The following is a 52904-nucleotide window of genomic DNA, read 5'->3' as shown; positions in this document are numbered from 1 at the left end:
AGCGTGACCTCCGGCGGATTCGCGCCGAGCGTCGGGGCACCGATCGCCATGGCGTACGTTCCGCTGGCCATGGCTAGGCCCGGTACCCGCATTCAGCTTTCGCAGCGTGGCAAGCTCCACGGCGCCATCGTCACTCCCATGCCTTTCGTCCCCCATCGCTACGTCCGAGGAGCGAAGTAAAATGAGCCGTTATTTCACCGAGGATCATGAGTGGATCGACGTCGACGGCCAGACCGGCATCGTCGGCATTTCGGACTATGCCCAGGGTCAGCTTGGCGACATCGTGTTCGTCGACGTGCCCGAAGAAGGCCGCTCGCTCGCCAAGGGTGACGAAGCCGCGGTGGTCGAAAGCGTCAAGGCCGCGAGCGACGTCTATTCGCCCGTGTCCGGCACCGTGATCGAGGGCAATGCCGCGCTCACCGACGAGCCGGGGCTGGTGAACACCGATCCGGAAGGGGAAGGCTGGTTTTTCAAGCTGACGCTGTCGGACGCGTCCGAACTCGACGGCTTGATGGACGAAACCGCCTATCAGGCCTTCGTCGCCAAGCTTTGAGTTCTCCTCCCGCTTGCGGGAGGGGCCTGGGGGAAGGGTCGGGGAAGGGCCTGTCCGCTAGTGCTCCGATGATGGACAGGCCCTCCCCCGACCCCTCCCGGATGGGCCCGATGAAAGTATCACTTTCATGGGAACCTTAAGCGGGAGGGGAGGAGTGTATCGAATGCGCTACCTACCACTTACTGACCATGATCGCCGTGAGATGCTCGCCGTGATTGGCGCGGGTTCAATTGACGACCTGTTCGTCGATGTGCCCGAAGCCGCGCGACTTTCCGGCCCGATCGCGAACCTGCCCGCCCATGCCAGCGAACTGGCGGTCGAGCGCCACATGACGAAGCTCGCGCGGCAGAACCTGTCGGCAGGCGAGGCGCCGTTCTTCCTCGGCTGCGGCGCGTACCGCCACCACGTGCCGGCCAGCGTCGATCACCTGATCCAGCGTGGCGAGTTCCTGACCGCCTACACACCTTATCAGCCCGAGATCGCGCAGGGCACGCTGCAGATGCTGTTCGAGTTCCAGACGCAGGTAGCGCGCCTGCTGGGGACGGACGTTGCCAATGCCAGCATGTACGATGGCTCCACCGCTTGCTGGGAAGCGATCGGCATGGCGCGGCGCATCACCAAGCGAGGCAAGGCGATCCTGTCGGGCGGGCTCCACCCGCACTACGTCTCGGTCGCGAAGACTATGGCGAAGTACACCGGTGACGCGCTGGACGTATCGCTTCCGGCGCTTTCTGCCGAGACCGACCTCGATGCACTGATCGGCAAGATCGATTCCGACACCTCTTGCGTCGTTGTCCAGTACCCTGACATCCTCGGCCGCATCGCCGATCTTCGGCCGCTCGCCGATGCCTGCCATGCCAATAAGGCGCTGCTCATCGCCGTGGTCACTGAGCCGGTGGCGCTCGGCGCGATCAAGTCACCGGGCGAAATGGACGCCGACATCGTGGTGGGCGAAGGCCAGTCGATTGGCGTCGGGCTTCAGTTCGGCGGGCCGTATGTCGGCCTGTTCGGCTGCAAGGACAAATATGTTCGCCAGATGCCGGGCCGCCTTTGCGGCGAGACTGTGGACGCGGATGGCCGACGCGGTTTCGTGCTGACGCTCTCGACGCGTGAGCAGCACATCCGCCGCGAGAAGGCGACCAGCAACATCTGCACCAACTCGGGGCTTTGTGCGCTGGCCTTCTCCATCCACATGACCCTGCTCGGCGAGGCAGGCCTGCGTGCGCTTGCCGCCACGAACCACGCCGGGGCGGTCGCCGCGGCGGAGCGACTGGCGAAGGTGCCGGGCGTGCGGTTGGTGAACGACACCTTCTTCAATGAGTTCACGCTCGATCTCGGCCGTGAGGCACGCCCGATCGTCCGCGCGCTTGCCGACAAGCACATCCTCGCCGGTGTGTCGCTCGGGCGGCTCTATCCGGGTGAGGCGGCGCTGGAGAACGGGCTTGTCGTTGCGGTGACGGAAACGACCACGACCGAGGACGTCGAGGCATTGGCGACAGCGCTACAAGAGGCGCTGGTCTAACAACAACCGTTCGCCCGGAGCTTGTCGAAGGGCGTGCCACGATCACGCGGGCTTCGACAGGCTCAGCCCGAACGGAATTGAGGGTTCGAACAATGGCACTGAACCAGAGCGGCTGGCGTCCCACCACTCCCGAGGCTGGCGGGAACGCGCCTGCCACCTTCACCGGCAACAAGGCGCTGATGTTGGAGGAGGCGCTGATCTTCGAGATCGGCTCAACTGACACCACTGGCGTGGAGGTGGCCGAGCCCGTCACCACCGCGAGCCGGCTCGGCAATCTCGCGCGCACCGCCGCGATCGGCTTGCCCGGCCTGTCGGAACCCGAAACGATCCGGCACTACACACGTCTTAGCCGGCAGAATTACGCGATCGACCTCGGCCTGTTCCCGCTCGGCTCGTGCACCATGAAGCACAACCCGCGCCTCAACGAGAAGATGGCGCGGCTGCCCGGGTTCGCGGACGTCCACCCGCTCCAGCCGGTCGATACGGTGCAGGGCGCGCTCGGCGTCATCAACGAACTGGCCTTTTGGCTGATCGACCTCACCGGTATGCACGGCGTCGCAATGAGCCCCAAGGCGGGCGCGCATGGCGAGCTGTGCGGTATCCTGTGCATCAAGGCGGCGCTGGAGAAGCGCGGCGAGGGCCATCGCAAGGTCGTGCTCGTCCCAGAGAGCGCGCATGGCACCAATCCGGCGACGGCGGCCTTCGCAGGCTTCACCGTCGAGGACATTCCCGCCACGCCGGAGGGCCGCGTCGACACCGAAGCGCTCAAGGCGCGGCTGGGGCCGGACGTAGCCGCGGTGATGATCACCAATCCCAACACCTGTGGCCTGTTCGAGCGCGATCTGAAGGCGATCTCGGACGCGGTCCACGCGGCGGGCGCCTACGTCTATTGCGACGGCGCGAACTTCAACGCCATCGTCGGACGTGTGCGGCCGGGTGACCTCGGCGTTGATGCAATGCACATCAACCTGCACAAGACCTTCTCCACCCCGCACGGCGGCGGCGGCCCCGGCTCCGGCCCGACCGTTTTGTCGGAGGCGCTTAGCCCCTTCGCACCGCTGCCCTATACGGCGCGGACCAAGGACGGCCATATTCACCTGATCGAAGAGGAGCGCGCCGAGGAGTTCTCCGCCGAACATTTCGGCGGCAGGATGGACAGCTTCGGTCGCATGACTGCCTTCCACGGCCAGATGGGCATGTTCACCCGTGCGCTGACCTACATTCTCAGCCACGGCGCCGATGGCCTGCGCCAGGTTGCCGAGGATGCGGTGCTCAACGCCAATTACGTTCTTCGCTCGCTGGAGGACACGCTGGACGCCCCGTTCGCCTCGAGCGGCCCGTGCATGCATGAGGCGATCTTCTCCGACGAGGGGTTCCCGGAAGGCTTCTCCACGATCGACGTTGCCAAGGCGCTCATCGACGAGGGCTTCCACCCGATGACCATGTATTTCCCGCTGGTCGTTCATGGCGCGATGCTGGTGGAGCCGACCGAGACCGAGTCGAAGGCAGCGCTCGATCAGTTCATCGGCGCGCTGCGCTCGGTGGCGGAGCGGGCGAAGGCGGGCGACGCGTCGCTCAAGACCGCCCCGCACTTTGCCCCGCGCAGCCGCCTGGACGAGACGCTGGCGGCGCGAAAGCCGAAGCTGGTGTGGAAGGAGCCGGTCGTCTCCAGCGAGGCGGCGGAATAACATGCGCGGCCGTGCGGCGCTGGCAGGCGCCGCCGGTCTTCTTGGCGGGGCCGCGCTTGGCCTATTGGCGGCGCTCGCCTTTGTTTACCTGTGGCACAATGTCCTGAGCCTGCCGCCGCTCAGCGATGATCCCAAGCCGGGCATCGCAATGCTGGGCGGCGTGGTGCCGATCGCCACGATCGCTGGGGCGATGGCGGGTGCAGCCGACATGATCCGCCGCGCACGGCAAGGAAAGGCGCTGCGCGGCCGGGTAATGGTGTTCGCGGCCGCCCTCGCACTGATCCTCGCGGGATTGATCGCCACTATCTCTTGACGATCGGAAATACTCAGTTGTTCGGGCGCCTGGGTCGTTGCGCCGCCGCCAGCGCGAGACCGGCCGTGATCTGTACCAACCCATAAAGCCGGCGGCGTTTCGGATGCCCGCCGAACGGGCGCACCAGCGCGTCGACTGGCGCGACATCGGATCGCCACAGGGAAACATGGCGCTCGGGTTGCAATAGCCCGAGCAGCCCGTCACCGATCATGAACACCGCGGCCATTTCGGCCGCTCGTCTGGCGCCCAGCGCAAGATTGTCATCCATGCCGCGCTGAACGCCTGCGATCAGGCCGCGGGTTCCTTGGGGTAGGGGGAGGGGCCGCCTTCCGCGATGAACCGGTCGACCCGCGCCTCCAGCACCGGGATCGGCACGCTGCCAAGGCTCAGCACCATGTCGTGGAAATTGCGGATGTCGAACTTGTCGCCAAGGCTCTTTTCCGCCTTTGCTCGCGTGCGCTGAATGGCAAGCTGGCCCAGGTAATAGCTCAGCGCCTGCCCCGGCCAGCCGATGTAGCGATCCACCTCGGTGGTGATCTCATGCTCGCTGAGCGCGGTATTTTCGCGGAAATATTGCAGCGCCTGCTCGCGCGTCCATCCCTTGGCGTGGATGCCGGTGTCGATCACCAGCCGCGCCGCACGCCACGCCTGGTAGGACAGCATGCCGAACCGCTCATAGGGCGTGCGGTAGAACCCCATCTCGTCGCCGAGCCGCTCGGTATAAAGCGCCCAGCCTTCGCCGAAGGCCGAGATGTAGCTGTTGCGGCGGAACGGTTTCAGGCTCGTGTTCTCGATCGAGAGCGGCATTTGGAATGCGTGTCCAGGCGCGCTTTCATGGAGCGTCAGCGCCGGCAGCTGGAACAGCGGGCGCGAGGGCAGATTATACGTGTTGACCAGATACGTGCCCGGCCCGCCGCGCCCGGCGGTGTAGAAGGGCGCGATGTCGGGGGGCACCTCAATAATCGCGAAACGCTGCCGCGGCAGGCGGCCAAACCATTTGCCCGCCATCGCGTCGAAGCGCTTGGCGTGCCATGCTGCCTCCTTCATCAGCTCGTCGGCGGTTTTCGGATAGAATTGTGGATCGGTGCGCAGGAACTTCAGAAATGCCGGAAGATCGCCGTCGAACTTCGCATCCTTCTTTACCTGCTCCATCTCGGCACGGATCTTGGCGATTTCGGCGAGACCAAGGGCGTGGATCGCGTCGGGTGTCATGTCGAGCGTGGTGAACGCGCGAATTCGGCTGCGGTAATAGGCCGCGCCATTGTCGTAGCGCGTTGCCCCCAGCTCGTTCGTCATGCCCGGGAAATAGTCGTTGCGCAGGAATGCCAGCAGGGTGCGGTGCGCCGGGATGATCCGCTCGGCGATGATCGCGCGCGCCTCGGCCTGCATCGCCGCGCGCCGTGCGGCCGGGATGGAGCCGGGCAGACTGGCGAACGGCTTGTAATAGACCACTGCTGTCGGGTCGCTCGCCGTCGCGATCGTCTCCACCGCCTTCTCGCGGCCCTGCATGATCACGGCGGGCGGAGTGAAGCCGCGCTTCAGGCCCAACCGCATGTTATCCGTCTGCTGTCCAAGATACCGCGGCACGTCGGCGAGCCAGCGCAAATATCGGCGGTAATCCTCCTCACCCCCGGTGAAGTCACCGCGCGTGGCGTAATGCAGGTCGCTCCAGAAGGCGCTGTCGCCGTTCAGCGGCTTTTCCCATTCACGGAACTGCTCTTCATCGACCTGCGCGGCGATCTGCGCGCGATAGACCTGCCAGTCGATCAGCGTGTCAGGCGAGAGCCGTTTGGTATCCACCGCGTCCAGCTTGGCCAGCGTGCCCTGCCAATAGGCGAGCCGCTTGGCGTGGGCGGCCGGCGATACGTCTGGCAGGCGATCGTCCACGACGCCCGGGCCTGAATCCGCGATCCCCTCGCTCTGCCGCCACGCCCACTCGGCCTGCCAGATCGCATCAAACGCCGCATCGGCGCTGGTGGCGGCAGAGGCGGGGGCGGCGGCAGTGGCGGTGGCGACAAGGGCCAGCGGGGCAAGGAAACGCATGGGGACGCTTGGTGTCCGATCGGCGGCTTTCCCGCAAGCGATCACTCCTGCGAAATCGCGCCTTTCGTCGCCTGACGCCGCCGCACATGCTCGCGCCACACGATATAGAGGCCCGATGCGATGATCACCGGCGCGCCAAGCCATGTGCTCGCCACCGGCAGGGTGCCGAACACCAGCCAGCCGAACAAGGTTGCCCAGAGGAGCGCGGTATAGTCCATCGGCACCACCAGGCTGACGTCGCCAAGCTGCAGCGATCGCGTCATGGCGATCTGCGCCACCCCGCCCAGCAGGCCGACCGCCAACAGCAATCCCCAAACCAGCGGCGTGTGCGCCTTCATCGACGTTGCGTAAACGACGGACAGCGGCACCAGTGACAGGCTGGAGAACCAGAACACGGTGGTCAGCCCCGATTCCGTCTTGCCGATGGTACGCAGCAGGATGGAGATGCACGCGGTGCAGAAGGCCGCCCCCAGCCCGGTGGCGATCCCCAGCGGCGGGATATGCCCGTCCCCCGGCTGGGTCACGATCAACACACCGATGAACCCCGCCAGCACCGCCGCCCAGCGCCGCCACCCCGTCGCCTCGTGCAGCACCAGCGCACCCAGCACCGTCGCGAAGATCGGCATGGAAAAGCCGATCGTCGTCGCCTCCGCCAGCGGCAGCAGCAGCAGCGTCCAGAAGGTGAGCGACATCGCGGTCAGCCCGATCACGCAGCGCAGCACATGCGCGCCGAACCGCTGCGTCCGGAGCGAGGCGAAGCCCGGCCCCGCGCCAACGATCGCCCCCACCAGCAGCGCCGCCCCGAACTGCCGCCAGAACAGGATCTCCCCCAGTCCTGCCCCATGCGCCTCCGCCACCTTGATCACCACGTTCATCGTCGCGAATAGCGCAACGGAAGTGAGGCGCAGGCCGATGGCGCGAGCGACGTTATCCTGAGGCATTGGAACAGGCCCTAGCGAGCGACCGCGCGAGAAGCTATCCGCGCCTGATGATCAAGCATGCTCTTCCCGTCACCCGCGAGGCGGATTTCGCCGCCTGGTATCAGGCCGTCATTTCGGAAGCCGACCTTGCCGAGGAATCGGGCGTGCGCGGCTGCATGGTCATCCGGCCATGGGGTTATGGCATCTGGGAGCGGATCCAGCGGCTGCTCGACGATCGCATCAAGGCGGTCGGCTATGACAACACCTATTTTCCCCTGTTCATCCCGCTCTCCTATTTCGAGAAGGAGGCCGAGCATGTCGACGGTTTCGCCAAGGAGATGGCGGTCGTCACGCATCACCGGCTGATCGCCGACGGCAAGGGCGGGCTGACTCCCGATCCAGCCGCGAAGCTGGAGGAGCCGCTGGTCGTGCGGCCTACGTCAGAGACGGTGATCGGCACCGCGTTCTCGCGCTGGGTGCAGTCGTGGCGCGACCTGCCCGTGCAGATCAACCAATGGGCCAACGTGGTGCGCTGGGAGATGCGCACGCGCATGTTCCTGCGCACCTCGGAGTTCCTGTGGCAGGAGGCGCACTCCGCCTATGCCTCGGCCGAGGAGGCCCGCGAACAGACGATGGTCGGGCTGGAGGTCTATCGCACCTTCGCGCAGGAATGCGCCGCGCTTCCTGTGGTCGCCGGCGAGAAGCCCGAGAACGAGCGCTTCCCCGGCGCGGTCGCGACCTACAGCATCGAGGCGATGATGCAGGACGGCAAGGCGCTGCAGGCCGGCACCTCGCATTTCCTGGGGACCAATTTCGCCGCCGCGCAGAACATCCGCTTCCAGAATGCCAATGGCGAGCTCGAACTCGCCAACACGATCAGCTGGGGCATGTCGACGCGCATGATTGGCGGCGTGATCATGGTGCATGGCGACGATGACGGGATGCGCGTGCCGCCGAAGATCGCGCCGTGGCAGGTGGTGATCGTGCCGATGTTGCGCGACAAGCCCGAGGATGCGGAGCTGATCGACTATTGCAAGGCGCTGCAGGCCGATCTCGCCAAGCAGTCCGCGCTCGGCGAGCCGGTGCGCGCCCTGCTCGACCTGAAGCCCGCCAAAGCCGCGACCAAGCGCTGGGGCTGGGTGAAGAAGGGCGCGCCGGTGATCGTCGAGGTCGGCCCGCGCGACATGGCAGGCGGCAACGTCTCGGTGGTGCGTCGCGACCGGCTGTACCGCGAGGACGGCAAGCTCGACAGCGCGATCCTCGCGCGTGACGCGTTCGTCGGCGAGGTCGCGGACACGCTTGCCGACATCCAGGCGCAGCTCTTTGCGCAGGCCGACGAGCGGCTGAAGGCCAGCATCAGCCCGGTCGAGGACTGGGCCGGCGTCGAAGCGATGTTCGCTGACAGCGCGGCGCGTCCCGGCTGGGCCGATATCGCCTGGTCGCGCCCCACCGGCGCGGATCTCGACAAGGTGGTCGAGCGGCTGAAGGCGCTGAAGCTTACGATCCGCAACGCACCAATGGGGCAGACCGGCCATCCCGGCGCGCCCTGCATCTTTACCGGCGCGCCGGCGGTCGAGCGCGTCCTGATCGGAAGGGCGTATTGATGGCGGTCTGGACGCGGCCGATCGATCTCGCACAGCTCACCGCGCTGGGTAATGGTGTGCTGCCGGGCCTACTCGACATCGAATTCATCGAATACGGCGACGATTGGATCCGGGCACGGATGCCGGTCGGCAAAAAAGTGCACCAGCCGTTCGGCCGCCTTCACGGCGGCGCGTCGGTGGTGCTCGCCGAAACGGTCGCCTCGGTCGCCGGGGCGATGGCGGTGCCGGAGGGCAAGGTGACGGTCGGGCTCGACATCAACGCCAATCACGTCCGAGCCGCGCGCGACGGCTATGTTTACGCCACCGCGAAGGCCGAACAGCTCGGCCGCACGACGCAGGTCTGGACCATCCGGATCAAGGATGATGCGGGCAAGCTCATCTGCCTATCCCGCATGACTGCCGCGGTGATCGACGCGGCTGCGGGCTGATCAATACAGGTTGATGAAAGCGCCATCCTGATCGAAGCGACAGTTGAAAAAGCGGCTCCGTTTGTCGCGGGTCTGCTCGTACCAGCCCTGCACGATATAGCCGTTGGGCTGGCGGATCGGCGCGTTCACGAACAGCTCACCCGGCCGTCGATCAAAGGACTCCGACGCTTCCATCCGGCATTCGCGCTGCAAGCGGGTGCTATCGAGCGATCCGTAATTTGGCCGGTCGGGTCGACGGTCACGGGCAGCGCCGTCCTGATCTGAATAGCCTCGCCGTTCGCGGGAGGAGTTGGAGCCGGACTGCCGGCAATCCGGCGGTGTTGTCGCTGTGATCGATGAGTAGCGCCCGTCCATGGTCGCGATGGTAACGCACTCGCGGCGGTCGTCATTCCACCAATAGGTGTAGCTGCGATCGTCGCCCTTCTCGCCGCGAACGTTGCGATAGCCGCGCCGCACCAACTCGCTCTCCGCTTGCCCGGCGCGCGCGCCGACCATGTCGCGCAAGTCTCGCGGGATGTCCTGCGCAAGGGCGGGAGCGGCTGTCATGGCGCCAAGCGAGAACAGGTAGAAAAGCGACTTCATCGTAGCCCTTTCTCTTGCCATTCGACAACTCGCCGGAGGCGGCGCCGGATCCATAAACCTCCCGCCGCGAATTCGCCCCTGATCGCCATCGGCTTCAGCCCATCACCGTTCCAGCCTCAGTCATTCCCCCCGATCAGATCGCCCAGTCCGCCGAGCACCGAGCCTTCGCCGCGGTTGCCGCCGGCACCGCGCGCCGCCGCCATCATCCGCCCGGCCAGGCGCGCGAACGGCAGCGACTGCACCCACACCTTGCCCGGTCCGGTCAGCCGCGCGAAGAACACGCCTTCGCCGCCGAAGATCATGCTCTTCACCCCGCGCACCATCTCCAGCTCGAAATCGACCGAGGGCGTGAATGCGGCCAGGCAGCCCGTATCGACATGGAGCTGCTCGCCTGGCCGAAGCTCGCGCTCCACCAACGTGCCGCCCATCTGCACGAAGACCCAACCATCGCCCTCCAGCTTCTGCATGATGAAGCCTTCGCCGCCGAACAGCCCCGTCATCATTCGCCGCTGAAAGGCGACCCCGATCGACACGCCCTTGGCCGCGGCAAGGAAGCTGTCCTTCTGGCAGATGAGCGTGCCGCCCACATCGGCAAGGCGGATCGGCAGGATCGTGCCAGGCGTCGGGCTGGCAAAGGCGACGCGCGCCTTGCCGCTGCCGCGATGCGTGAAGACTGTGGTGAACAGGCTTTCTCCCGTCACCAGCCGTTTGCCCGCACCCAGCAGCTTGCCCATGAAGCCGCCATCGCTGTCGCCGGAGCCGTCGCCGAAGACCGTCGTCATGTCGATCGACGCATCCTTCCACACAAAGGCGCCCGCCTCCGCCACCGCGCTTTCGCCGGGATCAAGCTCGATCTCGACGAACTGCAGTTCCTGTCCCTTGATCTCGAAATCGATATCATCGGACAGGCCCGTGCGGGCGTGATGGGACCAGGGACCGGCCATGCGGATGCTCCTTCCATGTGTGTTGATGAGCTAACACACTTCTGATAGCCGAGTGGGCAAGGGCAAGGAAGGGGTGTCATGCGGCATTTGGCATGGTTGGCGTTCGGGCTGGCGGGGCTGGTCGGCGCAGCAGCGTTCGGCGGAACGGCGGGGGCATCTGCGTCGGCGCAGGGCTGGGATCCGCGCGCGCATCGCACCTTCGCCGGTCCACCGTCTCAAGTGCTGGTGCTCGGCACGCCGCATTTGTCGAACCTGCCGGATACTTTTCGCCCGGAACAGCTCGCACCTCTTTTGGATCGGCTCGCCGCGTGGCAGCCGCAGATCATCACCATCGAGGCGCTGTCCGGCCCGCAATGCGACCATCTGCGTCGCTATGCGGCGCTACACGCCAATGCCGCCGAGGATTATTGCCCCGCCGTCGCGGCGGAGCAGAAGGCGCTTGGTCTCGATATGGCAGGTGCGACGATCGCCGTGGAGACCATGCTGAAGGGCTGGCCCGCGCATCCCGATGCGGCGCAGCGGCGACGGCTGGCGGCGCTGTTCCTGGCGAGCGGCGATCCTGCCTCGGCTTATGTGCAATGGCTGCGACTCACGCCGGCGGAGCGCCGCACAGGCGACGGGCTCGACCCAGCGATGGTGACGCGTCTGGAGAAAGCGGGCGCGCGCCGGAACGAGAATGTGCTGATTGCCGCCACGCTCGCCGCGCGGCTCGGGCTGGAGCGCGTCTATCCTACCGATGACCATAGCGCCGACGATGATGCGAGTGACGATCCAGCATTCGGACCGGCGGTGAACGGCGCTTGGCAGAACGCGGCAACCGAGCAGCGCAAGGCCAGCGCCGCGGCCCTGGAGGCGAAGCTCGGCACCACTGATGGTCTGCTGGCGCTCTATCGCTATCACAATGATCCCAGCACGGCGCAGATCGCCTTCGACAGCGATTGGGGTGCAGCGCTGAAGGAGCCCTCAGCCGGGCGCTTTGGCCGCCGCTATGTCGGCTGGTGGGAAACGCGGAACCTGCGCATGGTGGCCAATATCCGCGCAGTGCTGCAGCGTCAGCCCGGCGCGCGGCTGCTCACTATCGTTGGCTCCTCGCACAAGCCCTATTTCGACGCCTATCTGCGCATGCTGCACGATGTTCAGGTCGTCGATACGGCCGCGTTGCTTCACAAGCGTTGACGCCCCCGGCACCGCATCTTTATCAAGGGGACAGGGCGGCTCCTTCCGGGCCGCCTTTGCTCTTTCAAGGAGACGCCCCGTGTCGATCACCGCCCTGATGCCCGTTTATCCCCGCTGCGGGGTGCGGCCAGTGCGAGGCGAGGGGTGCCATCTCATCAGCGAGGATGGCCGCCGTTTCCTGGACTTCGCCAGCGGTATCGCGGTGAACGCGCTTGGCCATGGTCATCCGAAGCTGGTGAAGGCGATCGCCGATCAGGCCGCCACGCTGATGCATGTGAGCAATTTGTACGGCAGCCCGCAGGGTGAACAATTTGCGCAGCGGCTGGTGGACAACACCTTCGCCGACACGGTGTTCTTCACGAACTCCGGCGCTGAGGCGGTGGAATGCGCGATCAAGACGGCGCGCCGCTACCATTTCGCGAACGGCAGCCCTCAGCGGCACGACCTCATCACGTTCTCGATGGCGTTCCACGGTCGCACGATCGGCACCATCTCGGCTACCAATCAGGCCAAGATGCGTGATGGGTTCGAGCCGCTGTTGCCCGGATTCAAATACGCCGAGTTCAACGATCTGGAAGGCGCGCTTGCGCTGATCGACGAAAATACCGCTGGCTTCCTGGTTGAGCCGATCCAGGGCGAAGGCGGCATCCGCGCGGCGACGCCGGAGTTCCTTCAGGGCCTGCGCAAGGCCTGCGACGATCATGGCCTGCTGCTGGTGCTGGATGAAGTGCAGGCGGGCTATGGCCGTACCGGCAAGCTCTTCGCGCATGAGCTGTACGGCATCACGCCGGACATCATGGCGGTGGCCAAGGGCATCGGCGGCGGTTTCCCGCTCGGTGCGTGCCTCGCGACCGAGGAAGCGGCCAAGGGCATGGTGATCGGCACGCACGGCTCCACCTATGGTGGCAATCCGCTGGCGATGGCCGCCGGTGAGGCGGTGCTCGACGTGCTTCTGCAGGATGGTTTCCTCGACCGCGTGACCCAGATGGGTGAGCGCCTGCGCTCCAGCCTGGAACAGATGATCCCCAACCACGATCACCTGTTCGACAGTGTGCGCGGCCACGGGCTGATGCTCGGACTGAAGCTCAAGAGCGACAGCCGCCGCTTCGTGGAGTTCGCACGCGACCATCACGGGCTGTTGCTGGTGTCGGCGGGCGAGAATGTCGTTCGCGTGCTGCCGCCCCTCGTCATCGAAGAAAGCCACATCGCCGAATGCGTCGAGAAGCTGAGCGAAGCGGCGCGCGTCTATGTGCCGGCCAGCGACGATTGACCTTCTGGCTCGCGCCGGCAGCGGCGGCCGCATCGTCCCTGACGGTGCGACTCCGCTGCCGGCCGGGCTGATTGTCGCGATCTGGCCGATTTGATCCGACCCGGCCCTGGAGCAAGGCCGATTTTCGCCGAACCATGCGTCCCCATGATGCTCATCAGGCCATTGGAGAGCTAAGTGACCCGCCACTTTCTGAACCTGTCGAATGCCGGACCCGATGGTATCGCCGCCATCCTCGCCGACGCGCTTGATCGCAAAAAGGCGCGCGCTGGCTGGACCAAGGGCCGCGTGGACGCCGATGCACCGCTTGCCGGCCATGTGTTGGCGATGATTTTCGAGAAAAATTCGACCCGCACCCGCGTCTCCTTCGACATGGCCGTCCGGCAGCTCGGCGGGCAGTCGATCGTGATGGAGGCGGGCCAGATGCAGCTCGGCCGCGGCGAGACGATCGCCGACACCGCGCGGGTCCTGTCGGGCTATGTCGACGCCATCATGATCCGCACCGACGATCATGCAAAGGTCGAGGAAATGGCGCATTATGCGAGCGTTCCGGTGATCAACGGCCTCACCGACGCGTCGCACCCGTGCCAGATCGTCGCCGATCTGCTGACCGTGATCGAACAGGGCAAGTCGCTGCCCGGGCTCAAGGTTGCATGGCTGGGCGATGGCAACAACGTGCTCGCCTCGATTGTCGAGGCAGCCGGGCTGATGCAGTTCGACGTGGTTGCCGCCTGCCCGCAGGGATTTCAGCCGACCGAGGCTGATCTCGCGCTCGGCAACGGGCGCGCCACGGTGGTCGGCAACGCGCGTGAGGCGGTCGAGGGCGCGGACATTGTCGTCACCGATACGTGGATTTCCATGGGCCAGGCCCATGCCGACACTAAGCTCGCCGCAATGATGCCGTTCCAGGTCGATGCGGCACTCATGGCCACGGCAAAGCCGGATGCGAAGTTCCTGCACTGCCTTCCCGCCCACCGCGGCGAGGAGGTCACCGTCGATGTGATCGATGGTTCGCAGTCGCTGATCTGGGCCGAGGCGGAAAACCGCCTCCACGCGCAGAAATCCATCCTTCGCTGGTGCTTTGGGCAGATCGGTTGATCACGGTGGCACGGCTTCCCATCTGAAGCTCTCGGGGTCCCGTTTGTGCTGAGCTGATCGAAGCGCTGCACGTCTTCACCTGAAGGAAGCGGACGGGGCTTTACCAGCTCAGCGCGAATGGTGGATATGGCAGATACGATTTCGAATGACTTGGACCGTGCGATCGGCTTCGCCATCCCGGCCCGGAACGCGCGGGGCCGGATGGTCCGGCTCGGCCCGGTGCTCGATACGATCCTCTCCGTCCACGCCTATCCGCCCGCGATCGAGGCGCTGCTCGCCGAAGCGTTGACGCTGACGGCGCTGGTCGGCGCGACCCTGAAGGACGTGAACGGTCAACTGACCCTGCAGACGCAAAGCGAGCACGGGGTCGTCCGGCTGCTGGTGTGTGACTATCGTGGCGGCGAGATCCGCGGCTATGTTCAGTTCGACGAGGATCGCCTCGCCGAAGCGCCGGTGGATCCCACCCTGTTCGCGCTGTTCGGCCAGGGCTATCTTGCCATCACCTTCGATCTGGCAGCGACGGGCGAGCGTTATCAGGGGATTGTGCCGTTGGACGGCGACCGCCTGGCGGACGCCGTGCAGAGCTATTTCGCCCAGTCGGAGCAGATCCCGACGCAAGTGCGCGTCGGCTTCACTCACCAGGATGGTCGCTGCGTTGCTGGCGGCTTGCTGCTCCAGCATCTGCCGGAGGGTGAGGAAGGCCGCGAGCGGCTTCACGCCAAAATGGACCATCCCGAATGGGAGCATGTCGCTGCGCTTGGTGCGACGGTCGGTGCGGAGGAGCTAGCGGACGCCACTCTCCCGCTGGAAACGCTGATATGGCGGCTTTTCAACGAGGAGGATGAGGTGCGCGTGATGGCCAGCACGGGCCTGTCACGCGGATGTCGCTGCGACGCTGACTACATCCGCTCGGTGCTCGCGAAATTCCCGGCTGACGAACGGATGGCGATGGCCGACGCCGATGGCGTGATCGGCGTGGATTGCGCTTTCTGCTCCATCACCTTCCCGATCAAGGTCGACGAACTCGCCGACTGATCGGGGATGCGCCGGCCGGAAATCGAGCTCCCGGACGGCGCACGGCGGGCAACGAGCATCCAAGATGCACGTGGGAGACGTTCATGTCAGGTAGGAAGACTTTCGCCTAACCGCCGGACGCCTAACAACCTTCTTCTGATTTCACAGGCGCGGCAATGTCACGCCAAGCTGCCCCATATATTTGCCGGCCCGGTCGGCATAGCTAGTCTCGCACGGCTCATTGCCTTGCAGGAACAGGAACTGGCACGCGCCCTCATTGGCGTAGATCTTCGCGGGGAGCGGGGTGGTGTTGGAGAATTCCAACGTGACATGCCCCTGCCAGCCCGGTTCCAGCGGCGTGACGTTCACGATGATGCCGCAGCGCGCGTACGTGGACTTGCCAAGGCATATCACCAGCACGTCACGCGGAACGCGAAAATATTCCACCGTGCGGGCGAGTGCGAAGCTGTTGGGCGGGATGATGCACACGTCGGTCTTGCGATCGACAAAGCTGTTGGCAGCGAAGTCCTTGGGATCGACCGTCGCAGAATCGACGTTGGTAAAGATCTTGAATTCATCAGCAACTCTAGCGTCATAGCCGTAAGAGCTGAGACCATAGCTGATGCAGCCGTCGCGCCGCTGGGCCTCCACGAACGGTTCGATCATGCCGTGCGCAAGCGCCTGCTCGCGAATCCAGCGGTCGGATTGGATGGACATGTGCGTGGCTCCCTCGCGGGTGCTCTTTGCCGCACATTGATCAGGAGGCAAGCCCGCGCGCGGATCATGTGTACGTTCCCGCTGGTACCGATCAGCCCTGCGCGGTCGCACCTACGGGAAGAGCGATGGTTGCCACCAATCCGCCTCCGGGGCGATTGGCCAGGGTGATCGTGCCGCCCGCATCCTGAACGATCGCCTGCGCCAGTGCCAGCCCAAGGCCGATACCGCCAGTTTCCCGATTTCGGGAAGTCTCAAGGCGCGTGAAGGGATCGAAAACCTTCACCAACCCATCTTCCGGTATTCCTGGACCACGATCGGCGACGCAAACGCGGATGGTCGTTGGCTCGCGCAGGATCGTTACCTCGGCCGAGCCGGCATATTTGATCGCATTCTCGATCAGGTTTCGCACGGCGCGCCTGAACAGCGTCGGCCGCAGGTGCATTCGCAGCCGCGCATCCGCTTCGAAGAGAACCTCCGCGCCAAGGTCGTGGAAATCGTCCACCACGGCATCCACCAGCGCGTTAAGATCGACTTCTGTGACGGGTTCGCTCGGGCGGCCCAGGCGCGCAAGGGAGAGGATGTCGTCGAGCGTGCGGCTCATTTCCGCGATCGTGTCTGCCATGCGCGCGCGGTCCTGCTCGTCCTCGACGGACTCGATGCGCACCCTCAGCGCGGCCAGCGGCGTGCGAAGATCATGGCCGATCGCGCCGAGCATGCGATCCTTTTCGTCCAGCATAGCCGTGACGCGCTGCGCGAGGCCGTTGAACGCGACAATCACGTCGCGCACGTCGCTCGGCCCCTCAACAGGGAGGGGTGGCAATTCCTTGCGGGGCGCAAAGGAGCGCGCTGCACCGGCCAGTCCTCGCAGCGGACGGGAAATCCGGCGGGTAATCCACAGAACGGGCAGCAAGATCAGGATGTAAATGATTAGCGTCTGGGACAGCAATGCCCATAGGATTCGATTGTCTCGCCGCGGCCACGGCGCGTTGGTGGTGATCCAGGATCCGTCGGCGAGCTGAACGGCGATCAGCAGCGTATCATTATGCCGCCCGATCAGCCGGTCTCCACGGTGTTTGGGTTCATGAATGCGCAATCGGATGCCGGTATCGATCCGGCCGGCGGAGATCCCCAGTTCGGCCAACTGCGTACGAAGCTCGGCCGCGATCATCGGCATGCGTTCCAGATCGCTCGGGATGGGATTGGTGTCGCGCCGCCGGACCCGGCTGCGCTCCTGCGCCGTTCGTCGGTCCATGGCATGATCGAGCGCATCGGCAATCCGAACGGCGGCGGGGCGGGTCGCCTGCGCCAGCCGAAAGTTGGCCCGCTCGCGCAGGACCAGCGCAAGATTGATCGCCTGCGCGGCGAAAAGCGCCAGAGCGAGTAGAAGGGCAAGCTGGCCGGAAAGGTTTCGAGGATACGGCAGCTTCACAAGCGCGTCACCTCTGTCGCAAGCGTGTAGCCGCCGCCCCATACCGTCTTGATCAGCTGCGGGTTCTTGACGTCGGTTTCGATCTTCTTGCGCAGACGGCTCACCTGATTGTCGATGGCGCGATCGAATGCCGCCGCTTCTCGCCCCTGGGTCAGATCCAGCAACTGGTCGCGCGTGAGCACCTGGCGCGGGCGGGTGACGAGCGCATGAAGGAGGTTGAACTCGCCGGTGGAGAGCGGAACGGCGACGCCCTCCTGATCCACTAGCGTGCGCTCGCCCGTTTTCAGGATCCATCCGGCGAAGGCATAGGCTGCGGCATCTGGCGCGTGCTGGCGCGTGCCACCAGCCTGCAGACGGCGCAGCACCACCTTGATCCGAGCGGCTAACTCCCGCGGTGAGAAGGGCTTCACCATGTAATCGTCGGCGCCCATCTCGAGCCCGACGATCCGGTCGGTTTCCTCCGTCCGGGCGGTCAGAAGGATGACGGGCGTGTCGCTGGTCGCCCGGATGTAGCGGCAGAGGCTCAGGCCGTCCTCCCCCGGCATCATGATGTCGAGCACCACGAGGTCGATCGCATAAGCGCCCAGCCGCGTGCGCGCGGCCTCCGCGTCGCCGACCTGCGTAACGCGAAAGCCTTGCTTGGTGAGATATTGCGCGAGCGGCTCGCGGATTGAACGCTCGTCATCGACGAGCAGCAGGTGAGGCGTATCGACCATGGGATCGCCGTCTAGCATGTCACTCTTCCGCGAAAAGCACCGGGCGGGGCACGCCCGGCGCGAGGGATGGCTGTTCTGCCTTACTTCACGGCAGCGGGGTTCGGCCGTGCGCCCATCCGGTTCTTCATCTGGGCGCGTGCAGCTTCCTGCTCAGCCTGGTCGATCCGACCATCCTTGTTGGTGTCCGCCCGATCGAACATTGCAGCGGCGGCAGCGGTTGCTTCGGCCTTGGTCAGGATGCCGTCGCGGTTCGCGTCCGCGCGCATCATCATGCCCATACCGCCCTTGCCGCCACCATGGTGCATCATGCCACCACGGCGGTGATCCCCGCGCTTGCCCCGCATGTTCTGGCGCTCCGCCTGATCGATGCGGCCGTCCTTGTTCGCATCCGCCAGGTCGAAGCGCTTCATGGCGCGCTCACGAAACTGCTGCTGCGTCATGTCAGGTGCATCGGCCCCGCGTCGACCGCGACGTTCGTCTGCCGAGATCTTGCCGTCCCGATTGGCGTCGAAGCGGGCGAACAGCGCGTCGGCAGCGGCAGAGGCTTCGGTGCGGGTGACGATGCCGTCACCATTGGTGTCGGCCGCCGCCGGTCCGCGCTTGGCCATTGCGGCCGACGGCGCAGGGTTCTGCGCGACGGCCACGCCGGCGAGGGTGGTTGCGCTGAGCGCAGCGGCGATGAGGAGGCGTTTCATGGCTTCAGAGTCCTTCGTGTGGACGGAGCAGATGTCCGTCGATGAGGCCCTTATGAAACCGATCTGTCGCCCGACTGTGCCACCGCCCGCGGAAAGTGTCGCAACTTGTCGTCGCGGACGGCTGCGAACGCCGGTGAATCAGGCGAACACGGCGACTGATTGCATCTGTTCCGCCACCATTTCGCCGGCGCTGTTCCAGATCCCCATCTGCTGCGACGAGCTTCCCGCGCGTGCGTAATCCGCGTTGGAACGCAGCAGCCACCACCCATCTTCGGTTCGAGGAGCCGGGCCCAGCACGTTGAGAATCCACGTCATCGAGCTCATCGGCACATTGCGCCCCAGCAGGCGCAGCGCCGCCGGCGGCAGGCAGTCCCCCACCGCAATCAGCTCTACCATCGGGTCGATCCCGTCGCGCTCGTTCAGGCGGGTCCAGCGGAGCCACTCCGCCGGCTGAAGGTCGGCGCCATCCCGCCGGTCGAGGAACTCGAAATTCTGGGTGAAGGCGACATGCGGATTGCCCTTGAAGGTCTTCTCTTCCGGTCCGGGCTGTTCGAAGTCGGGCACCGTGGTGGTCGCGTAATCGATCTCGCTGTCGATCGCGCGCATGAAGACAAAGGTGCAGCGCAGCCCGAGCCCCGCTTCGCTCTCGATATCTGCCTGGATAAAGGCGGCGTTCTTGCCACGACGGAGGCGATGCGTCGTCACCATGACGTGTCCGGAAAGCGGGCCGATGAAGCTGACCTGTGCCGAGCGCAGCGGGGGAAGATCGTCATCGGACTGCATCGCGCAATGCAGCGCCATGGCGGCGGAAAGGCCGCCATAAGCGGTGCGTCCTTGCAGCCAGCTATCCGGAATTTCTCCGCGCCAGCCGGTGCCTTCCGCCATGGGCACCAGATTGTTCAAAATCGTTTTCAGGCTCGTCATGCTGTTTCCCCCCGGAATTCGCCTGCGGAAAGCCGGTCCCGCAACTCCCGCTTCAATACCTTGCCGATCGCGCTGCGCGGCAGTTCATCGGTCACGTACAGCGCGGAAAGTCGCTGGGTCTTGCCGAGCTTCGCATTGGTCGCCGCGCGCACGTCTTCTGCGCTCTCGCTGGCGCCGGCACGGGGCACGTAGAAGCCCACCGGCGTTTCACCCCATTCCTCGCTCGGCACTCCAACCACCGTGCAGTCGGCAACGGCAGGATGCTGTGCGAGTACCGCCTCAAGGTCAGACGGATAGATGTTGAAGCCGCCGGAAATGATCATGTCCTTCTTGCGATCCATCAGGATCAGAAAGCCATCCTCATCGAACCGACCGACATCGCCATGCCTGATCCAGCGATTGCCTTGGGCGTCATGGTATTCCGCATCGCGCGTGGCGCCCTCGCGCTTGTGATAGCCGTTCATCATCGCGGGCGAGCGCCCGACGATCTCGCCCATCTCGCCGGGCGCCACTTCGTTGCCCTCGTCGTCGAGCAGGATTGCTTCATGCCCGGGCGACAAACGCCCGACCGTGTGCAGCTTGTCAGGAAACTCATCCGCGGCAAGGATGAACGACGCGCCCCCCTCGGTCATGCCGTAATATTCGACCAGTTTGCCGGGCCAGCGGTTCAGCACATCGCGCTTCAGTTCCGCCTTGAACGGCGCGGACGTGCACGTCTTGAAGCGAAATGACGAGAGATCGAAGCGGTCGAAGTCCGAGAGGGCCATGATGCGCTGATACTGGACCGGCACCAGCATGGTATGCGTGGCGCGATACTGCTCGGCGAGCTCCAGATAGCGGTGCGCGTCGAACTTCTTCATCAGCACCGCCGTTCCACCCCAGGCGAGTGTGGGCAGGAAGCTGACCAGCGTCGTGTTGGAATAAAGCGGGGTGGCAAGGAGCGTCACCGCTGTGTCGAACCCGGCGGCGCTGTTGCGGGACAGATGCTGCCACCGCATCGCATGGCTCTGAACGATGCCCTTCGGGATCCCCGTCGTTCCGGACGAATAGATGATGTTGAACCCGTCGTTCGGGTGAACGGTCACCGCATCCGGCGTCGCACCTTCAGGAGCCAGCCAGCGGTCGAGTTCTTCCAGCATAACGATCCGCGCGCTCAGCGTTTCAGAGGCGAGCGCTTCGGCGTTGGCTTTATCCAGGAACACCAGATTGGCGCCACTGTCGCCGATCATGCCGGCAATCTGCTCCGGCGTTGCCGACGGCTGGATCGGCGCCGCGATCGAGCCCGCGCGTACAGCCGCCAGGAACACGGCAGCCTGCGCGACGCTGGGGTAGCTCACCATCGCCACGGCCTGGCCCTGAGCCGTGCCGTCGCGCTGAAGCGCCGCGGCCGCACGATCCATCAGCGCGTTCAGCGCGCGGTAGGTCAGCTCGGCATCGCCATCCGTGATGGCGATCTTGTCAGGCTGATTGCTGGCATGTTGCCGGATGAGGTCGGGCAGGGTGCCAAAGGGCTGCGCCAGAAGGTCTGCGATACTCTCCATGCGACGTCGCTAGCGGCAGGCTCTTCCGAATGGCATACGCGACATTCAAAATTAAGGAGGTTGATGATGCGGGGAGGTGTTGCGATCGTAACCGGCGGCGGGACCGGGATCGGGGCCGCGGTTGTTCGGCGGCTTGCCGCCCGCGGCGTGCAGAGCGTGATCAATTACGCTCATAGTCGTACCGAGGCAGAGGGGCTTGCCGAAGAAGTCGCGAACGGATCGATCGCGGTTAAGGCCGACATCGCCGATGATGCGGAATGCCGGAAGCTCGTTGCGACGGCGATGGAGACGTTCGGGCGACTCGACTTCCTTGTGAATAATGCCGGCCGTACCAAGCATGTCGCGCATGAGGATCTGCACGGCTTGGACGCGGAAGACTTCGTGGACATTTACAGGCTGAACACCATTGCCGCGTTCCAAATGGTTCGCGCTTGCGTGCCGGCGATGCAAAGTGGGTCGATGAGCGCGGTGGTGAACGTCGCCTCGATAGCTGGCCTGCATGGGGTCGGCTCGTCGATCGCCTATGCGGCGTCGAAGGGCGCGCTGATCACCATGACGCAGAGCCTCGCCCGCGTTCTCGCGCCGGCGATCCGCGTAAACGCGGTTGCGCCGGGCTATGTCGGGACGGGGTGGTTCGAGAAGGCGCTCGGCGAGGAGGGCAAGGCGAAGCTCGACCACAATATCGCGAAGCGCACGCCGATGGCGATGGCGCCGCAGGCAGAGGATATCGCCGGTCCGATTGAGATGCTGCTGGACCCGGCGGGCAAGGCGATCACCGGAGAGGTCCTGCGCATCGACGCCGGCTTCCATCTCGACACCGGCGGCAGCCGCCGGCCAGGCCGCGAAGGCTGATCCGCCGACGCCGAACGGCATAGCCGCTCGTGCGCCGTCGCGCCTGCAGGTCGACGCCTAGGCGATAGCCGCGCCTCCAAGGAAAGGGGGGCGGCTATCGTGGCAGATCGACGTCGCCGATGCTCAGCGACCGGTCGCGGCGGTCTGTCCGAAGAGCACCTTCTTGGCTTCCTCACTCATCGGAGCGGATTGCGCCTGGACCTCCTTGGCGCGGGCATAGGCCCGCTCGGTTGCGGGTCGCGCCTTGATGGCCTCATGCCAGCGCGCCAGGTTTGGGAAATCCGCAAGGTCCTGCCCCTGCGCGTCAGGCAGGATCCAGGGATAGCTGGCCATGTCAGCGATCGAATAATCGTCGCCTGCCGCGAAACGCCGGTCTGCCAGGCGCCGGTCAAGCACGCCGTACAGCCGGTTCGTCTCCTTCAGATAGCGATCGATCGCATAGGGTACCTTTTCCGGGGCATAGTTGCGGAAATGGTGGTTTTGCCCCAGCATCGGGCCCAGACCGCCCATCTGCCACATCAGCCATTGGTTCACCTCGGCGCGCGCACGGACGCTTTCGCCGCCGAACCGCCCGGTCTTTTCCGCAAGGTACAGCAGGATCGCACCCGATTCGAACACGGAAACGGGCTCGCCGCCGTCCTTCGGGGCGTGGTCCACGATCGCCGGCATACGGTTGTTCGGCGCGATCTTCAGGAAATCGGGCTGGAATTGCTCTCCCGCTCCGATGTTCACAGGCTTGATGGTGTACTCGAGGCCCGCTTCCTCGAGAAACAGCGTGATCTTGTGGCCGTTCGGCGTCGGCCAATAATAGAGATCGATCATCCGTTCCTCCGTTGTGTCGCGCAGCAGATGGTGGGGCCGGGCTGGTCAGGCAAGCCGGCCGGGCCGCCGAACTACGCCGAACAAGAAGATGCAGAAGGTGATTAGGCACAGGATGGCGGCCAGGAGGAACGCGCCGCCGGCATGTCCGCGCTCCGCGCCGAGCGCCAGCGCTTGAGTCATCGCAACGGGGCCGACGATCGCGGCAATGCTGGCGAGGCTCGCCATGCCGCCCTGCAGTGCGCCTTGGTTGGACGGATCGACGCGGGACGACAGCAGCGCGTTGATCGACGGGAAGACCAGGCCGGTGAGCGCGCCCACCGCAATGAGGGCATATATCTGCCACCCCTCCCGCACGAAGACATATCCGGCAAAGACGATCGCGCCGCTCGCCAGCCCGATCAGTACCGTTCGCTCCTCCCCCAGATAACGAATTGCCGGCCGGATCAGGACGACCTGAGCGAACATCATGGCCAGCCCACTCGCTGCGAGCGACCAGCCGACGGCCTCTGCATTCCAACCCAGCGCAAGCGCCGCGAAAAAGGCCCAGGTGGACGGATAGACCATATGAGCCACCTGCCAGACCAATGCGCCCGCCAGCAGCGCGCTTGCTCCCGCGCTCTGGAACAGCGGGGCGAAAGCGCCCACGGCGTTTGCCCGCTTCCAGTCAAATGCACGCCGCCGCTCCGGCGGCAGCGTTTCGGGCATGAACGCGAGGATCAGCACCATGTTGACGAAAGCGAGCCCCGCCGCGGCGAAGAACGGCGCGCGTGCGCCCTGGTCTGCCAGCAAGCCACCGATCGCCGGCCCCAGGATGAAGCCGCCGCCGAAGGCCGCGCCCAGCAAGCCAAAGGCCGGGCCTCGCTTCTCGGGTGGCGTCACGTCCGCGATCACCGCATTGGCCGGGCCGTAGGTCGCGCCAGCGATCCCGGCGATCGCGCGGCCGGCGAACAGCCAGCCGAGCGATGGCGCGACTGCCATCAATGCATAATCGACTGCAAAGCACCCGAGACTCGCCAGCAGCACGCGGCGGCGGCCAAACCGATCCGATAGGCTCCCGATCACCGGCCCGGCGAAGAAGTGAGTTACGGCATAGACCGCCAGCATGTACCCGCCGATCCGCGTCGCTTCGGCAAGCGGTACCTTGCCCAGTTCCACGATCAGCGACGGCAATACCGGCAATACGATCCCGAAACCGATCGAATCGATCAGCATGGCGATCACCGCAATCGGCACGGCACGATGTTCGAATCGCATCGCTCTGGCTCTCCCACGTTTTACCTAGCCGAGCTAAAGCGCCTTGTCCCTTTGCTTGAGACGCGAAACGTGCCATGTCCCGGCCATACCCGATCTTCAGAATCGGCTTCGGAGATTTGATTGATGGCAAGTGTCGCCGAACTAGACCGTTCCACTGACTCGCTGGAGGGCTTCCGCCAGGAAGCGCGGACGTGGCTTGAGGCCAATTTCCCGCAGAGCCTGCGTGGCAAGGACAATGCAATGTCTGCCGTGGATGGTCCGACTGACGAGACGCCGGATCAGAAGGCTTGGCGCGAGGCGATGGGTGAAAAGGGTTGGGGTGTCCCGACCTGGCCGGCGGAACTCGGCGGCGGCGGGCTGACGCGTGAACAGGCGCGGGTGCTCGGTGAGGAGATGATGCGCATCGGGGCGTGGAACCCGATCGGCGGCATGGGCGTGATGATGTTCGGCCCGACCTTGCTCGAATATGGCAATGAGGAACAGAAGCGGAAGCATATTCCGGGCATCGTTCGCGGCGAGGTCCGCTGGTGCCAGGGCTATTCCGAACCAGGCGCCGGTTCGGATCTCGCCAGCCTTCAGACCTTCGCCGAGGACAAGGGCGATCACTACATTGTCAATGGGCAGAAGACCTGGACTTCCGGCGGTCAATGGGCGGACAAGTGCTTCGCGCTTGTGCGCACCGACAAGTCACAGAAGCACGCCGGCATCAGCTTCCTGCTGATCGACATGGATGCGGAAGGCGTTGAGACGCGCCCGATCAAGCTAATCTCCGGCGCCTCGCCGTTCTGCGAAACCTTCTTCACCAACGTGAAGGTGCCAAAAGAAAATCTGGTCGGCCGCGAAGGACAGGGCTGGGAAATCGGCACGCGCCTTTTGCAGCATGAGCGCAATTCGCTCTCCGGGGGCGGCGGATCGCAGGGCCGCATGAACCAGGGTGAGCCGATCCCGTCTATTGCCAAGAAATATCGTGAGCTCGATGCGGAAGGCCGCCTGTCGGACGGCGATCTCAGGACCCGCATCATCAAGCATGAGATGGATCAGCGTGCCTTTGCGCTCACGCTGCGCCGCGCGGCGCTGGAGGCGAAGGGCAATGCCGGGCCGTCCGCCGCGACCAGCGTCATGAAGAACGTCGGCGCGCGGATTACCCAGGACCGCGCCGAACTTGCGATCGAGATCATGGGCATGCAGGGGCTTGGCTGGGAAGGCGAAGGCTTCGCTCAGGAGGAGCTCGCCCAGACGCGCACCTGGCTGTGGGGCAAGGCCGTTTCAATCTACGGCGGCTCGTCGGAAATTCAGAATAACGTGATCGCCAAGCGCATTCTCGGGATGCTCGATCACCAGTGAGTTCGGTTAGGCGCGGCAAGACACGCGTCGGAGAGGGCCGGGTCGAGGAGGAGTGCGCCAGACGCTCCTCCTCCCCGGCAAGTCCTTTGATTGGGGTTTGATGACATGGCGGTGTTGAACGACGAACAGGTGATGCTGCGGGACATGGCGCGCGAATGGGCGGACAATGAATCCCCCATCGCGGCCTTCCGAAAGCTGCGTGATGCGGCTCCCGCAAAGGGCTTTGATGCTGAGGCGTGGACTACCGTCACCCAGATGGGCTGGGCCGGCGTGGTGATCCCGGAGGAATTCGGCGGGTCGGCCTTTGGCTATCTGTCGCTGGGTCTGGTGGTCGAGCAGCTTGGGCGCAACCTGGCCGTATCGCCTTTGTCGTCCACCGCAGTGGCGGCCACCGCGATCGTGATGGGCGCATCCGATGCGGCGAAGCAGGAGTGGCTGCCGAAGCTGGCTTCGGGCGAGGCGGTCGCGACGCTCGCGATCGACGAAGCGCCCGTCCACGGCGGCGCGATCAAGGCGTCGGTTTCCGCTGGCAAGCTCACCGGTACCAAGCGGTTCGTGGCCGAGGGCGACGGGGCCGACGTGTTCATCGTGGCGGCCGCCGACGGCTTGTACCTCGTTGCCAAGGGTGAGGGGGTGACCGTTTCTGCCCGCAAGATGGTGGACAGCCGCAGCCACGCGGACATCGAATTCCGCGATGCTCCGGCCGAGAAGCTCGGCGGTGCGGACCTGACCCAGGCTATTGTCGACCGTGCCACTGCCGTGACGGCCGCAGAGATGCTCGGCATGGCGGACAGCGCGTTCAATCAGACGCTCGATTATCTGAAGCACCGCGTGCAGTTCGGGCAGGTCCTCTCGACCTTCCAGGCACTGCAGCACCGCATGGCGAAGATGAAGACCGAGCTTGAACTCATGCGCTCTGCCGTGGAGGGCGCGCTCGAGGCGATTGACGCCGGCCGCTCGGACATCGATCAGGCGGTCAGCCTGTCGAAGGCGATCGCCAATGATACGCTGCGCGTTGTCAGCCGGGAAATGGTTCAGCTGCACGGCGGTGTCGGCATGACCGATGAATATGACGCCGGTCTGTATCTGAAGCGCTCTGCTGTTCTGGAAACCATGTGGGGCACGGCTTCTTATCACCGCGATCGTTTCGCGCGTCTAAACGGTTATTGAAACGCGTTCTAAAACAATGAGTATGGCGGCGGCAGCCCAGCGGGGCTGTCGCCGCTTTTTCGTTTAATCCCTTTTGCTCTCGTGTTTTCATGCTTGACGCAGCGGAACCCTCAGCGTCTATTCGATGAACCGGTATGGCGCACACAGACGCCAACCAACATTGGGAGAGAGAGAATGGCGAAAGCGGTTTTCGTCCGGGTAAGTGCGTCTGCGCTCGCTTGGGCGCTCGCGATGGGTACGGCGCAGGCCCAGATTGGCGGCGATCCACTTCCGGCCCAGACCTCTCCTGATGTAGCCGAAGCCTCATCGGCACCCGATATTGTCGTGACGGGCACGTTGATCCGCGGCACGCCGGAAAATCTGGCGGTGCCGGTCGATGTGATCTCCAGCGAGGAACTCGCCAAGCAGGGCGCGCCGACGGCTGTCGATCTGCTGAAGAATCTGACTGTGGCGAATGGCACAGTCGGTGACGCGAACCAGTTCGACAATCGCGCGCAAGGGTCCGAGGGCGTTGCCTCGGTCAACCTTCGCGGGCTCGGGCCACAGCGCACCCTGGTGCTGCTGAACGGCAAGCGAATGGTCCCCTCCGGGCTCGGCATCCCGATCGTTGACGTCAACATGTTCCCCGCCGCCGCGATCGGCCGCATCGAAATCCTCAAGGATGGCGCCGCGGCCACCTACGGATCGGATGCGATCGCGGGCGTGGTGAACTTCATCACCCGCACCGATCAGGAAGGGTTTCTGGTTTCCGGAGACTATCGCTGGATCGATGGTTCGAAGGGCGATTACGGCGGCGCCGCGTCGTTCGGCCACGATCAGGAAGGCTTTCGCGTCTTCGCCGCCGTGGGATATCAGCGCCGCTCCGAACTGCGCTTCACCGATCGCGACTTCGCCGTGCGATCCTATCCCGAAAATCCGCAGGGCGCCTGGACGGGCGGCGGCAATCCGGGCAATTTCGACTTCAACGGCACCGTTGGCGGGATCAACCTGACCACGGATCTTGGATGCGAGGGCCTCGGCGGGTTCCGCAGCGCGCCGGGCTCGAATACCGATCGCTGCTTCACCCAGTTCGGCCAGTTCGACAATCTGGTCGAGCCTGAAGAGCGCATGCAGGCCTATCTGGAAACCGAGTTCGACGTGGCGGACAATGCGTCGCTGCGTTTCTCTGGCCTTTACTCGTTCACCAACACGCGGGTGACGAGCTCGCCGAGTTATCTTCCCACGCTGCCGCCCTCCACGAATGCGGCACTCGGCAACAATGCCCTGTTCGTCATCCCGGGCTATTCGCCGGCGCTGCAGGACTATTGCGCCCTCTATGGCGCCCAGGCCGGGTGCACCCGCAATGCTGCCGGCGGGCTGGACAGCGCGGTTGGCCTGCCAGTGCTGTTCCGACCCTTTCTGCTCGGCGGCAATCCGCTGTTTCAGAGTGACAGCAACGATCGCGGTTCGGCTATTTCCAAGCGTGACACGGAGGCGTTCCGCTTCACGGCGGACTTGAACGTCCAGCTATCCAGCGACATCGACTTCGCGACCGGCTTCACCTTCAGCCAATATGAGCGTGACTATGACGGCACCGACTCCTTCGGTGATCTGTTGCAGAACGCGCTGGCGGGGTTCGGCGGTCCTGATTGCGCTTATGCCAGCACGGCGTCACGCGCGGGGCTGACGCCGGCACAGCTTGCCGGCCTGGCCGGCACGAACGGCTGCACCTATTTCAATCCTTTCTCGACCAGCGTCGCCGCCAATGCCGTGAACGGCGTGGCAAACCCGAACTATGCCGGCACGCGCAACCCGGCGGGCTTCAGCCTGACGCCGGGCGCCGGGCTGATCAACGATCCCTCGACAATTGATCTGTTCTTCCGCACCCCCAATACGAAGCTGCGCACGCAGCAATTCGTCGGCGACATGTCGATCTCCGGCCGCACAGGTGTTCGCCTGTGGGCAGATGAAGCAATTGGCTTCGCGCTTGGTGGCCAGTATCGCAAGAACACCTTTCAGCGACGCCTGAACGCCGATTCCAACATCGCCGTTTATCCCTGCCCCGGCACGCCGCTGAACCCTAACGCCACGTGCAATCCGCAGACGGGTGCGTTGGGCTTCCTTGGCACCAATCCGGAGCAGGACGCCGATGCAGACGTCTATGCGCTCTTCGCGGAACTTCAGGTTCCGATCATCAACGCCATCAACCTTCAACTTTCTGCCCGCTACGAGGATTATGGCGGCGCAGTCGGCTCCACCTTCGATCCGCAGGCGCGCCTGAAGGTCGAAGTGACCGATTGGCTCGGCCTTCGCGGTGGCGTGGGAACCAGCTTCCGCGGCCCGCCGCCGCAGAACCTCTCCGGCTCGGTGGTGTCGCTGCAGGTGATCGGAACCGGCTTCCGTGCGGTTGAGGTGTTCGGTGATCCGAACCTCAAGCCCGAAAGCGCGACCACTTACAACGCCGGCGTCCTGATCGACAGCGGACCGTTCAACGCCAGCCTCGATTACTGGCGCTACGAATTCGCCGGGCCGATCGAGTCCGAGCCCGTCTCCGGCCTCACAAACGCGCTGTTTGGCGCCACTGGCTCGGCCAATTGCGGCAATCCTGCCTATGCGGCGCTGCAGGCCCGCTTCACCTTCAACGCAACCGGTTGCGGCATCAACAACGTCAGCCGGCTGCGGGCGCAGGTGTTCAACAGCGCTGACGTGAAGACGTCGGGTTTGGATTTCACCGCCAATTATCGCGGCGAGCTTGGCCCCGTCGACATCGTGGTGGGTGGCGCTGCGACCTATGTCATCGACTATAAGGTCGATGATCTGGTGGTCGAAGGCGTGCTGGTGCAGCCGGCTTTCGACGCCGTGGGTCAGTTGAACTTCCAGACGACGTCCTATCCGATCCCGCAATGGCGCGGGAACTGGTACGTTCAGGGCGACACGGGCGCGCATTCGCTCCGCTTGCAGTTCAATTACGTCGACGGTTACACCGATCAGCGCGGCGCCGCGATCTTCGGGCCGAACCTTGGTGCGCTTGGCGGTGCCGCCAACACGCGCGGCAAGGAGATCGGCTCGTGGCGGACGTTCGATGCCACCTACCGCCTGGCGCTCGAAAGCGGCACGACCTTCACCCTGTCGGCAGTCAACATCTTCGATCGCGAGCCGCCGTTCGCTCGGCTGGATCCGAATTACGACAGCTTCACTGCATCACCTCTTGGCTTTACGCTGAAGGCAGCAGTATCCCAGCGGTTCTGATTCACGGCTGCAACGTTTGTTTCGAAGCGTTGCAGCCGAGTTGACAGGCTGGCTTGTCGCGGCGGCTCGTTTAAGCTGCCGCGATAAGATCACGATTAGGAGAGAGATATGGATGCCAGCACCACGTGGTCGCACGACGAGCGCGACGCGCGGGCGATCCGCAGGAGAGGTTGGACGCTGGCACTGCTGACCATCGCCTATTTTTTCAGTTTCATGGATCGGCAGATCCTTGCCATTCTGCTGGAGGCGATCAAGGCTGACCTGAAGCTCTCGGATGCTCAGCTTGGCCTGCTGTCGGGCCTTATCTTCGCGCTGTTCTACGCCACGCTCGGCCTGCCGATCGCACGCCTGGCGGATCGATCGAGCCGCAGCAACATCATCGCGATCAGTCTGGCCTTCTGGAGCGCCATGACGGCGCTGTGCGGCGTGGCACAGAATTTCACCCATTTGATGCTGTCGAGGATCGGCGTTGGCATTGGCGAGGCCGGTTTCGGTCCGCCCAGCCAGTCGATCATTGCGGACCTTTATCCCCCGGAAAAGCGCGCGAGCGCCATGGCGATCTATTCGCTGGGTGTCTTGTTGGGCGGCGGTCTTGGCATGGTGATCGGCGGCTTTGTGGCGCACTCCTACGGCTGGCGCGCGGCGATGATGGTCGTCGGTTTGCCGGGCATTGCGCTTGCCGTGATCATGAAGCTGTTCGTGGTCGAGCCGCGCCGTGGCCTCGCGGACGGCAAGGCACCCGCATCTCCGGCCGACGCCCCGGCGATCGGTCTGTGGAAGGGCATCGCTTCCCTCTGGCATAATCGCGCCGCCTTCCACCTCGTCGCCGCGATCACCATTACCTCACTGGTCGGCTATGCCGTGACTGGCTGGGGACCGAGCTACATGCAGCGCTCGCTTGGCATGTCGATGCTGGATGTCTCGAAGTACGTCGCGCTTCCCGCGGCGTTCGTGGCGGGCTTCTCCGCCATGCTCGGTGGCTGGTTCTGTGATCGCGCCGCCCGTAACAAGGGCATCTACGCGCAGAGCTTCGTGGTCGTGATCATGAAGGTCATCGCCTTCCCGTTCGCGCTCGGCTTCTACTTCGTGGATCATCTCTGGCTGGCGCTCAGCTCCTACTTCGTCGCCGCCATATTCGCTGGCGCCTATATCGGGCCGACCTATGCCATGATCCAGCACCTGGCCCCGCTTCGGCTCCGCGCGACCTGGGCGGCGCTGACGCTTCTCGCGACCAGCCTGCTTGGTCTCGGCCTGGGGCCGTTCGCGGTGGGGCAGATCAGCGACATGCTGAAGCCGGTGTACGGGCCTGAGTCCCTGCGCTGGGCGATGTTCTCCGTGGCGATGCTGACGCCTTGGGGGATCTTCCACTATTGGCGCGCAGGCGTGCTGATGAAGCGAGCCGGCACGTAAGCCGCGCCATCTGCGTCGCACTTTCGATTGAGTAACGAAACCTGCAAGCTCCGGATCGCCGCCGATCCGGAGCTTGTTCCTTCAAGATAGGCCGTCCGCGCCGCGTGCCGACAAATTAGCTTGGCAGGGTGGCTGCGTGGCGCAACTTCGCAGAACGGCTGGCTCAGCCATCAGCCGTTCTTGAACACCCGTTGTCAGCGATCAGCCGGGCGGATCAGCGCCGGATCATCCGATCATCGAACATGCCGAACGCCAGGGTCGAGGCGTAGAGCGCCACCGCACGATCGCGCGGGATCGCCCAGGCCCATTTCCGCATATCGAAGGCCGCGTTCAGGAATGCCATCACCAGCTGGCTCGCGACCAGCGGATCGACCGCGCGGATCGTACCTTCGGCGATCCCGTCGGAGATCGTGCCCGCGAAGCGCCGTGCGATGCGGTTCGACCGGTCGACCATTGTGGCGCGGACCGACATCGGCAAGCCGCTGAGCGCCGTGGTGCGCAGGAGCGGCGCCGTCTCTGAAAATTGCACTTCCAGCAGCGTCGCGAACATGGCGCACAGCCGCTCCCAATGCGTTCCGCCCTTCTCGTCCGCCAGTCGCTGCGCCGCGGAGATCGTGTCGAAGCTGCGCTGATAGCAAGCGATCACCAGATCATCCTTGGCATCAAGGTGATGGTAGAAGCTGCCCTTGGTGACGTTCAACTCGCTGGCGATCCGTTGCACCGATGCCCCGCGATAGCCCAGCTCGTTGATCAGCCGGGTGGCGGCGTGCAGGAACGCGTCGCGTCCCTCCAACGAGTCTTGCGGCAAGGAGAGGGGGCGGGGCGCCCATTCGGCCTGGCTAGCCGCCAGGCCACGCCGGAACACGTCCATGACACAGGTTTCGACGCGGGCGAGCTGATCCATGTCGTACCGGTTCAACCACACCGGCAGCCAGAAAGTGTTTTCCATCAGAACGTGCGCGCGGGCGCCATTCAGGTCGGTTTGGGCCCGGGTTTCGGTCGGGCCCCAGAGCAAGCGCGCGCGGCGGAACACTTCGCGCCAGCCCGCCATCAGGCGCGCGCGAACCGGATCTTCCATCGCCCGCAGGTCCGACAGGCCGGCAATCTGGCGTTCCTCGCCACGTTGCACCCGGGCAAGCCGCGCCATGTTGAGCGCTAGATAGCGTTCGACCCGCGCCTCCGGCGTTTCCGCCTCCATCGCAGTGTCCAGCATGACCAGCAGGTAATCGAGCGTATGCTCGAACGCGGCGGCCGCCAGGTCCTCTTTTCGCTTGAAATAGTAGGTGACGCTTGTGGTGTTCAGCCCCACGCGCCGCGCTACATCCGCGAAGGTCATGCCCTTCGCGCTTTGTTCATTGATCGCGTCGGCAGCTGCGGCGAGGATGGCTTCGCGCTTTGCTCGAAAGCGACGTGTGCCTACCTCCTCTCCATCGCCGCCCGGTTCCCCCCGAGCCTGCATCCCATCAATCCTAGCGACTAATTTTCGAACGAACAGTCCCTTTTTGCATTCGCCGGAACCTCACCGAGGCAGGGGGTCATCTCGCCGATTCGAGTGCTTGTCCGAAGATGCGGTACGCTTTACAGCTTTGGTCAAATAGCGAAGCGGAGGGATGCCATGGACTTCACCTTGACCGAGCGCGAGACCTACTTCCGGGACCGCGTGAAGGCCTTCATCGACGCGGAAATCGCGCCGCGCCAGGCCGAATATCACGAACAGGCGCATAGCGGCGACAAGTGGAAGGTCATCCCGGTCATCGAGGAAGTCAAGGCCAAGGCGCGCGAGGCGGGCCTGTGGAACTTCTTCATGCCACCGCATTCGGGCCAGCAGCATGTTGATGACACCTTCACGTTCGAAGGAACGCAGCTCACCAACCTCGAATATGCGCTGTGCGCCGAGGAAATGGGAAAGATCGGCTGGGCGAGCGAGGTCTTCAACTGCTCCGCGCCTGATACGGGCAACATGGAAGTGCTGCACCGTTACGGCACGCTGGAGCAGAAGGAGCGATGGCTCCGCCCGCTGATGAATGGCGAGATTCGCTCGGTGTTCCTCATGACCGAGCCGGCCGTTGCGTCCTCCGATGCGACCAATATCGAAACTCGGATCGAGCGGGATGGCGATCATTACGTCATCAACGGTCGCAAATGGTGGTCGTCGGGCGTTGGCGATCCGCGCTGCAAGATCGGCATTCTGATGGGGAAGACGAGCTTCGAGGGCTCGCGTCACCAGCAGCAGAGCCAGGTCCTGGTGCCGATGGATACGCCGGGTATCAAGATCGAGCGGATGCTTTCGGTCTACGGCTATGATCATGCGCCGCACGGCCATGGCGAGGTCAGCTTCACCAACGTCCGTGTGCCGGTCGAGAACGTGATCCTTGGCGAAGGGCGTGGGTTCGAGATCGCGCAGGGTCGGCTCGGGCCCGGCCGCATCCATCACTGCATGCGCACCATCGGCGTGGCCGAAGTCGGGCTGGAGAAGATGGCGAAGCGGCTGCTCAGCCGGGTCGCGTTCGGCAAGCGCATTTCCGATCATTCGGTATGGGAGCAGCGTATTGCCCAGGGCCGCATCGAGATCGAGATGACGCGTCTTCTTTGTCTCAAGGCGGCGCAGACCATGGATGCGGCTGGTAACAAGGCCGCGAGCCAGGAGATCGCGATGATCAAGGTCTTCGCGCCAAACATGGCGCTGCGGATCCTGGACGATGCGGTGCAGGCGCATGGCGGCGGCGGCGTTGCGGAGGACTTCGGTCTCGCGCACGCCTGGGCGTCGCAGCGCACGCTGCGCCTCGCCGACGGCCCGGACGAGGTTCACGCCCGCGCCATCGCTCGCAATGAGTTCGGCAAGTACGGCGATTGGAAGGCGGACATCGCCAACGATCGTGGTGCGCCGCGTGCTGGCGAAATCTCGAGCGGCGACATCGGCGTGTCGCGCTGAACGCCGCCTGATCGAACAACAATCATCCGTTCGGACTGAGCCTGTCGAGGTCCGTGTCACAGCCAGGAACGTAGGTGGCACGCGCTTCGAGGAACCCATCAAACCTAGCTTGATGGGCGCCCCGGCAGGCTCAGGGCGCACGGGGAGGGGAAGTGAGAAACCGTGAAAGCCGCAGTAATATTCGAAACCAAGGCGCCGCTTCAGATCGAGGACGTCGTCGTATCCAAGCCGGGCCCACATGAGGTGCTGATCCGCACCGTTGCATGCGGTGTTTGCCGGTCCGACCTGCACTTTGTCGATGGCGCCTATCCGCACCCGTTGCCCGCCATTCCGGGCCACGAGGCAGCCGGCATCGTAGAAGCCGTGGGTGATGAAGTGCGCACGGTGAAGGTGGGCGACGCCGTCGTCACCTGCCTCAGCGCCTTTTGCGGGCATTGCGAATTCTGCATCACCGGCCGGATGTTCCTGTGCGTCAGCGCCGAGACGCGCCGTGGTCCGAAGGCGGAACCGCGGCTCAAGCTCGCCAATGGCGGCGTGGTGAACCAGATGCTCAATCTGTCGGCCTATGCCGAACAGATGCTGGTTCACGAGCATGCCTGTGTCGCTATCGATCCCGAGATGCCGCTGGATCGCGCGGCGCTGATCGGTTGCGCGGTGACGACGGGCGCGGGCGCGGTGTTCAACACCACGGACGTGACGCCGGGCGAGACGGTGTGCGTCGTCGGTTGCGGCGGCATCGGTCTTGCCGCGGTGAATGCGGCCAAGATCGCCGGCGCTGGCAAGATCATCGCGCTCGATCCGGTGCCGGAAAAGCGCGCCGTTGCCGAAAAGCTTGGTGCCACGCATACTTACGATCCGATGCAGGACGGCGTCGTTGGCGAAGTGGTCGAGCTGACCAAGGGCGGCGTGCACCATGCGATCGAGGCGGTCGGTCGGCCGCACTCGGCCCAGACCACCGTCGACGTGCTCCGCCGCGGCGGTACCGCGACGATCCTCGGCATGATGCCGCTCGATCAGAAGGTCGGCCTAAGCGCGATGGAATTGCTGTCGGGCAAGAAGCTGCAGGGCGGCATCATGGGGTCGAACCGCTTCCCGGTCGATATCCCGCGACTGGTCGATTTCTACATGCGCGGCCTGCTCGATCTCGACACGATCATCGCGGAGCGCATGCCGCTCAACCGCATCAACGATGCATTTGACGAGCTCCGTAAGGGTGATGCGACCCGCAGCGTGATCGTGTTCGATCAATGAGCACGGCGGTAGCGGAAGATACCAGCCTCCAGTCGGAGGTGAGCGAGCGCGATCGGCTGGACACCGATCGCCTCTCGGCCTGGATGGCGGCGCATGTGCCGGATTTTGCGGGTCCCCTGACCTATGCGAAATTCGCCGGCGGGCAGTCGAACCCGACGTACAAGCTGATGACGCCGGGGCGGAACTACGTGCTGCGGCGAAAGCCGATGGGCGAGTTGCTGCCCTCGGCGCATCAGGTCGATCGCGAGCATCGGGTGATGGCGGCGCTTCACCCCACCGGTTTTCCGGTGCCGCGCCAGTACGGCCTGTGCGAGGACAATGATGTCATCGGATCGGCCTTCTACGTCATGGAGATGGTCGACGGCCGGACGATCTGGGACGGGTCGTTCCCCGGCATGGATGCCGACACGCGGCGCGCGCATTATTATGCAATGATCGATACGCTGGCGGCGCTTCACAATGTCGATTTGAAGGCCACGGGGCTGGAGGATTTCGGCCGGCCGGGCAACTACTTTGAGCGTCAGGTCAGCCGCTGGACCAAGCAATATCGCGGCGCCGAGACCGAGCATATGCCGGCCATGGAGCGGCTCATCGAGTGGTTGCCCAAGACCATTCCCGAACAGACCCGAACCGCGATCGTCCATGGCGACTATCGCTGCGACAATATGAAGTTCGCGCCCGGGCTCGAGCCGCGGGTGGCGGCCGTGCTCGACTGGGAATTGTGCACCACCGGCGATCCGCTCGCCGACCTCAGCTATTTCCTGATCAGCTGGGTGACCGTGCCGGAAGGTCGATCGGGCGTGATGGGCCTGACGGGGCCGGAAACCGGCATTCCCACCGTGGAGGAAGTAGTCGCGCGCTATTGCGAGAAGACCGGGCGGGATGGCGTGCCCGATCTTAACTGGCTGCTCGCGTTCAACCTCTTCCGCCTGGCCTCGATCGTCCAGGGTATCCGCAAGCGCTTCCTGATCGGCACCGCGTCCAGCGCCAATGCGGAAGCGACCAGCGCGCGCGTCCCCATGCTGGCCGAAGCGGCATGGGAGTTCGCCCGCAAGGCAGGGGCCAGCGAATAGGGAATCTCCCTCTCCACGCTGTCGGGGAGAGGGTCGCGGAGAGGGGCAGTTTCGGAGCGGTGCGGCATTCGACCGCCCCTCTCGCCGGCCCGCTCCCACAAGTGGGAAGAGGAAATTCGATGAGTCTGTTCGATCTGTCCGGTAAGGTCGTGGTGATCACCGGTTCGTCGCGCGGGATCGGCAAGGCCAGCGCGATCGCTTGCGCCGAGCAGGGTGCCAGGGTGGTGATCTCCAGCCGCAAGCAAGACGCCTGCGATGCGGTCGCGGCTGAGATCAACGAGCGGTTCGGCGCCGGCACGGCCGTGGCGGTTGCGGCGAACATCTCGGACAAGGCGGCGCTACAGCACCTGGTGGACCAGAGCCGCCGGGAGTTCGGCCGCATCGATTGCCTGGTCTGCAACGCCGCGTCCAACCCTTATTACGGGCCGCAGGAGGGGATCGCCGACGAGCAGTTCCGCAAAATCCTCGACAACAACATTCTGTCGAACCACTGGCTGATCACCATGGTCGCGCCGGAAATGAAGGAGCGGGGAGAAGGCTCCATCGTCATCGTGTCCTCGATCGGTGGCCTGCGCGGATCGACCGTGATCGGCGCTTATTGCATCAGCAAGGCGGCGGACATGCAGCTCGCGCGCAATCTGGCGCATGAATATGGCAAGCACGGCATCCGCGTGAACTGCATCGCGCCGGGCCTCATCAAGACCGATTTCGCCAAGGCGCTGTGGGAAGACGAAGCCGCTGTCGCAGATCGCAACAGCACCACGCCGCTGCGCCGCATCGGCGAGCCGGAAGAGATCGCCGGCGCCGTCGTGTACCTGGCGTCCCGGGCCAGCGGCTTCATGACGGGGCAGACGATGGTGATCGACGGCGGCGTTACGATCTGATCCGCCTTGAGCATGGTGTCTTCGGCGCTGGGCCGAAGGCACCTGTATTGATACGCGGAAAACTATGCGGCCTCTCGGTCCATCCGGAGGCGAACGGAGTGCATGATGGCTAGGTTCACCGACAAATCGATCATCGTCACCGGCGCGGGCTCTGGCATCGGCCGGGCCGCGGCGACGCTGTTTGCGGCCGAGGGCGGTCAGGTGATCGTGGCCGACAAGGTTGGCGCCGAAGCGACGGCCGAGGCGATCCGCACCGCGGGCGGCATTGCTCATGCGATCGACATGGATGCGGGCAGCGAAGAGGATGTCGTCCGCACGGTCGCGCTGGCGTGCGACAAGTTCGGCGGTCTTGACGTGATGTTCGCCAATGCTGGCATCTCGGGCGGCATGGCCAACATCTTCGATACCGACGTGGCGCTGATCAGCGAAGTGCTGCGCGTGAACGTGATCGGTCCGTTCCTTGCGATCAAGCACGGTGCACCGCGGATCGCGGAGCGCGGCAAGGGCGCCATCATCCTTACCGCCAGCGTGGCCGGCATCCGCTCGGGCGCGGGCTCGCCGGCCTATTCCGCGTCCAAGGCCGGCGTGATCAATCTCGCGCAGGTGTCCGCGCAGCAGCTTTCCGGCTCGAACGTGCGCGTGAACGCCATTTGCCCGGGCCTCACCGAAACCGGCATGACCAAGCAGGTGTTCGATTATGCCCGCGATGCCGGGAAGATGGACCGCGTCGGCCGGCTCAACCCGCTGCGTCGCGGGGCACAGCCGGAGGAACTCGCCCGTGTCGCGCTATTCCTCGCTTCCGACGATGCGAGCTACGTCAACGGACAGGCGATTGCCGTGGATGGCGGGCTGTCGTCCAGCCATCCGGTGACCAGGCAGGAATATGGTCGCACCACCGCCTGAGAGGGGTGGTCGATCACGCTAGGAGGCGCACTTCTGGAAGCAGGCAATCGATCGCCACTCCCGGAACCTTCACCATTGCCACGGGGGAACAGGCGCGTGCTGTATCCGCTCAGCCGCGCTGCGCCGTTACCCAGCGATCCACCACCTTGGCCAGCACGCCCAGCGGCATCCCGCCGGCCTGCACCACCGTGTCGTTGAACCCGCGCACGTCGAACTGGCTACCCAGCCGTGCCTTCGCATCGTCGCGCAGTCGGTTGATCTCGTTGTGCCCGGTCTTGTAGCCAAGCGCCTGACCTGGCCAGATGCAATATCGGTTGATCTCGGACCGGGCGCGGCTTTCGGTATAGCCGGTCGCCGCCATTAGCCAGCGCACCGCCTGATCCACTGTCCAGCGCTTGTGATGAAGCCCGGTGTCCACCACCAGGCGCGCCGCACGGAAATTCATGGACTGCAGATATCCGATCCGGCCTAGCGGATCGTCGTCGTAATAGCCGAGCTCGGCACCGATCTGCTCGGCATACAGGCCCCAGCCTTCGGAATAGGCGTTGAAGCCCAGCAGCGTCCGGATCAGCGGCAGGTCGAACGTATATTCCCCCTGCCAGATGTGGCCCGGTATGCCTTCGTGAAAGGTCAGCGTGGCCAGTTCGAAGCGCGGCCAATTGGCGGTGTCGCGCAGGTTGATGTAATAGATACCGGGCGATGAACCATCGAGAGCGCCCGGCCCTGCATAGCCGTTGGGCGCGCCATTCTCGATTGCCGGCGGCACCCGCTTGATCACCAGATTGCCGCGCACCAGCTTGCCGAACGCCCGTGGTAGTCGCGGGCGCAGCCGCGCCACGACGGTGTTGAGGTAGGCGAGCAGGTCCGCCCTCCCGGCGTCCGTATTGGCAAACAGCAGGTCAGGGCGCTTGCCCAATGCAGCCAGCCGCTCACCCGAGGTCCCTTGCGTCAGGCCCTGCGCGCGCAGCAGCGGGTCGAGCTCGGCGGCATAGGAGCGGCATTGTTCCAGCCCGGATTCGTGGATCTCGTCGGGCGTCCGCTTGGTCGTGGTGCTGGCCTCCACCAGCCATGCATAACGGCGGGCGGCATCCGGCATGCTCCACATGCCGCCATGGTTAGGCGCCTGCGGTCGCAGCGCGGCGATCGCGTCTGCCTGGGCAAGCAACGCAGGGGCTATCCGCTGCTCGACGACTGCTGTCGCCCGTGCCTCCCAATCATCACCAAGCCCGGCCTTTCTGGTCTTTTCGCCGAACGTGCGGATCATGCCTTGGTCGCGCGCGGGCTGCGCGGCGCCGGCGCGAAGCTGCGCGACCGTGATCTCGTTGAACGCGGCCGGAAGCAGCACGCCGGCCGCCGCGTCGGCCCGTACCCGCTCCGTCTCGTCGCCAAGCTGTTTCGCATAGGCATTCAGCCTGGCGATATAGGCTTCGGCATCAGCGCGGTTTGCCACCTGGTGCTTGTTTTCCAGCAGGTCAGGGGTGTCGACAAAGGCGCCATTGCCCTGCGTCACGACATACGGCGTCGACCGGTAATTGTTGTTCGACAGAAAGGCCATGTCGCCCACCGGCATCTGCCGCCATCCCTCCACCCCGATCTGATGGGCGGCAGCAACCGTCTCGACATGGACGGCCACGGCGGGAGACAGCGCCGCGCGATCGATGCGGTTCAGTTGCGTCAGGCGCTCTGCCGCTCCGGCGCGCCGGGCAGCCTCGGCCGCCGCACTGCGATCCGTCAACCGCCCCTTCAGCGCTGCGCGCGATCCCGTATCCAGGCCAAGATACGCCGCACCTTCGGGATAATTCTGCAGCAGCGCTTCGGCATGACGCTGGAGCAGCGCTAGCGCCTGCGCATCGCCGTTCGACCCGGCTGCCGCCGCGGGAAGGGCGGTCGTTGCGGCAAGCGCCGCAGTGCCGGCGAGGAAATCACGGCGAGCGAGGGTCATCAACAATTCCAGGTGAAGGCGAGAGGGGATCGGGAAGCGGGGGTAGAGGAAGGTTGGCGCCCGGTCGATCATTCCTTCGGCGGACGCTGCCGGATCAAACCTTCCTGCGCGACGCTGGCGACCAGCCGACCGTCCTGGGTGAAGATCTTGCCATGGTTCATCCCGCGGGCATGGCCAGCCCAAGGGCTGTGTGTGGCGTAGAGGAGCCACTCGTCGGCGCGAAACGGCTCATGCAGCCAGATCGCGTGATCGAGGCTCGCGCTCTGGAACCCCGGCGTGGTCCAGTTCACGCCATGCGGCAACATGCAGGTGCCGAGCAGCGCCATGTCCGATGCATAGGACAGGATCGCTCGGTGCATCGCGGGATCATCGCCGATCGGTGCCACGACCTTGAACCAGCTGTGCTGGATCGGATCGGTCGGCGTGGGGTTGAACCATTTGCGCGGGTAAACCGGGCGGATCTCGATCGGCCGCGGCCGCGTGACCATACGGCGCTGCCGCTCCGGCAGGTGAACGGCGTCGCGCGCGCGCAGCTCGGCCTCGGTCGGTAGCGACTCCGGAGGGGGCACATCCGGCATCCCGTCCTGATGGTGAAAGCCTTCTTCCGGCACCTGCAGCGAACAGGCCATGTTGAGGATCGGTGCGCCGCGCTGCATCGCGATCACCCGGCGTGTGGCGAAGCTGCGCCCCTCGAAATCGCGCACTACGCGATAGATGATGGGAAAGTTCTCGTCGCCCGGGCGCATGAAATAGGCATGGAGCGAATGCGCGATCTTTGGTTCGTCGGTGGATCGCTGCGCGGCTTGCAGCGCCTGCGCGATCACCTGGCCGCCGAACACCCGTCCGACGCCGCCCTTCGATCGGCGTCCCCGATACAGGTCCGTGTCGATCTCCTCCACGTCGAGAAGGTCGACGAGATCAGCGGCAAGCGCTTGCGGGCTGGGCGTGTCGGTCATCGGTGCTCCCGCGCAGGCGACAGCCGGACGGCGCTCGCGATGCGCTGTTGATCATGGTGCCCCCGCCTGCGCGGGGGCACGTTGAAAGGTCAATAGCCGGCGGCGCGCGCCAGGCGATCGGCGTGGAAGTTCGCATCGCCGAACAGTTCCGCGAGCACCCGCTGCCGCTTCATGTAGAAGCCGATGTCATATTCATCGGTCATGCCGATGCCGCCGTGCATCTGAATGCCTTCCTGCACGCTCAGCATGGTGGCAAGACCGGTCATCGCCTTTGCCACCGACACGGCTTCGTCCGCCTTGTCGTCACCGGCGTCGAGCAGCTGCTGCGCCTTCAGCACGGCGGCGCGTGCCACTTCCATTTCGCTGTAAAGGTGCGACGCGCGGTGCTGCAGCGCCTGGAACGTGCCGATCAGCGTGCCGAACTGCTTGCGCTCCTTCAGGTAGTTCACCGTCATGTCCATGGCGCCGGTGCCCACGCCCAGCATTTCGGCCGCGGCGCCTGCCTGGCCGGCACGCACCAGGCGGGCGAGCGGGGTACGGCCGGCGTCCACCTCTCCGATCACGGCGTCGGCGTCCACCTCTACACCTTCAAACTCGATCCGCGCCGCAAGGCTCGCGTCGGTCAGCCGCTCGGCCGTGGCGGTGAGGCCGGCGGCGCCCTTCGGCACGGCGAAGAGGGTCACGCCCTGGTCGTCATCGGCCGAGCCGGCGGTCCGTGCCGCGACGATCAGCACGTCGGCGATATGGCCATGCTGCACGAACTGCTTGGCACCCGTCAGCTTGAACCCGTTGCCCGAACGCTCCGCCTTCATCGCGACGCTGTTGCGGAACTTGGCGCCTTCGTCGATCGCGAGCGCGGCTACCGTGTCGCCCGCCAGGATGCCGGGGAACCAGCGATCGGCGTGCGGCGTGCCCTTCAGCGCTTCCACCGCAGCCACGCCAGTCTGAAGGAACGGAGACGGCGAAAGGTTGCGGCCGATTTCCTCCAGAACGATGCCGGCTTCGACATGCCCGAGGCCAAGACCGCCCTGGTCTTCGCCGACGAGGATGCCCGTGAAGCCCATCTCGGCGAACTGCTTCCACAGGTTGCGGGAAAAGCCCGTCTGATCCTTGTCGTCGCGCAGCTTGCGCATGTGGCTCACGGGGGCGGCATCGGCCACGAAGTCGCGGGCCGTGTCGCGGAGCATCGTCTGGTCTTCATTGAGGTAGAGAGGCATGGTCTACTCCGTCATCCCCGGCACTCGCCGGGATTGCGCACCACTTGGATGCGCCTGATGCTGGGAGGTTCCGGCCGGAGCCGGAACCGTGCAATCGCGAGGGTCAGGCGCCCGGCAGCTGCAGGATGCGCTTGGAAATGATGTTGAGCTGCACCTCGCTGGTGCCGCCCTCGATCGAGTTCGCCTTGGTGCGCAGCCAGGCGCGCGGCGCGCTGCCGCCGTCCGAGCGTTCGCTTTCCCACTCCAGCGCGTCCGATCCGCCCGACGCCATCATCAGTTCATGGCGTGCCTTGTTTAGCTCGGTGCCGTAATATTTCATCATCGAAGGCTGTGCGGGATGCGCGCGGCCGGCCTTCAGCTCATCGATAAACCGTTCGGATTGCGCCGCAAAAGCCTTGGATCGCACTTCGAACTCGGCGATCTTCGCGCGCAGCAGCGGGTCTGCCAGGCGCCCGTCATGATCAAGTCCGATGGTGGCGATCGCACCGGTAATCAGCGGGTTCTTGCCGCCGCTGCCCAGGCCCATGCCGGAAATCATTTCGCGCTCGTGGCCGAGCAGATACTTCGCCACGTCCCAGCCCTTGTTGAGCTCGCCGACGAGGTTTTCCTTGGGCACCTTTACATTGTCGAAGAAGGTTTCGCAGAACGGCGAATAGCCGCTGATGAGTAGGATCGGCTTCGTCGACACGCCCGGCGTCTGCATGTCGAACAGGACGAAGCTGATACCGTTATGCTTGTTCGTCTTGTCGGTGCGAACGAGGCAGAAGATCCAGTCGGCATAGTTGGCGTAGCTGGTCCAGATTTTCTGGCCGTTGACCAGGAAGTGATCGCCCTTGTCTTCCGCGCTGGTGGCGAGGCTGGCCAGGTCCGACCCGGCGTTCGGTTCGGAATAACCCTGGCACCAGCGGATCTCGCCGCGCGCGATCTTGGGCAGATGCTCCTTTTTCTGCTCCTCGGTGCCGTACTTGAGTAGCGCCGGCCCGAGCATCGAGATGCCGAAGCTGTTCAGCGGATTGCGCGCCCGGATGCGGCCCATTTCCTCGCGCAGGACCTTGGTCTCCGCCGCGGAAAGCCCGCCGCCGCCATATTCCTTGGGCCAATCGGGCACGGTCCAGCCCTTGGCGCCCATGGCGTTCATCCACTGCTTCTGGGCCGGGCTCATCGCGCTCTGGTCGCGTCCGCCCCACACCGTGTCTTTCTCGCTGCGGATCGGCTCGCGCATCTCGGGCGGGCAGTTCGCCTCCAGCCAGGCACGCGTCTCGGCGCGAAATTGTTCAAGATCGCTCATTGGGTTGCTCCTTCGCGGGCCTTGTCCCGCTTGTACTGAATCAATTCTATCGTGTGCCCCTCGGGATCGTCCAGAAACGCGATCCGCATACCGGGCAGGTCTTCCGGGGGACGTACGGCAGTGCCACCCGCAGCGATCGCTCGATCCCAGGCAGCGTCGATGTCGCGGGTCGATAGGCCGAGCGGCCCATGGTGATCACCGCGGGTCAGCGCACGACCATCCGTATGATGGTAGAGAACGAGCGTGAAGGTGTCGTCGGCCAGCCCGATCAGCACTTCCTCCATGCCCGGCAGCGTGATCCGGTTGCGGACCACGAACCCGAAGGCCTGCTCGTAAAAGGTTTTCGCCGCCGGCAGATCGGCCACGATGAACTTGGTGAACAGAACGCGGCTGACCGTCATGCCTGCCCCCAGGTAAGATCATGGGCCGTGCGCGCGCCCGCAATTGCAGTGCGATCCGCGTACAGGTCGGCGATGATTTGCACCCCGATCGGCATGCCGTCCGCATCGGTGCCGATGCGCACACTGGTCGCTGGCAGCATCGGGAATGTCGCGAGCCCGGCAAAGGCGAATTGATGGAAGAATTGCGTATCCTCGCCGTCCACATCCAGCCGCCGCTCCGCCAGCGGGGTGTCGTCATGCGGAAAGGCCGTCATGCCCATGACCGGTGCGATCACCAGGTCATACTGTTCGAACAGTCGTCGCCATTGTCGCTGGATGCGCGCCTGCTCGTCGTGAAGGTGCAGCCAGGCGTCCAGCGTCGGCTCCTGCTGCCCCTCTCGCGCCGGCTGCCGGCGCGTCATGGCGATGTTCAGCATCTGCCAATAGCCGGCATGTTGTCGTGGCAGATCGGGCAGCAGGTCGGATGACCGATCCACCACCGCGCCCGCCTTCTCCAGCACGTTCGCCAGCGTCTCCATCGCGGAAACAATGGCTCGCTGCACCTTCGCCAGCGGGTGATCCGTCAGCATCAGGATGCGCCAGGCTGGGCCATGTTGACGGGCGGGGGCGAGGGGATGGTCGGCGACGACGCCCAGCGCCGTTTCCAGGTCGTCCGCATCGCGCGCCAGCGGGCCGATGACGGAAAGGACGCTTCGCGCGCCGTCCGTTCCGGGGAGGCAATGTCCATCGGTCGGCAGCACGCCCCAGGTCGGCTTGTGCCCATAGACGCCGTTGAAGGCAGCGGGCGCTCGGATCGAACCGCCGATGTCGGAGCCGAATTCCAGCGGGACCATGCCGGCGGCGAGCGCCACGGCAGATCCGCCCGACGACCCGCCCGCACTACGATCTGGGTTGATGGCGTTTCGGGTGCGCCCATAGACCGGATTGTTCGACTGAAGGTCGGATAGCGCCGGCGGCACATTCGTCTTGCCGAGCAGGATCGCGCCCGCCGCCTTCAGGCGCTTCACGGCGACCGCGTCTTCGGCCGCGATAAAGTCGCGATGTTCTTCGAAGCCAAAGGTGGTGGGAAGGCCCGCGACGTTGAAGCTTTCCTTGATCGTCATCGGCACGCCAAGCAGCGGCGCGTCGAAGCCGTTCCGGATCCGCTGGTCTAGCTCGGCGGCCGCGTGGCGCGCCCGATCGAAATCGCGCACGACCACCGCGTTCAGCTGGCCATCGCGCGCCTCGATCCGCGCAATGGCCGCCTCAGCCTCCAGCAAGGCGCTGGTCTCGCCGGCCCGGATTGCCGCTGCGGTTCCAAGGGCGGTTCGCTCAGCCATGATGTGCGACATTTCTCACGGGCTCCACCGACCGCCACCGTAAGCAGACAGGGCGAGCGCCCGGCCACCTCGCAGCACCGCTCCGTCCGGCGAGAGCGCCGGGCGAAACGGACGGCGAGGAGCCGGTCGCGATCACTTGAGCGAACCGCCCGTTTCCGCAGCGCTCTTCAGGCTCTCGGCGACCTTGAAGCCATGCTTCTCCAGTCCCTCGACCACCTTCTTCAGGCCCACCTCGTTCTGCGCCCAGAACATCGGCCCGCCGCGATACACCGGCCAGCCATAGCCCATGATCCACACGACATCGATATCGCTCGCGCGCTGCGCCTTGCCTTCTTCGAGGATCAGCGCACCCTCGTTGACCATCGTGTAGAGCGTGCGCTCGACGATCTCCTGATCGGTGATCTCGCGCTTGGGCAGGTTGGACTTGGCGCGGAATTCCTCGATGATTTCGAGCGCGCGGGGGCTCGGGGTCGCGTTGCGCTTCTCGTCATAGTCGTAATAGCCCGCGCCCTTCTTCTGGCCCCAGCGGCCTTCGGCGGCGAGCGCATCACGGATGCTCTCGATGCGGCTCGGATCGCGGTGCCAGCCGATGTCGACGCCGGCCAGGTCGGCCATCTGGAAGGGACCCATCGGCATGCCGAACTCGACGTGCACCTTGTCGATCTGCGCCGGGGTGGCGCCTTCCATCAGGAGCTTGTTTGCCTCGATCTGCCGCGGCGAGAGCATGCGGTTGCCGATGAAGCCGTGGCAAACCCCAGCGACAACGGCGACCTTCTTTATCTTCTTGGCGAGCGCCATGACGGTGGCGAGCACGTCCTTGGCGGTCTTCTCGCCGCGAACGACTTCAAGCAGGCGCATGACGTTGGCGGGCGAGAAGAAGTGCATGCCCAGCACATCCTCGGGCCGCTTCGTCACCGCGGCGATCTCGTCGACGTTGAGATAGCTGGTGTTGGTGGCGAGGATCGCGCCCGGCTTGGCGATGGCGTCGAGCTTGGTGAACAGCTCCTTCTTGACGTCCATGTTCTCATAGACCGCCTCGATGATGAGGTCGCAGTCGGCGAGATCCTCGAGGTTCAGCGTTGGGGTGACGAGGCCCATCGCCTTCTCCGGCGCGTCGGGCTTGATGCGGCCCTTGGCGGCGGAGGCCTCGTAATTCTTGCGCATCACGCCGGTGCCGCGGTCGAGAGCGTCCTGCTGCATTTCGACGATCGTGACGGGCACACCGGCCGACAGGAAGTTCATCGAAATGCCGCCGCCCATCGTGCCGGCGCCGATCACGCCGACCTTGTTGATCGGGCGCAGCGGAGTCTTGGGATCGACGTCGTCGATCTTGGCGGCCTGGCGCTCGGCGAAGAAGAGGTGCCGCTGTGCGGCCGACTGGGTGCCCTCCATCAGCTTGACGAACTCGGCGCGCTCGAACTTCATGCCTTCGTCGAACGGCAGCTCGCTCGCCGCGACGACGCAGGCGATGTTGGCGGCGGGCGCGTCGAAGCCGCGCATGCGCTTGCCATGCTGCTTCTTGAACGCCTCCACGGCTTCGGGATCGGGCGCGACGGTCTTGTCGCGAACGCGCGGGATCGGCTTCTTGTCGGCAACTTCGCGCGCAAATGCGATCGCGTCCGCCTCCAGCGAGTCTTCGCCGACCACGCGATCGACCAGGCCGACTTCGTTCGCCTTCTTGGCGGGGATCGGATCGCCAATCGCAACCATTTCGATCGCTGCCTTCACCCCGACGATGCGCGGCAGGCGCTGCGTACCACCGGCGCCCGGCAGCAGGCCAAGCTTCACCTCCGGCAGGCCCATCACGGCCGAGGGAACCGCGACGCGATAATGGCAGGCGAGCGCTACTTCACAGCCGCCGCCCAAAGCCGTGCCGTGGATCGCCGCGACAATCGGCTTTTCGCTCGAGTCCATCATGGCGATCACTTCGTGGAGCGACGCGCCCTTCGGCGGCTTGCCGAATTCAGTGATGTCGGCGCCGGCGAAAAAGGTTTTGCCGTCGCAACGGATCACCATCGCCTTGATCGCGGGATCGTTGATGCCCTGGCTCACGCCTTCATGCAGCCCGTCGCGCACGCCAGCGCCGAGCGCGTTCACCGGCGGTGAATCGGAAATGATGACGAGGACATCGTCGTGGCGTTCGAAGCGGACGGGGGAAGTCATTTGGATCTCCAATTAAAATCGTTCGTGTCGAGCGGAGCCGGGACACGGTGTCGTGTGGCGTCCGTCCCTCGACTTCGCTCGGGACGGACGGAGAGGGGTCAGGTCAGCGCCGAGTAGATCATCGTCTTGAGCTCGCGGCGGATGGGGTAGATCATACTGGGCGAAAGCTGCGTCATGAACACCATCGTCAGCCGCTCGACCGGATCAATGAAGAACGCGGTGGAGAACATGCCACCCCAATAATATTCACCGACGCTCCCGGGCATCATCGAGCGGGCGGTGTCGATCGTCACGGCGAAGCCCAGGCCGAAGCCGGTGCCGGCATTCTGCGTTTCGCTGAACAAGGAACGCGACATGGACGACAGGTCCGCCCCGCCGGGCAGATGATTCTGGGTCATCAGATCGATCGTCTTGCGGCCGAGGATGCGCGCACCGTCCAGCGTGCCACCATTGAGGCACATCTGGCAGAAACGCTGGTAATCCAGCGCGGTGGACACCAGGCCGCCGCCGCCGGAAACCAGCGTGAAGGGCTTCAACCACATGCTTTCCTCGGCGCGGTCGAACATGACCCGGCCCTTGCCCGGTACCAGCGTGTAGCAGTCGACGAGGCGATCCAGCTTGTTCGTCGGCACGGTGAATCCCGTGTCGTTCATGCCCAGCGGCTTGAATATACGCTGCTCGAAGAAGTCCGGCAGCGACATGCCCGAAACCCGCTGGACCACGGCGCCCAGAACGTCCGTCGAAACAGAATAATTCCAGCTGGTGCCGGGCGAGAATTCGAGCGGCAACTTACCAAGTTCGGCAACGAAGCCGTCGAGATCGTAGTTGCCGTGCCAGTTCTCCAGCTTCAGTTCGCGATGTGCGGCATCGATGTTCGACCGGTTCTGAAAGCCGTAGGTCAGCCCCGACGTATGTCGCAGCAGGTCCACCATCCGCATCGGCTCTTCCGTCGGGCGCGTCATGAACGGCACGCCGGCGCCGCCGCCTGCATAGACCCCCAGCTTCTTGAATTCGGGCAGAACGTGATGAACGGGCGTATCGAGCGCGACCTTGCAATCCTCCACCAGCATCATGAACGCCACGGAGGTGATCGGCTTCGTCATGGAAGCGATGCGGAACAGGCTGCTTTCGTCGATGGTGGCGCCGCCGCCCTCGCGCGCCGCGCCCTGCGACGAAAGATGCACAAGCTCGCCATCGCGCGACACGAGAAGCTGTGTGTGCGGGAACTCACCCGAATCGAGGTACCGTTCTTTCAGGAAGGTATCGATCGCAGCAAGGCGCCGGCTGTCGAACCCATGCTTCTCGGGTGATGCGATGTTCATTGCCCCTCCATACCCCGGCTTCTAATCGGCCTCTTCCTATCGCTTGAGCGGCTGGTGAATCAATCCTAACGTGCGCGTCTGGAGAACCGAATTTTAACGCTGGGAGAAACCGACGTGGCAACGCAACCTCTGGCCGCAGCTTGGCCGGCCATGTCCGTGAAGGAAGCGGAAGCCGTGCTGACCGCGCCCGGCGCCAGGTTCGAGATGGAAACGGTGGTGATCCGCGGCGTGCCGACGCGCGTGTGGAAGAATGCGCCCCCGCACATGGCCGCGCTGGTGGCGCTTTCGCGCACCCACGGGGAGCAACTGGCCACCATCTATGAGGATGAGCGGGTCAGCTACGACGCACAATTCCGTGCCATTGCGGCGCTCGCGGCGGATCTCGCTGCCGGTGGTGTCGGGAAGGGTGATCGGGTGGCGATCGCAATGCGCAACCTGCCCGAGTGGATCGTCGGCTTCTTCGCCGCCACGGTGCTTGGCGCGATCGCGGTTCCGCTCAACGCCTGGTGGACGGGGGAGGAGCTTGCCTATGGCTTGTCGGACTCCGGCGCGAAGGTGCTGATCGCCGATGATGAGCGGTGGGAAAGGATTGCGCCGCTGCGTCCGCAACTGGCCGGCCTCACGCGTATCCTGGTGAGTCGCGCCACCGCGCCGCTGCAAGGGGCGGAGCGCCTTGAGGACGTGATCGGCACGCCCCACGATTGGTCGCGGCTTCCCGCCCGTGAGTTGCCGCCGGTCGCGCTCGATCCGGACGATGAGGCGTCGATCCTATATACCAGCGGCACCACGGGGCAGCCCAAGGGAGCGCTCGGCACGCACCGCAATTTCATGACGAACATCCTTTCGACCGGCTATGCCATGGCTCGGTCGATCCTGCGCCGCGGCGATCCCTTGCCGGAACCCAGCCGGAAAGTGGCGCTGACGGTGATCCCGCTGTTCCACGCCACCGCTCTCTCGTCCGGCTTGATGGGCGCGATGGCCGCCGGTCACACGGTGATCTACATGCGCAAGTTCGATGCCGTCCGGGCGATGGAAATCATCGAGCGGGAAAAGGTGAATTCTACTGGCGGCGTGCCGACCATCGCCTGGCAGCTGCTGGAGCATCCCGAACGCCATCGGTACGATCTCTCCAGCCTGGAGACGATCGGTTATGGCGGTGCGCCATCGGCGCCCGAACTGGTGCGCAAGATCGCCGCCGAGTTGAAATCCGCGCCCGGCAACGGCTGGGGCATGACCGAGACAACCGCCACCGTGACCACCCATTCCGGAGAAGATTACCTGCGTCGTCCGGAAAGCTGCGGGCCGGCTGTCGCGGTCGCCGATCTGAAGGTCACCGGTTCGGATGGCGAGGCGCTAACGCCTGGTGAGATCGGCGAATTGTGGGCGCGTGGGCCTATGATCGTAAAGGGCTATTGGAACAAGCCCGAGGCGACCGCCGCCACCTTTGTCGACGGTTGGGTGCGCACGGGTGACCTCGCCCGGCTCGATGAGGAAGGCTTCTGCTTCATCGTCGATCGCGCGAAGGACATGGTGATCCGGGGCGGCGAGAACATCTATTCCAGCGAGGTGGAAAACGTTCTCTACGACCATCCCGCCGTCACCGATTGCGCGTTGATCGGCATCCCGCATCGCATCCTTGGGGAGGAACCTGCCGCCGTCGTTCACCTCGCGCCCGGCACCACAGCGACCGAGGCTGAGCTTCAGGCCTGGGTTCGGGATCGGCTTGCCGCGTTCAAGGTGCCCGTGGCGATCCGCTTCTGTCAGGAAATGCTGCCGCGCAACGCCAACGGGAAAATACTCAAGCGTGAGTTAAAGAGCTACTTCGAGGATCGCGCCGCTGCCTGAAGCGTTACATCGGCGAAACGAGGGGCGTCGATGCATACAAAGGATTTTCTCCGAGGCAGACGGCGCAGCGAACTGTCTGCCGAGGAACTGGCTGTTCTTGAATCAGCGGTCGAAACGATTGAGGTGGTGCCGCCGCGCAAGTCGCTGGCGAACCGCGGTGATCGCCTTCGGCGAAGTACGCTGATCGTCGAAGGTTACGCCTGTCGCTACATGGATGCACGCGACGGCTATCGACAGATGCTGTCCTATCACGTCCCCGGCGACTTCGTGGACCTTCACAGTTATCCGACCCGCTATATCGACCACAATGTTGCAACCATTACGTCGGCCAAGGTGGCTTATGTTCGCCACGACCGGCTCGACCTCATCATGAAGGAGCGGCCGCATCTGGCATCGCTTCTGTGGTTCAGCACCTTGCTCGACGCCGCGCTTCATCGCGAATGGGTCTTTCGTATCGGACGGCTGAACGCGGCCGGGCGGGTCGCGCACTTCGTTTGCGAGACCTATTGCCGGATGCACGCCATCGGGTTGGCGGCGGATGGCAGATGTGAGCTGCCCTTGACCCAGCAGGATCTGGGCGACGTCGTCGGGCTGACCAGCGTTCACGTCAATCGCGTTCTCCGGCGGCTCCGGGAGGACGGCCTGGCGATCTTCAACCGTGGCAAGCTGCAGATACTCGATATTGACCGACTCGCCCGGTTGGGGGAGTTCAAGGCCGACTACCTCTATCTTGAAGGCGGACCCTGGCGGGAATGATCAACAGCACGCTTTCCGTACCCCGCTACGACCAGACTGTTTACGGGATCGCCGCCTCGCCCCGGGATCGCGCGCACGGTGGTTGAAACCTCACCGGGCCCGTCGCTTTCGCTCCTTGATGATGCTGCCGACCCTTCAGCGCCAGGGGCGTCGTCGCCTGAGCCACGCGTCGCGCTGCGACGGGATCGTCTGCTCGCCGCCCTGACGCTCACCGCCGGCATGGGGCTGCTTATCGGCTTGCCGTTCGCGCTGAAGGCGGGCGCCGAGTTCTTCATGCCGACGGCGGTCGCGATCGTGGTCAGCATCGCGCTGATCCCATTGCTCGAGTGGCTGGAGGCGCGCCGCCTTCCGCCAGCGCTTGCCGCGCTGCTGTGCGTGATCCTCTTCCTGCTTGCGGCCAATGTGGCGCTGGCCGCCATCGTCGTGCCGGCGATCGACTTCTTTCGTCTGCTGCCGCGACGGATCGACCGGATCCAGGACAATCTTGAGCCGCTGCTCGATCTTTACTCGAACCTGGAGCGATATGCGAACCGCACCTTGCGGCGGCTTGCCGCCGCGCCGGTGCGGCAATCGCCGACCGCAGCGGTAGCGCCGCCCAGTTCGATCCTGGAGCTTGCGGCGACGTCCGCGCCGGCAGTGATCATCCAGGTGCTCTATGCCGTCCTCGTCACCTTCTTCTTCCTGACTGGCTGGACGCGGACCAGAACGAACATGATCACCAATCGCGAAAGCTTCGGCGGCGCGATGGCGACGGCGCGGGTAATTCAGGATGTGGTGGACGATGTGTCCAGCTATCTCGGCACGATCACCGCGATCAACATTGTGCTCGGGCTCGTCACGGCTGGGGCGCTTCACTTGCTCGGCATGCCCTTTCCGCTGATGTGGGGCGGGATCGTCGCGCTGTTCAACTACATCCCGTATTTCGGGCCCGTGATCGCGGCGCTGCTGGTCGCACTCGGCGGGCTGATGACCTTCAACGATGTCGCAACGGCGCTCGCGGCACCGGCGATCATGTATGGGCTTCATCTGATCGAGGCGAACGTCGTGACGCCGCTGATCGTGGGCCATCGACTGACGATTAGCCCGGTGCTGATTCTCATCTCGCTCAGCTTCTGGGGCTGGGTTTGGGGCACGATCGGCGCGCTGCTCGCGGTGCCGCTGCTGATCATCATCCAGACGATCATCAACGGCGCTGGCAAGCCGGATATCGCCGGCTTCCTCTTCGAACATGGTACCCTGGTGCGCCAGCCGACGAAGAGATCGCGAGGATTCGACAAAAGCGATGATGAGGTCGTTGACAGCCCCGCGCCGGTGGCATAGTGGCGCGCCTCCACGCTGATCCAAGCGGGTGTAGCTCAGTTGGTTAGAGCGCCGGCCTGTCACGCCGGAGGTCGCGGG

At 64.7% G+C, this 52904-nt stretch carries 46 protein-coding genes; 24 read left to right on the top strand and 22 right to left on the bottom strand.

The annotated features are described in order from the left end of the window. The 5 genes from AX702_RS21655 to AX702_RS12720 form a co-directional block, all read left to right on the top strand. The coding region (locus AX702_RS21655) for a glycine cleavage T C-terminal barrel domain-containing protein (protein WP_331710403.1) at window positions 1-180 on the top strand (180 nt) is incomplete at its 5' end. A 1-nt stretch (window position 181) separates the two neighbouring features. Beyond that, window positions 182-553, top strand: a complete 372-nt coding sequence (gene gcvH / locus AX702_RS12735; RefSeq protein WP_066780111.1) for a glycine cleavage system protein GcvH — start codon at window positions 182-184, stop codon at window positions 551-553. A 163-nt stretch (window positions 554-716) separates the two neighbouring features. Further along, complete coding sequence (gcvPA, locus tag AX702_RS12730) at window positions 717-2075, top strand: aminomethyl-transferring glycine dehydrogenase subunit GcvPA (protein ID WP_066780106.1); 1359 nt, start codon at window positions 717-719, stop codon at window positions 2073-2075. 92 nt (window positions 2076-2167) lie between these two features. After that, window positions 2168-3763 carry an aminomethyl-transferring glycine dehydrogenase subunit GcvPB gene (gene gcvPB / locus AX702_RS12725; protein ID WP_066780093.1) on the top strand — a complete coding sequence of 532 codons (1596 nt, stop codon included), beginning with the start codon at window positions 2168-2170 and terminating at the stop codon, window positions 3761-3763. Between the two features lies 1 nt (window position 3764). Further along, window positions 3765-4076 carry a hypothetical protein gene (locus AX702_RS12720; protein ID WP_066780090.1) on the top strand — a complete coding sequence of 104 codons (312 nt, stop codon included), beginning with the start codon at window positions 3765-3767 and terminating at the stop codon, window positions 4074-4076. Window positions 4077-4089: 13 nt separating this feature from the next. Here the strand turns inward: AX702_RS12720 and AX702_RS12715 are convergent, their stop codons facing one another. The 3 genes from AX702_RS12715 to AX702_RS12705 all read right to left on the bottom strand — a co-directional run bounded on the left by AX702_RS12715 (window position 4090) and on the right by AX702_RS12705 (window position 7060). Next, on the bottom strand, window positions 4090-4302 hold the full coding sequence (locus AX702_RS12715; protein WP_231731841.1) for a hypothetical protein: 213 nt from the start codon (window positions 4300-4302) through the stop codon (window positions 4090-4092). 62 nt (window positions 4303-4364) lie between these two features. After that, complete coding sequence (locus tag AX702_RS12710) at window positions 4365-6119, bottom strand: DUF885 domain-containing protein (protein WP_066780086.1); 1755 nt, start codon at window positions 6117-6119, stop codon at window positions 4365-4367. 41 nt (window positions 6120-6160) lie between these two features. Further along, entirely contained in the window at window positions 6161-7060 is a 900-nt protein-coding gene (locus AX702_RS12705; RefSeq protein ID WP_066780084.1) for a DMT family transporter, read from the bottom strand. 47 nt (window positions 7061-7107) lie between these two features. On the opposite strand from AX702_RS12705, the gene AX702_RS12700 reads away from it, so the two are divergent. Together AX702_RS12700 and AX702_RS12695 are read left to right on the top strand one after the other, a co-directional pair. Then, window positions 7108-8643: an aminoacyl--tRNA ligase-related protein gene (locus AX702_RS12700; protein ID WP_066780135.1), complete on the top strand. Its 1536-nt coding sequence runs from the start codon at window positions 7108-7110 to the stop codon at window positions 8641-8643. Then, entirely contained in the window at window positions 8643-9071 is a 429-nt protein-coding gene (locus tag AX702_RS12695) for a hotdog fold thioesterase (RefSeq protein ID WP_066780079.1), read from the top strand. The genes AX702_RS12700 and AX702_RS12695 overlap by 1 nt, the downstream gene beginning before the upstream one ends. Here AX702_RS12695 and AX702_RS22590 read toward each other — a convergent pair whose 3' ends face one another. Together AX702_RS22590 and AX702_RS12685 are read right to left on the bottom strand one after the other, a co-directional pair. Then, window positions 9072-9653 (bottom strand): hypothetical protein, encoded by a 582-nt coding sequence (locus AX702_RS22590; protein WP_066780078.1) that lies wholly within the window; start codon window positions 9651-9653, stop codon window positions 9072-9074. Window positions 9654-9769: 116 nt separating this feature from the next. After that, a complete protein-coding gene (locus AX702_RS12685) occupies window positions 9770-10597 on the bottom strand; it encodes a TIGR00266 family protein (protein WP_066780077.1) in 828 nt (275 codons plus the stop codon). 78 nt (window positions 10598-10675) lie between these two features. Here AX702_RS12685 and AX702_RS12680 point away from each other — a divergent pair, with 78 nt between their 5' ends. The 4 genes from AX702_RS12680 to hslO all read left to right on the top strand — a co-directional run bounded on the left by AX702_RS12680 (window position 10676) and on the right by hslO (window position 15173). Next, window positions 10676-11773 carry a DUF5694 domain-containing protein gene (locus AX702_RS12680; RefSeq protein ID WP_082746240.1) on the top strand — a complete coding sequence of 366 codons (1098 nt, stop codon included), beginning with the start codon at window positions 10676-10678 and terminating at the stop codon, window positions 11771-11773. A gap of 79 nt (window positions 11774-11852) precedes the next feature. Next, on the top strand, window positions 11853-13043 hold the full coding sequence (locus AX702_RS12675) for an aspartate aminotransferase family protein (RefSeq protein WP_066780076.1): 1191 nt from the start codon (window positions 11853-11855) through the stop codon (window positions 13041-13043). Between the two features lie 174 nt (window positions 13044-13217). Beyond that, entirely contained in the window at window positions 13218-14138 is a 921-nt protein-coding gene (gene argF / locus AX702_RS12670) for an ornithine carbamoyltransferase (RefSeq protein WP_066780075.1), read from the top strand. 126 nt (window positions 14139-14264) lie between these two features. Further along, entirely contained in the window at window positions 14265-15173 is a 909-nt protein-coding gene (gene hslO, locus AX702_RS12665) for an Hsp33 family molecular chaperone HslO (protein ID WP_066780127.1), read from the top strand. A 141-nt stretch (window positions 15174-15314) separates the two neighbouring features. Here the strand turns inward: hslO and dcd are convergent, their stop codons facing one another. The 6 genes from dcd to AX702_RS12635 all read right to left on the bottom strand — a co-directional run bounded on the left by dcd (window position 15315) and on the right by AX702_RS12635 (window position 21174). Continuing rightward, entirely contained in the window at window positions 15315-15869 is a 555-nt protein-coding gene (gene dcd / locus AX702_RS12660) for a dCTP deaminase (RefSeq protein WP_066780064.1), read from the bottom strand. Window positions 15870-15960: 91 nt separating this feature from the next. After that, window positions 15961-17298 carry a HAMP domain-containing sensor histidine kinase gene (locus AX702_RS12655; RefSeq protein ID WP_231731840.1) on the bottom strand — a complete coding sequence of 446 codons (1338 nt, stop codon included), beginning with the start codon at window positions 17296-17298 and terminating at the stop codon, window positions 15961-15963. Next, entirely contained in the window at window positions 17295-18014 is a 720-nt protein-coding gene (locus tag AX702_RS12650) for a response regulator (RefSeq protein ID WP_066780125.1), read from the bottom strand. Before AX702_RS12650 ends, AX702_RS12655 begins: the two co-directional genes overlap by 4 nt. A gap of 80 nt (window positions 18015-18094) precedes the next feature. Beyond that, window positions 18095-18709 (bottom strand): EF-hand domain-containing protein, encoded by a 615-nt coding sequence (locus tag AX702_RS12645; protein WP_066780060.1) that lies wholly within the window; start codon window positions 18707-18709, stop codon window positions 18095-18097. A 138-nt stretch (window positions 18710-18847) separates the two neighbouring features. Continuing rightward, window positions 18848-19633 carry a thioesterase family protein gene (locus tag AX702_RS12640; protein ID WP_066780058.1) on the bottom strand — a complete coding sequence of 262 codons (786 nt, stop codon included), beginning with the start codon at window positions 19631-19633 and terminating at the stop codon, window positions 18848-18850. After that, entirely contained in the window at window positions 19630-21174 is a 1545-nt protein-coding gene (locus AX702_RS12635) for a class I adenylate-forming enzyme family protein (protein WP_066780057.1), read from the bottom strand. Before AX702_RS12635 ends, AX702_RS12640 begins: the two co-directional genes overlap by 4 nt. A gap of 66 nt (window positions 21175-21240) precedes the next feature. Between AX702_RS12635 and AX702_RS12630 the strand changes: the two genes are divergently transcribed. After that, window positions 21241-22026 (top strand): SDR family NAD(P)-dependent oxidoreductase, encoded by a 786-nt coding sequence (locus tag AX702_RS12630; RefSeq protein WP_197420596.1) that lies wholly within the window; start codon window positions 21241-21243, stop codon window positions 22024-22026. A gap of 123 nt (window positions 22027-22149) precedes the next feature. On the opposite strand, the gene AX702_RS12625 is transcribed toward AX702_RS12630, so the two are convergent. Together AX702_RS12625 and AX702_RS12620 are read right to left on the bottom strand one after the other, a co-directional pair. Next, the gene (locus tag AX702_RS12625; RefSeq protein ID WP_066780055.1) at window positions 22150-22848 is read right to left on the bottom strand and encodes a glutathione binding-like protein; all 699 of its coding nucleotides are present in this window, start codon (window positions 22846-22848) and stop codon (window positions 22150-22152) included. Window positions 22849-22893: 45 nt separating this feature from the next. Further along, window positions 22894-24102 (bottom strand): MFS transporter, encoded by a 1209-nt coding sequence (locus AX702_RS12620; RefSeq protein WP_156455477.1) that lies wholly within the window; start codon window positions 24100-24102, stop codon window positions 22894-22896. 123 nt (window positions 24103-24225) lie between these two features. Between AX702_RS12620 and AX702_RS12615 the strand changes: the two genes are divergently transcribed. The 4 genes from AX702_RS12615 (at window position 24226) to AX702_RS12600 (ending at window position 31254) form a co-directional block, all read left to right on the top strand. After that, window positions 24226-25446 (top strand): acyl-CoA dehydrogenase family protein, encoded by a 1221-nt coding sequence (locus AX702_RS12615; RefSeq protein ID WP_066780053.1) that lies wholly within the window; start codon window positions 24226-24228, stop codon window positions 25444-25446. A 105-nt stretch (window positions 25447-25551) separates the two neighbouring features. Continuing rightward, complete coding sequence (locus AX702_RS12610) at window positions 25552-26616, top strand: acyl-CoA dehydrogenase family protein (RefSeq protein WP_066780051.1); 1065 nt, start codon at window positions 25552-25554, stop codon at window positions 26614-26616. Window positions 26617-26790: 174 nt separating this feature from the next. Next, complete coding sequence (locus tag AX702_RS12605) at window positions 26791-29844, top strand: TonB-dependent receptor plug domain-containing protein (RefSeq protein ID WP_066780048.1); 3054 nt, start codon at window positions 26791-26793, stop codon at window positions 29842-29844. Between the two features lie 108 nt (window positions 29845-29952). Next, window positions 29953-31254 (top strand): spinster family MFS transporter, encoded by a 1302-nt coding sequence (locus tag AX702_RS12600; RefSeq protein ID WP_066780046.1) that lies wholly within the window; start codon window positions 29953-29955, stop codon window positions 31252-31254. A gap of 214 nt (window positions 31255-31468) precedes the next feature. Here the strand turns inward: AX702_RS12600 and AX702_RS12595 are convergent, their stop codons facing one another. After that, complete coding sequence (locus AX702_RS12595) at window positions 31469-32713, bottom strand: TetR/AcrR family transcriptional regulator (RefSeq protein ID WP_066780044.1); 1245 nt, start codon at window positions 32711-32713, stop codon at window positions 31469-31471. A 156-nt stretch (window positions 32714-32869) separates the two neighbouring features. Here AX702_RS12595 and AX702_RS12590 point away from each other — a divergent pair, with 156 nt between their 5' ends. The 5 genes from AX702_RS12590 to AX702_RS12570 all read left to right on the top strand — a co-directional run bounded on the left by AX702_RS12590 (window position 32870) and on the right by AX702_RS12570 (window position 38297). Further along, the gene (locus AX702_RS12590) at window positions 32870-34186 is read left to right on the top strand and encodes an acyl-CoA dehydrogenase family protein (RefSeq protein ID WP_066780042.1); all 1317 of its coding nucleotides are present in this window, start codon (window positions 32870-32872) and stop codon (window positions 34184-34186) included. A 162-nt stretch (window positions 34187-34348) separates the two neighbouring features. After that, on the top strand, window positions 34349-35437 hold the full coding sequence (locus tag AX702_RS12585) for a Zn-dependent alcohol dehydrogenase (protein WP_066780040.1): 1089 nt from the start codon (window positions 34349-34351) through the stop codon (window positions 35435-35437). Continuing rightward, complete coding sequence (locus AX702_RS12580) at window positions 35434-36510, top strand: phosphotransferase family protein (RefSeq protein WP_066780038.1); 1077 nt, start codon at window positions 35434-35436, stop codon at window positions 36508-36510. The genes AX702_RS12585 and AX702_RS12580 overlap by 4 nt, the downstream gene beginning before the upstream one ends. A gap of 119 nt (window positions 36511-36629) precedes the next feature. Continuing rightward, window positions 36630-37394 (top strand): SDR family NAD(P)-dependent oxidoreductase, encoded by a 765-nt coding sequence (locus AX702_RS12575; protein WP_066780036.1) that lies wholly within the window; start codon window positions 36630-36632, stop codon window positions 37392-37394. Between the two features lie 105 nt (window positions 37395-37499). Further along, entirely contained in the window at window positions 37500-38297 is a 798-nt protein-coding gene (locus tag AX702_RS12570; protein ID WP_066780117.1) for an SDR family NAD(P)-dependent oxidoreductase, read from the top strand. 109 nt (window positions 38298-38406) lie between these two features. Here AX702_RS12570 and AX702_RS12565 read toward each other — a convergent pair whose 3' ends face one another. The 8 genes from AX702_RS12565 to AX702_RS12530 form a co-directional block, all read right to left on the bottom strand. Then, on the bottom strand, window positions 38407-40239 hold the full coding sequence (locus AX702_RS12565; protein ID WP_066780115.1) for a DUF885 domain-containing protein: 1833 nt from the start codon (window positions 40237-40239) through the stop codon (window positions 38407-38409). A 68-nt stretch (window positions 40240-40307) separates the two neighbouring features. Next, a complete protein-coding gene (locus tag AX702_RS12560) occupies window positions 40308-41195 on the bottom strand; it encodes an acyl-CoA thioesterase (RefSeq protein ID WP_066780035.1) in 888 nt (295 codons plus the stop codon). An 89-nt stretch (window positions 41196-41284) separates the two neighbouring features. Then, window positions 41285-42412, bottom strand: coding sequence for an acyl-CoA dehydrogenase family protein (locus tag AX702_RS12555; protein ID WP_066780033.1), 1128 nt, complete (start codon window positions 42410-42412; stop codon window positions 41285-41287). A 103-nt stretch (window positions 42413-42515) separates the two neighbouring features. Next, complete coding sequence (locus AX702_RS12550) at window positions 42516-43700, bottom strand: acyl-CoA dehydrogenase family protein (RefSeq protein ID WP_066780031.1); 1185 nt, start codon at window positions 43698-43700, stop codon at window positions 42516-42518. Beyond that, on the bottom strand, window positions 43697-44101 hold the full coding sequence (locus tag AX702_RS12545; protein WP_066780029.1) for a VOC family protein: 405 nt from the start codon (window positions 44099-44101) through the stop codon (window positions 43697-43699). The genes AX702_RS12550 and AX702_RS12545 overlap by 4 nt, the downstream gene beginning before the upstream one ends. Next, window positions 44098-45420: an amidase family protein gene (locus AX702_RS12540; protein ID WP_066780113.1), complete on the bottom strand. Its 1323-nt coding sequence runs from the start codon at window positions 45418-45420 to the stop codon at window positions 44098-44100. Before AX702_RS12540 ends, AX702_RS12545 begins: the two co-directional genes overlap by 4 nt. A gap of 132 nt (window positions 45421-45552) precedes the next feature. Continuing rightward, window positions 45553-47583, bottom strand: a complete 2031-nt coding sequence (locus AX702_RS12535; protein ID WP_066780027.1) for a 3-hydroxyacyl-CoA dehydrogenase NAD-binding domain-containing protein — start codon at window positions 47581-47583, stop codon at window positions 45553-45555. 98 nt (window positions 47584-47681) lie between these two features. After that, on the bottom strand, window positions 47682-48905 hold the full coding sequence (locus AX702_RS12530; protein WP_066780025.1) for a serine hydrolase domain-containing protein: 1224 nt from the start codon (window positions 48903-48905) through the stop codon (window positions 47682-47684). 150 nt (window positions 48906-49055) lie between these two features. Here AX702_RS12530 and AX702_RS12525 point away from each other — a divergent pair, with 150 nt between their 5' ends. The 3 genes from AX702_RS12525 (at window position 49056) to AX702_RS12515 (ending at window position 52826) form a co-directional block, all read left to right on the top strand. Then, complete coding sequence (locus tag AX702_RS12525; RefSeq protein WP_066780022.1) at window positions 49056-50750, top strand: class I adenylate-forming enzyme family protein; 1695 nt, start codon at window positions 49056-49058, stop codon at window positions 50748-50750. 30 nt (window positions 50751-50780) lie between these two features. Next, entirely contained in the window at window positions 50781-51506 is a 726-nt protein-coding gene (locus AX702_RS12520) for a Crp/Fnr family transcriptional regulator (RefSeq protein ID WP_066780020.1), read from the top strand. Window positions 51507-51584: 78 nt separating this feature from the next. Beyond that, window positions 51585-52826 (top strand): AI-2E family transporter, encoded by a 1242-nt coding sequence (locus tag AX702_RS12515; protein WP_443026298.1) that lies wholly within the window; start codon window positions 51585-51587, stop codon window positions 52824-52826. Window positions 52827-52904 lie beyond the last annotated feature (78 nt).

It is taken from the genome of Sphingomonas sp. CCH5-D11 (genome assembly GCF_001557395.1).
Classification (GTDB): domain Bacteria; phylum Pseudomonadota; class Alphaproteobacteria; order Sphingomonadales; family Sphingomonadaceae; genus Sphingomonas.
The sequence above is the reverse complement of the archived record's forward strand: the minus strand, read 5'-3'. Positions and strand labels throughout refer to the sequence as shown.

Excerpts from the sequence above, each read along its gene's own strand:
- gcvH (WP_066780111.1), top strand. The coding sequence starts at position 182 with ATGAGCCGTTATTTCACCGAGGATCATGAGTGGATCGACGTCGACGGC.
- gcvPA (WP_066780106.1), top strand. The coding sequence starts at position 717 with ATGCGCTACCTACCACTTACTGACCATGATCGCCGTGAGATGCTCGCC.
- gcvPB (WP_066780093.1), top strand. The coding sequence starts at position 2,168 with ATGGCACTGAACCAGAGCGGCTGGCGTCCCACCACTCCCGAGGCTGGC.
- AX702_RS12720 (WP_066780090.1), top strand. The coding sequence starts at position 3,765 with ATGCGCGGCCGTGCGGCGCTGGCAGGCGCCGCCGGTCTTCTTGGCGGG.
- AX702_RS12715 (WP_231731841.1), bottom strand. The coding sequence starts at position 4,302 with ATGGCCGCGGTGTTCATGATCGGTGACGGGCTGCTCGGGCTATTGCAA.
- AX702_RS12710 (WP_066780086.1), bottom strand. The coding sequence starts at position 6,119 with ATGCGTTTCCTTGCCCCGCTGGCCCTTGTCGCCACCGCCACTGCCGCC.
- AX702_RS12705 (WP_066780084.1), bottom strand. The coding sequence starts at position 7,060 with ATGCCTCAGGATAACGTCGCTCGCGCCATCGGCCTGCGCCTCACTTCC.
- AX702_RS12700 (WP_066780135.1), top strand. The coding sequence starts at position 7,108 with ATGATCAAGCATGCTCTTCCCGTCACCCGCGAGGCGGATTTCGCCGCC.
- AX702_RS12695 (WP_066780079.1), top strand. The coding sequence starts at position 8,643 with ATGGCGGTCTGGACGCGGCCGATCGATCTCGCACAGCTCACCGCGCTG.
- AX702_RS22590 (WP_066780078.1), bottom strand. The coding sequence starts at position 9,653 with ATGAAGTCGCTTTTCTACCTGTTCTCGCTTGGCGCCATGACAGCCGCT.
- AX702_RS12685 (WP_066780077.1), bottom strand. The coding sequence starts at position 10,597 with ATGGCCGGTCCCTGGTCCCATCACGCCCGCACGGGCCTGTCCGATGAT.
- AX702_RS12680 (WP_082746240.1), top strand. The coding sequence starts at position 10,676 with ATGCGGCATTTGGCATGGTTGGCGTTCGGGCTGGCGGGGCTGGTCGGC.
- hslO (WP_066780127.1), top strand. The coding sequence starts at position 14,265 with ATGGCAGATACGATTTCGAATGACTTGGACCGTGCGATCGGCTTCGCC.
- dcd (WP_066780064.1), bottom strand. The coding sequence starts at position 15,869 with ATGTCCATCCAATCCGACCGCTGGATTCGCGAGCAGGCGCTTGCGCAC.
- AX702_RS12650 (WP_066780125.1), bottom strand. The coding sequence starts at position 18,014 with ATGGTCGATACGCCTCACCTGCTGCTCGTCGATGACGAGCGTTCAATC.
- AX702_RS12645 (WP_066780060.1), bottom strand. The coding sequence starts at position 18,709 with ATGAAACGCCTCCTCATCGCCGCTGCGCTCAGCGCAACCACCCTCGCC.
- AX702_RS12640 (WP_066780058.1), bottom strand. The coding sequence starts at position 19,633 with ATGACGAGCCTGAAAACGATTTTGAACAATCTGGTGCCCATGGCGGAA.
- AX702_RS12635 (WP_066780057.1), bottom strand. The coding sequence starts at position 21,174 with ATGGAGAGTATCGCAGACCTTCTGGCGCAGCCCTTTGGCACCCTGCCC.
- AX702_RS12630 (WP_197420596.1), top strand. The coding sequence starts at position 21,241 with ATGCGGGGAGGTGTTGCGATCGTAACCGGCGGCGGGACCGGGATCGGG.
- AX702_RS12625 (WP_066780055.1), bottom strand. The coding sequence starts at position 22,848 with ATGATCGATCTCTATTATTGGCCGACGCCGAACGGCCACAAGATCACG.
- AX702_RS12620 (WP_156455477.1), bottom strand. The coding sequence starts at position 24,102 with ATGCGATTCGAACATCGTGCCGTGCCGATTGCGGTGATCGCCATGCTG.
- AX702_RS12615 (WP_066780053.1), top strand. The coding sequence starts at position 24,226 with ATGGCAAGTGTCGCCGAACTAGACCGTTCCACTGACTCGCTGGAGGGC.
- AX702_RS12610 (WP_066780051.1), top strand. The coding sequence starts at position 25,552 with ATGGCGGTGTTGAACGACGAACAGGTGATGCTGCGGGACATGGCGCGC.
- AX702_RS12605 (WP_066780048.1), top strand. The coding sequence starts at position 26,791 with ATGGCGAAAGCGGTTTTCGTCCGGGTAAGTGCGTCTGCGCTCGCTTGG.
- AX702_RS12600 (WP_066780046.1), top strand. The coding sequence starts at position 29,953 with ATGGATGCCAGCACCACGTGGTCGCACGACGAGCGCGACGCGCGGGCG.
- AX702_RS12595 (WP_066780044.1), bottom strand. The coding sequence starts at position 32,713 with ATGCAGGCTCGGGGGGAACCGGGCGGCGATGGAGAGGAGGTAGGCACA.
- AX702_RS12590 (WP_066780042.1), top strand. The coding sequence starts at position 32,870 with ATGGACTTCACCTTGACCGAGCGCGAGACCTACTTCCGGGACCGCGTG.
- AX702_RS12580 (WP_066780038.1), top strand. The coding sequence starts at position 35,434 with ATGAGCACGGCGGTAGCGGAAGATACCAGCCTCCAGTCGGAGGTGAGC.
- AX702_RS12575 (WP_066780036.1), top strand. The coding sequence starts at position 36,630 with ATGAGTCTGTTCGATCTGTCCGGTAAGGTCGTGGTGATCACCGGTTCG.
- AX702_RS12570 (WP_066780117.1), top strand. The coding sequence starts at position 37,500 with ATGGCTAGGTTCACCGACAAATCGATCATCGTCACCGGCGCGGGCTCT.
- AX702_RS12565 (WP_066780115.1), bottom strand. The coding sequence starts at position 40,239 with ATGACCCTCGCTCGCCGTGATTTCCTCGCCGGCACTGCGGCGCTTGCC.
- AX702_RS12560 (WP_066780035.1), bottom strand. The coding sequence starts at position 41,195 with ATGACCGACACGCCCAGCCCGCAAGCGCTTGCCGCTGATCTCGTCGAC.
- AX702_RS12555 (WP_066780033.1), bottom strand. The coding sequence starts at position 42,412 with ATGCCTCTCTACCTCAATGAAGACCAGACGATGCTCCGCGACACGGCC.
- AX702_RS12550 (WP_066780031.1), bottom strand. The coding sequence starts at position 43,700 with ATGAGCGATCTTGAACAATTTCGCGCCGAGACGCGTGCCTGGCTGGAG.
- AX702_RS12545 (WP_066780029.1), bottom strand. The coding sequence starts at position 44,101 with ATGACGGTCAGCCGCGTTCTGTTCACCAAGTTCATCGTGGCCGATCTG.
- AX702_RS12540 (WP_066780113.1), bottom strand. The coding sequence starts at position 45,420 with ATGGCTGAGCGAACCGCCCTTGGAACCGCAGCGGCAATCCGGGCCGGC.
- AX702_RS12535 (WP_066780027.1), bottom strand. The coding sequence starts at position 47,583 with ATGACTTCCCCCGTCCGCTTCGAACGCCACGACGATGTCCTCGTCATC.
- AX702_RS12530 (WP_066780025.1), bottom strand. The coding sequence starts at position 48,905 with ATGAACATCGCATCACCCGAGAAGCATGGGTTCGACAGCCGGCGCCTT.
- AX702_RS12525 (WP_066780022.1), top strand. The coding sequence starts at position 49,056 with ATGTCCGTGAAGGAAGCGGAAGCCGTGCTGACCGCGCCCGGCGCCAGG.
- AX702_RS12520 (WP_066780020.1), top strand. The coding sequence starts at position 50,781 with ATGCATACAAAGGATTTTCTCCGAGGCAGACGGCGCAGCGAACTGTCT.